Source organism: Micromonospora sp. HM5-17, assembly GCF_003762835.1.
In the GTDB taxonomy this organism is placed as follows: Bacteria; Actinomycetota; Actinomycetes; order Mycobacteriales; family Micromonosporaceae; genus Plantactinospora.
In genome coordinates, this window is the sequence record NZ_RJWA01000014.1 from 1 (window position 1) to 57671 (window position 57671).

49 protein-coding genes, 1 pseudogene and 1 riboswitch (1 of these 51 running past the window's edge) are annotated in these 57671 nt (G+C 72.8%); of the genes and pseudogenes, 33 read left to right on the forward strand and 17 right to left on the reverse strand.

Features of this window, described 5'->3' with window-relative positions; all coding sequences use genetic code 11:
* Window positions 1–356 precede the first annotated feature (356 nt).
* The 3 genes from EF879_RS25320 (at window position 357) to EF879_RS25325 (ending at window position 2286) form a co-directional block, all read left to right on the forward strand.
* Complete coding sequence (locus tag EF879_RS25320) at window positions 357–554, forward strand: hypothetical protein (protein WP_123562912.1); 198 nt, start codon at window positions 357–359, stop codon at window positions 552–554.
* A gap of 217 nt (window positions 555–771) precedes the next feature.
* A complete protein-coding gene (locus tag EF879_RS27060) occupies window positions 772–1470 on the forward strand; it encodes a HEAT repeat domain-containing protein (RefSeq protein WP_148086553.1) in 699 nt (232 codons plus the stop codon).
* Between the two features lie 102 nt (window positions 1471–1572).
* Window positions 1573–2286, forward strand: coding sequence for a hypothetical protein (locus EF879_RS25325; RefSeq protein WP_123562914.1), 714 nt, complete (start codon window positions 1573–1575; stop codon window positions 2284–2286).
* A 94-nt stretch (window positions 2287–2380) separates the two neighbouring features.
* Here the strand turns inward: EF879_RS25325 and EF879_RS25330 are convergent, their stop codons facing one another.
* Window positions 2381–2887 carry a DUF4241 domain-containing protein gene (locus EF879_RS25330; protein ID WP_123562916.1) on the reverse strand — a complete coding sequence of 169 codons (507 nt, stop codon included), beginning with the start codon at window positions 2885–2887 and terminating at the stop codon, window positions 2381–2383.
* A 178-nt stretch (window positions 2888–3065) separates the two neighbouring features.
* Window positions 3066–3584, reverse strand: a complete 519-nt coding sequence (locus EF879_RS25335) for a hypothetical protein (RefSeq protein WP_123562918.1) — start codon at window positions 3582–3584, stop codon at window positions 3066–3068.
* 46 nt (window positions 3585–3630) lie between these two features.
* Between EF879_RS25335 and EF879_RS25340 the strand changes: the two genes are divergently transcribed.
* On the forward strand, window positions 3631–4380 hold the full coding sequence (locus EF879_RS25340) for an alpha/beta fold hydrolase (protein WP_123562920.1): 750 nt from the start codon (window positions 3631–3633) through the stop codon (window positions 4378–4380).
* 125 nt (window positions 4381–4505) lie between these two features.
* On the opposite strand, the gene EF879_RS28400 is transcribed toward EF879_RS25340, so the two are convergent.
* Together EF879_RS28400 and EF879_RS25350 are read right to left on the reverse strand one after the other, a co-directional pair.
* Window positions 4506–5234: a hypothetical protein gene (locus EF879_RS28400; protein ID WP_233604745.1), complete on the reverse strand. Its 729-nt coding sequence runs from the start codon at window positions 5232–5234 to the stop codon at window positions 4506–4508.
* 115 nt (window positions 5235–5349) lie between these two features.
* Window positions 5350–6267, reverse strand: a complete 918-nt coding sequence (locus EF879_RS25350) for an SURF1 family protein (protein ID WP_233604746.1) — start codon at window positions 6265–6267, stop codon at window positions 5350–5352.
* 258 nt (window positions 6268–6525) lie between these two features.
* Here EF879_RS25350 and EF879_RS25355 point away from each other — a divergent pair, with 258 nt between their 5' ends.
* Window positions 6526–8523 carry a cobyrinate a,c-diamide synthase gene (locus tag EF879_RS25355; protein WP_123563017.1) on the forward strand — a complete coding sequence of 666 codons (1998 nt, stop codon included), beginning with the start codon at window positions 6526–6528 and terminating at the stop codon, window positions 8521–8523.
* Entirely contained in the window at window positions 8520–9092 is a 573-nt protein-coding gene (locus tag EF879_RS25360) for a GNAT family N-acetyltransferase (RefSeq protein WP_123562922.1), read from the forward strand. Before EF879_RS25355 ends, EF879_RS25360 begins: the two co-directional genes overlap by 4 nt.
* A gap of 87 nt (window positions 9093–9179) precedes the next feature.
* Here EF879_RS25360 and EF879_RS25365 read toward each other — a convergent pair whose 3' ends face one another.
* Entirely contained in the window at window positions 9180–11342 is a 2163-nt protein-coding gene (locus EF879_RS25365) for a transglycosylase domain-containing protein (protein WP_123562924.1), read from the reverse strand.
* Window positions 11343–11485: 143 nt separating this feature from the next.
* Between EF879_RS25365 and cobC the strand changes: the two genes are divergently transcribed.
* The 3 genes from cobC to cobA are packed head-to-tail and all read left to right on the forward strand — an operon-like array spanning window position 11486 to window position 15083.
* Complete coding sequence (cobC, locus tag EF879_RS25370) at window positions 11486–12631, forward strand: Rv2231c family pyridoxal phosphate-dependent protein CobC (RefSeq protein WP_123562925.1); 1146 nt, start codon at window positions 11486–11488, stop codon at window positions 12629–12631.
* Complete coding sequence (locus tag EF879_RS25375) at window positions 12631–13758, forward strand: nicotinate-nucleotide--dimethylbenzimidazole phosphoribosyltransferase (protein WP_123562927.1); 1128 nt, start codon at window positions 12631–12633, stop codon at window positions 13756–13758. The genes cobC and EF879_RS25375 overlap by 1 nt, the downstream gene beginning before the upstream one ends.
* Complete coding sequence (cobA, locus tag EF879_RS25380; RefSeq protein WP_123562929.1) at window positions 13755–15083, forward strand: uroporphyrinogen-III C-methyltransferase; 1329 nt, start codon at window positions 13755–13757, stop codon at window positions 15081–15083. The genes EF879_RS25375 and cobA overlap by 4 nt, the downstream gene beginning before the upstream one ends.
* Before the next feature lie 108 nt (window positions 15084–15191).
* Here cobA and otsB read toward each other — a convergent pair whose 3' ends face one another.
* On the reverse strand, window positions 15192–17753 hold the full coding sequence (gene otsB / locus EF879_RS25385) for a trehalose-phosphatase (protein WP_123563019.1): 2562 nt from the start codon (window positions 17751–17753) through the stop codon (window positions 15192–15194).
* A 47-nt stretch (window positions 17754–17800) separates the two neighbouring features.
* On the reverse strand, window positions 17801–19201 hold the full coding sequence (locus tag EF879_RS25390) for a trehalose-6-phosphate synthase (protein ID WP_123562931.1): 1401 nt from the start codon (window positions 19199–19201) through the stop codon (window positions 17801–17803).
* A 349-nt stretch (window positions 19202–19550) separates the two neighbouring features.
* Between EF879_RS25390 and ettA the strand changes: the two genes are divergently transcribed.
* The 4 genes from ettA to EF879_RS25410 all read left to right on the forward strand — a co-directional run bounded on the left by ettA (window position 19551) and on the right by EF879_RS25410 (window position 23135).
* Complete coding sequence (gene ettA, locus EF879_RS25395) at window positions 19551–21227, forward strand: energy-dependent translational throttle protein EttA (protein WP_123562933.1); 1677 nt, start codon at window positions 19551–19553, stop codon at window positions 21225–21227.
* On the forward strand, window positions 21220–21720 hold the full coding sequence (locus EF879_RS25400) for a thioesterase family protein (RefSeq protein ID WP_123562935.1): 501 nt from the start codon (window positions 21220–21222) through the stop codon (window positions 21718–21720). Before ettA ends, EF879_RS25400 begins: the two co-directional genes overlap by 8 nt.
* Window positions 21713–22420 (forward strand): hypothetical protein, encoded by a 708-nt coding sequence (locus EF879_RS25405; protein WP_123562936.1) that lies wholly within the window; start codon window positions 21713–21715, stop codon window positions 22418–22420. Before EF879_RS25400 ends, EF879_RS25405 begins: the two co-directional genes overlap by 8 nt.
* A 130-nt stretch (window positions 22421–22550) precedes the next feature.
* Window positions 22551–23135 carry a YbjN domain-containing protein gene (locus EF879_RS25410; RefSeq protein ID WP_123562938.1) on the forward strand — a complete coding sequence of 195 codons (585 nt, stop codon included), beginning with the start codon at window positions 22551–22553 and terminating at the stop codon, window positions 23133–23135.
* Between the two features lie 115 nt (window positions 23136–23250).
* Here EF879_RS25410 and EF879_RS25415 read toward each other — a convergent pair.
* The 3 genes and pseudogenes from EF879_RS25415 to EF879_RS25425 form a co-directional block, all read right to left on the reverse strand.
* Window positions 23251–23667 (reverse strand): annotated as a pseudogene (locus EF879_RS25415) (globin); the annotation flags it as partial.
* A gap of 181 nt (window positions 23668–23848) precedes the next feature.
* Window positions 23849–25213, reverse strand: a complete 1365-nt coding sequence (locus EF879_RS25420) for an MFS transporter (RefSeq protein WP_123562940.1) — start codon at window positions 25211–25213, stop codon at window positions 23849–23851.
* 427 nt (window positions 25214–25640) lie between these two features.
* Window positions 25641–26678: a mechanosensitive ion channel family protein gene (locus tag EF879_RS25425; RefSeq protein WP_123563023.1), complete on the reverse strand. Its 1038-nt coding sequence runs from the start codon at window positions 26676–26678 to the stop codon at window positions 25641–25643.
* A gap of 407 nt (window positions 26679–27085) precedes the next feature.
* Between EF879_RS25425 and EF879_RS25430 the strand changes: the two genes are divergently transcribed.
* Window positions 27086–27619: an HNH endonuclease gene (locus EF879_RS25430; protein WP_123562942.1), complete on the forward strand. Its 534-nt coding sequence runs from the start codon at window positions 27086–27088 to the stop codon at window positions 27617–27619.
* 101 nt (window positions 27620–27720) lie between these two features.
* On the opposite strand, the gene EF879_RS25435 is transcribed toward EF879_RS25430, so the two are convergent.
* The 3 genes from EF879_RS25435 to EF879_RS25445 form a co-directional block, all read right to left on the reverse strand.
* The gene (locus tag EF879_RS25435) at window positions 27721–28563 is read right to left on the reverse strand and encodes a class F sortase (RefSeq protein WP_123562944.1); all 843 of its coding nucleotides are present in this window, start codon (window positions 28561–28563) and stop codon (window positions 27721–27723) included.
* Window positions 28564–28724: 161 nt separating this feature from the next.
* Window positions 28725–29246 carry a hypothetical protein gene (locus tag EF879_RS25440; RefSeq protein WP_233604749.1) on the reverse strand — a complete coding sequence of 174 codons (522 nt, stop codon included), beginning with the start codon at window positions 29244–29246 and terminating at the stop codon, window positions 28725–28727.
* Between the two features lie 151 nt (window positions 29247–29397).
* Window positions 29398–29877: an Lrp/AsnC family transcriptional regulator gene (locus tag EF879_RS25445; RefSeq protein WP_123562946.1), complete on the reverse strand. Its 480-nt coding sequence runs from the start codon at window positions 29875–29877 to the stop codon at window positions 29398–29400.
* A gap of 199 nt (window positions 29878–30076) precedes the next feature.
* On the opposite strand from EF879_RS25445, the gene EF879_RS25450 reads away from it, so the two are divergent.
* The 5 genes from EF879_RS25450 (at window position 30077) to EF879_RS25470 (ending at window position 36930) form a co-directional block, all read left to right on the forward strand.
* Window positions 30077–30976 carry a tryptophan 2,3-dioxygenase gene (locus EF879_RS25450; RefSeq protein ID WP_123562948.1) on the forward strand — a complete coding sequence of 300 codons (900 nt, stop codon included), beginning with the start codon at window positions 30077–30079 and terminating at the stop codon, window positions 30974–30976.
* Between the two features lie 49 nt (window positions 30977–31025).
* Window positions 31026–32312, forward strand: coding sequence for a kynureninase (kynU, locus tag EF879_RS25455; protein WP_123562949.1), 1287 nt, complete (start codon window positions 31026–31028; stop codon window positions 32310–32312).
* 219 nt (window positions 32313–32531) lie between these two features.
* Entirely contained in the window at window positions 32532–35921 is a 3390-nt protein-coding gene (locus EF879_RS25460; protein ID WP_123562951.1) for a S8 family serine peptidase, read from the forward strand.
* Window positions 35922–36221: 300 nt separating this feature from the next.
* Entirely contained in the window at window positions 36222–36503 is a 282-nt protein-coding gene (locus EF879_RS25465; RefSeq protein WP_123562953.1) for a hypothetical protein, read from the forward strand.
* On the forward strand, window positions 36490–36930 hold the full coding sequence (locus EF879_RS25470) for a DUF5130 family protein (RefSeq protein ID WP_370375561.1): 441 nt from the start codon (window positions 36490–36492) through the stop codon (window positions 36928–36930). Before EF879_RS25465 ends, EF879_RS25470 begins: the two co-directional genes overlap by 14 nt.
* Window positions 36931–37049: 119 nt before the next feature.
* Here the strand turns inward: EF879_RS25470 and pepN are convergent, their stop codons facing one another.
* Entirely contained in the window at window positions 37050–39605 is a 2556-nt protein-coding gene (gene pepN, locus EF879_RS25475) for an aminopeptidase N (RefSeq protein WP_123562955.1), read from the reverse strand.
* Between the two features lie 238 nt (window positions 39606–39843).
* Here pepN and EF879_RS25480 point away from each other — a divergent pair, with 238 nt between their 5' ends.
* The 3 genes from EF879_RS25480 (at window position 39844) to EF879_RS25490 (ending at window position 42490) form a co-directional block, all read left to right on the forward strand.
* Window positions 39844–40470 (forward strand): disulfide bond formation protein DsbA, encoded by a 627-nt coding sequence (locus EF879_RS25480; RefSeq protein WP_123562957.1) that lies wholly within the window; start codon window positions 39844–39846, stop codon window positions 40468–40470.
* A gap of 129 nt (window positions 40471–40599) precedes the next feature.
* On the forward strand, window positions 40600–41841 hold the full coding sequence (locus EF879_RS25485) for a DUF1015 family protein (RefSeq protein WP_123562959.1): 1242 nt from the start codon (window positions 40600–40602) through the stop codon (window positions 41839–41841).
* Window positions 41842–42013: 172 nt separating this feature from the next.
* The gene (locus tag EF879_RS25490; protein WP_123563029.1) at window positions 42014–42490 is read left to right on the forward strand and encodes a ribose-5-phosphate isomerase; all 477 of its coding nucleotides are present in this window, start codon (window positions 42014–42016) and stop codon (window positions 42488–42490) included.
* Window positions 42491–42578: 88 nt separating this feature from the next.
* Here the strand turns inward: EF879_RS25490 and EF879_RS25495 are convergent, their stop codons facing one another.
* Window positions 42579–42881 (reverse strand): hypothetical protein, encoded by a 303-nt coding sequence (locus EF879_RS25495; protein ID WP_123562961.1) that lies wholly within the window; start codon window positions 42879–42881, stop codon window positions 42579–42581.
* A gap of 236 nt (window positions 42882–43117) precedes the next feature.
* Here EF879_RS25495 and EF879_RS25500 point away from each other — a divergent pair, with 236 nt between their 5' ends.
* Complete coding sequence (locus EF879_RS25500; protein ID WP_123562963.1) at window positions 43118–43630, forward strand: hypothetical protein; 513 nt, start codon at window positions 43118–43120, stop codon at window positions 43628–43630.
* 137 nt (window positions 43631–43767) lie between these two features.
* Window positions 43768–44895 (forward strand): glycosyltransferase family 2 protein, encoded by a 1128-nt coding sequence (locus EF879_RS25505; protein ID WP_123563031.1) that lies wholly within the window; start codon window positions 43768–43770, stop codon window positions 44893–44895.
* 133 nt (window positions 44896–45028) lie between these two features.
* On the opposite strand, the gene EF879_RS25510 is transcribed toward EF879_RS25505, so the two are convergent.
* On the reverse strand, window positions 45029–45832 hold the full coding sequence (locus EF879_RS25510) for a polysaccharide deacetylase family protein (protein WP_123562965.1): 804 nt from the start codon (window positions 45830–45832) through the stop codon (window positions 45029–45031).
* A gap of 252 nt (window positions 45833–46084) precedes the next feature.
* On the opposite strand from EF879_RS25510, the gene EF879_RS25515 reads away from it, so the two are divergent.
* The 9 genes from EF879_RS25515 (at window position 46085) to fusA (ending at window position 56402) form a co-directional block, all read left to right on the forward strand.
* The gene (locus EF879_RS25515) at window positions 46085–47119 is read left to right on the forward strand and encodes an SDR family oxidoreductase (protein ID WP_123562967.1); all 1035 of its coding nucleotides are present in this window, start codon (window positions 46085–46087) and stop codon (window positions 47117–47119) included.
* A gap of 346 nt (window positions 47120–47465) precedes the next feature.
* A riboswitch (cyclic di-AMP (ydaO/yuaA leader) is annotated at window positions 47466–47597 on the forward strand.
* Between the two features lie 3 nt (window positions 47598–47600).
* A complete protein-coding gene (locus EF879_RS25520; protein WP_123562968.1) occupies window positions 47601–48605 on the forward strand; it encodes a hypothetical protein in 1005 nt (334 codons plus the stop codon).
* Between the two features lie 136 nt (window positions 48606–48741).
* Window positions 48742–49698 carry a cation diffusion facilitator family transporter gene (locus EF879_RS25525; RefSeq protein ID WP_123562970.1) on the forward strand — a complete coding sequence of 319 codons (957 nt, stop codon included), beginning with the start codon at window positions 48742–48744 and terminating at the stop codon, window positions 49696–49698.
* Between the two features lie 37 nt (window positions 49699–49735).
* Window positions 49736–50254 carry an O-acetyl-ADP-ribose deacetylase gene (locus tag EF879_RS25530; RefSeq protein ID WP_123562972.1) on the forward strand — a complete coding sequence of 173 codons (519 nt, stop codon included), beginning with the start codon at window positions 49736–49738 and terminating at the stop codon, window positions 50252–50254.
* Between the two features lie 150 nt (window positions 50255–50404).
* Window positions 50405–51697: a sugar ABC transporter substrate-binding protein gene (locus tag EF879_RS25535; protein WP_233604751.1), complete on the forward strand. Its 1293-nt coding sequence runs from the start codon at window positions 50405–50407 to the stop codon at window positions 51695–51697.
* The gene (locus tag EF879_RS27810; RefSeq protein ID WP_199736606.1) at window positions 51690–52244 is read left to right on the forward strand and encodes a hypothetical protein; all 555 of its coding nucleotides are present in this window, start codon (window positions 51690–51692) and stop codon (window positions 52242–52244) included. Before EF879_RS25535 ends, EF879_RS27810 begins: the two co-directional genes overlap by 8 nt.
* Window positions 52148–52771, forward strand: coding sequence for a carbohydrate ABC transporter permease (locus EF879_RS25540; RefSeq protein WP_199736607.1), 624 nt, complete (start codon window positions 52148–52150; stop codon window positions 52769–52771). The genes EF879_RS27810 and EF879_RS25540 overlap by 97 nt, the downstream gene beginning before the upstream one ends.
* Window positions 52761–53603, forward strand: a complete 843-nt coding sequence (locus EF879_RS25545) for a carbohydrate ABC transporter permease (RefSeq protein WP_233604752.1) — start codon at window positions 52761–52763, stop codon at window positions 53601–53603. Before EF879_RS25540 ends, EF879_RS25545 begins: the two co-directional genes overlap by 11 nt.
* Window positions 53604–54293: 690 nt before the next feature.
* Window positions 54294–56402 carry an elongation factor G gene (gene fusA, locus EF879_RS25550; RefSeq protein ID WP_123562977.1) on the forward strand — a complete coding sequence of 703 codons (2109 nt, stop codon included), beginning with the start codon at window positions 54294–54296 and terminating at the stop codon, window positions 56400–56402.
* A gap of 209 nt (window positions 56403–56611) precedes the next feature.
* Here the strand turns inward: fusA and EF879_RS25555 are convergent, their stop codons facing one another.
* Window positions 56612–57671 carry the 3' portion of a phosphodiester glycosidase family protein gene (locus tag EF879_RS25555; protein ID WP_233604753.1) on the reverse strand. The gene runs 227 nt beyond the window's last position, so only the last 1060 of its 1287 coding nucleotides appear in the window; its start codon lies beyond the right edge, outside the window; it ends in the stop codon at window positions 56612–56614.

Sequence of the window (57671 nt, forward strand, 5' to 3'; positions counted from 1 at the left end):
GCTCATGAGTAAACTTTCGCCAACGCCCCGGATCCTGAGGGATATTGCGTCTGTTCTTCAGCTGGACGTCGATGACCTATTTGTCATTGCGGGCTTGCCGCCGGACTGTGGACCGGCTACACAAGGGCCGTACCGTGCCACCCTCGAGACAGGCCAACTGGTCGCCGCCGCTAGCTTCCTCACTGCCTCGCAGGTCAAGCAGCTGGTCCAGTCCGCTAGGGTCATGAGGGAGAACAGTCGGGAAGATCTGGAGCATGAGCCTAGCCCCGTTTCCGTCATGTGAGTGTTTGGGAAGGGTTGTTGTGGGTGGCGTGGTGGTGTGACTTCGGGTGGTGGGACGGTCACGGTCGTCTCCTGTGATGAACGCTGATGTCATGCGTCAGGTTCGAGACGCCGAAAAGATCGCCCAGTGGGACGACGCAACGGCGCTGGATCATGCGGTGGCCCTCCGTCAATCGGCCCGTAGTGAGGGTTACGCGCTGGCCGACGTGATTGCCGGCGAATGGGGCGAACCTACGAATGCCTTTCTCGTCGAGCAGCCCCCGCTGTTTTGATGGCGAGGTTGACGTTCCCGTAGCTGTTAAGAGCTCCTAGCACGATCTTGAGGTTATCTGCTTGATCAGACGCATCCAGCAGATCAGGGCGCAGGCGAGGCTGACGAGTGCCTCGTGGAGGTCGAGGTGGCGTTCCCATCGGACGGCCAGGCGACGAAACTGGTGAAGCAAGGCGATGCACTGGTCGGCGCGAGGGGCGAGAATGTCGCATATTGGGTTGCAACTGCGGTACGCAGCGGATGCTAACGAATTCGAAGCCGGTGTAGCGGAAGCTGTTCGCGGAGGTGCCGCTGGTGACGAAGCATTGGCGCGGGCGCTGCTGGCGGTTGGACGTGCACGGCGTGTCACGATCGTCGCGGCGTTGGGTGAGGCTGAGGGGCCGTTTGGGGTCCCGGTTCTCAGATCTCTCGTACAAGAGAAACGTGAGGACGTCGACGTGCGGTGCGCCGGCCTGGTCGCCCTGAGTAAGAGGATCGGGGTCGAAGCGTCAGATGTGTTGGTCAACTGCTTGGCTGACGAGAATGAGTCGGTCCAGCGCTACGCACTCAAATGTCTCGCTTGCGTGGGTGATGATCGTGGCTGGGCCCAGGTGTATGAGCTGCTTCAGGTCGCGTTGAGCGGGGCGCCTCCGAGATTCCCCAACAGTCTAAGCTTCAAAACGCTTTCGCTTCAGTCGGAGAATCTTGCGGCGATCGGCTACTTGGCCCGTCATTTGACTACGCCGAATCGTCGAAGTGCGCTCGTAGATGTGGTTGTTGGTGGCTGGGAGAAACTGTATTCCGCCGAGCGGCAATGGTTAAATGAGTATTGTCCGTCTCTTACGCCGAAGGGGCGACATGAACAAAAGGAACTAGATGTCGGTTGGATAACATCTTGGCTGTGCCACCCGCTGATGTCGGTGCTTTATTTGAGGTGATCTCGGAGGGTGTCTGATTCATAGAGTTTGTGGGTAATGTGTGTTTAGAGGGGTCATGATTTAGTGGGGCTGCAGCCCCATTAGTCGTGAGGTGAGACAGAGGTGTTCAGCGTTACGGGCGATCTGGTGGAGTTGCCAGATGATGCGGCTGCGGTCTGTGAGCTTATCTCCAGCTTCCTCGAGAGCTGGAACGTGACGCAACCTGGCCTGGACCTCTCGTTGGCCGAGAATGAGGTGCGCGAGGCTGAGTATAGGCTCGGTCTCGCGCTACCCGTGGCCCTACGCTGGATGCTCACGAATGTGGGCGCGGGTCATAACGTGATCGGGCGCCAGGACTTCCTCGTTCACCCGCGATGTCTGGAAATTGACGACCAGGGGGTGTTGGTTTATCGCGTGGAGAACCAGCACTGCGCGAAATGGGGGGTCCGCGTAGATGAGATAGGGTATTTGGATCCTCCTGTGATCTGGAAGGATTTGCAGGCTGGTGCGGAGTGGTGTTCGTATCAACAACGACTCTCGGTTGACTTACTGGAGATGGTGTTCAATGAGGCGATGCTCTCGCCGGAAGCCAACGTCCTGCAAACTGAACTAGCATCAGGCGCGCCGCCCGAGCTCGACAGTTTGCCGCGCTTGGCAATTCCAGAGCACGTCTTCTGGCCGCTTCCCGAAGGGCCTCCTGTTCGCTGGTACGGCATGCGCGACTGCCTTATCCGCAACGATGGCGACGTATGGCTGTGGGCTTTCGGTCGCACGGCCGATGACGTCAACAGGGCCACACGTGCGATTCCCGGCGAATGGACCAGATCGCAGGAGTAAGCGCGCCCCTACTTGCCGTGCCATCCACTGAACTGGACTGAGTGATTCTGCAGCAGCGCGGGACGCTGCTCGCAGGTCAAACTGCTCGTCCTCGTCATTCGGCCTCGGCGGGCGGAAACAGCAGCATGTCGGCGACGAAGCAGGCGATCTCCCCGGAGGAGTCCCGGCCGATCCAGGTCGGGTACGCCCCGTCGCCCCAACCGCTCGCCCAGGCCACCACGGCGCCGTCGCCGACGACGGCGTACGAGTCGGTGTCGAAGGTTTCGAGATCACTATCCAGTTCGGGCAGCCGGGCAGCCGCCTCGGCGTCGACGAAGCAGGCCATCCCGGCGTCCACCCCGAAGCCGAAGAACTCCCCGGCGCCGAGGTCGAGCGGATCCTGACCGTCGCGCAGCGCCAGCTCCCACGAGACGACCCGACGGTCGGTGACGTCGAGCCGGGCGGCGGCGATCCGGCGGTGCTCGGGGTCGTCGACGAACGTCGCGATGCTGACGGTCACCGGGTACGTCCCGGGTGCGACGGTGACGGTGAACGGCTCGTTGTCATATCGGAGCCAGGCCGGGTCGGCGGCGACCAGCCGGCCCGACGGCAGCGGCAGCATTCCCGCGGGCGCGGTGGACAGCCGCAGCCGCCGATCCCTGATGGAGCGTTCGGTGCCGGCGCGGAACAGCTCCGCGACCTGGTCTGGCCGCAGCGGCCGGGGCGGCTGCCACGGTGGACCGTCGGCGCGGCGTACCGGCAGCGCGTGGTCGCCCGCCTCGGCGATCTCGCAGCCCTCGTCACCGGCGAGCGCGAGCAGCGCCTGCCATCGACCGAAGTCCGGGCGTGGCAGTCGGGGTGGCTGCTCGCGACGAATGGAGTCGCGCCCGGGGCCCCCGGTCGCCCTGCGGCTCGTCGATGTCGGTCCGCTCGCCGGCCAGCAGGTACGTCGTGGTGTGCCGGGCCGCGGCGCGCGGGAACTCGGGCCCGTCGAGCTCGGGCGGGCCGGACCAGGTCTGGACCTCGCGCAGGAACAGGTCGCCGTCCGGGGTCCGGCGCAGCTCGTGGCGGGAGATCCGCCGGCCGGCCGCGTCGAACCGCGCGAGCTGGCAGTAGTTGTCGGCCCAGGCGAGGTCGAGGACGGCGTACGGCCGGCGGCCGTCGGGGGCGGTGGCCATTCCCCCGGTGCCGGTGCGGAGCAGCACCACACTGTACGGCTCACCGGCGGCGTCCCGCGCCCGCGCGGCGGCGGGGGCCAGGGGGTTGACGACCGCGTCGTCCCAACCGTCGGCGTACACCGCCGCGAGCGTCAGCGTCATGGTCGGCGAGCGTAGTAAACACCGCTGACACCGCCGGACCCGACGAGTGCCGCCCTCGCCCGGGGCACCGACCGGCGCCCGTGCTCCGCCCGAGCCGCAGCCGCCAACGCCGACGACCACGAGCTGTGGATGCCGGCCCGGCGCGGCTACGGCCCCAGCGACGTCCCGTCCGGACCCACGTCGTTTCCCGACGAGGTCGCCGACGTACGCGGTCGTCGAGGCGGCCCGGGAGTCCTCGGGCCGGCCGGTGCACCTGGTCGGCGCCTCCTACGGCGCGATTCTGGCCCTGCACACCGCGGCGGCGGACCCGCGCGACCTGCGGTCGCTCGCCATCTTCGAGCCGCCGCTGTTCGCGGCCGGGCCGCAGACCGTGCCCCTGCTCGACCGGTACCGTGCCGCCCTCGAACGGGACGACGCCCCGGCGATGGCCGCGGTGCGCAACGAGGTGACCCGGGTTCCGGCGGAGATTGTCGCGGCGTTCGCCGCCGCGGCCGGTGACCGGCGGCCCGCCCCGGCCGAGGCACGGCGCGTGGCGGTCGGCTGGCCGCACGATCTCGAAGCGCTCGCCGCGGACAGCACGGACCTGACCCGCTGGTCCGCCATCACCGTGCCGACCCTGCTGATGCAGGGCGCCGACACCTGGGAGCCGATGCCGAGCACACTGGACGCCCTCGCGCCGGCGATGCCCCGGGCGCGCCGGATCAGCTGGCCCGGGCAGTCGCACTTCGTGACGTCGACCGCACCCGAACTCGTCGCGGACGCCCTGCGCCGGTTCTTCGCCGAGGTCGCCGGGTAGCCGGTGCGGCATCCCGCCACCCGACCACACCCGGAGACGGATGCCCGTCTCCGGCGATCAAGCTCGTTCGCCGCCCGGCGCCGCCGATTCGTTACGTGGCCGCGCCGGGCGGACGCGCCGCGCGCTCAGGCCGCGGCGAGCGAACGGACGTAGTTGACCTGCTGGTGAATGGTGTGGACCTGCTGCTGGCTGGTGACCGGGATCCGGGCCACGTACTGCCGGCTGCCGTTGGTCACGGTCACCTGGACCACGCCGCGGTACACGGTCTCCTTGACCAGCAGGAAGAGGAGGCTGAGCACGGTCAGCACGCAGAAGCCCACGATCGCGAGGACGATCGCCCAGGTCGGGGTCTTCTGCTCGGACTGCCAGAAGTCCGCGACGTGCCACTGCGAGCCGGCGAGCGGCATCTCGCCACTCGGGGTGCGTACCGTCGTCGAGGTCACCGTGATCTCGCCGATCTGCGCCACCACCGGGCCGGGCTGCTGCCACTGCCCGCCCCCGGCCGGGACGAGGCTCCCCGGCGGTGTGCTGACCGGCGATCCGCTGACCGGCGATCCGCTGACCGGGGGCACGCTGACCGGCGGCACGCCGCCCGGATAGGCCGGCGCCGGCGGGTACGCCGGTGCCGGAGTCGCCGGCGAGGCGGGCGGCTGCGGCGGCAGCGTGTACGTCGGCGGCTGCGGCGGTGGCGGCGTCGCGGGCGAGGACGTGTTTCCGGTCGGCCACGGGTCGGTCGGCGGGGGAGTGAGCTCCGACGCCGCACCGGTCGGCGAGGACGTGGGGTCCGACGCTGCCGCACCGGTTATCGGCGCCGTAGGATCCGACGTCCCCGCATTGTTCGGGTCCACGCTCATCTCGACTCCTTCCCCACGCCACCCGAATCTGTCTCGCAGACCCTAGCGGGACCGCGCGCCGGCCCGACAGCCGGGTATCCGCCCCGGAGTCCGATTTCGGCGACGGATCCGGCGGTCAGCCGACCCGGTCCGTGGCGGCCCGGTCCGCGGCCGCCCGATCCGTGGCGGCCCGGTCCAGCGACGGCGCGGCGGCCAGGTCGAGCGGCTCGGGAGCCCGCGCCCGGCGTCCGTCCGACCGGCGGGCGTCGGCGGTGCGGTCGGCCGGACCTCCGCCGGTCTCGCCCCGGGCCTCGCGCCGGGCCGCCCAACCGAAACCGACCAGGGCCAGCAGCGCGAAGAGCCACCACTGGACGACGTACCCGGCGTTCTGCCAGTCGTTCTCGTGGCCGATCGGGATCGGCGAGAAGGCCGGATCGGCGGGCGGCGTCTGCTCGTCCAGCAGCAGATAGCCGTGGTAGAGCGGGTACGGCAGCTCCCGCGCCAACGTCGGCACGGCGATCCGCCGGGTCTCCAGTCGCCCGTCCCGGGGAACGACCGCGTCCGGTTTGCTCTCGGACAGGTGCACCCGGCCGATCACGGTCACCTCGCCCGAGGGCGCCGCCGGCACCTCCGGCCGGGCCGTCGCGTTACCACCCGGGACCGGCGGGATCCAGCCCCGATCCACCAGGACCGCGGTGCCGTCCGCCAGCACCAGCGGGGTCAACACCTCGAAGCCGACCCGGCTCTCCACCGTACGGTTGCGGACCAGGATCGACCGGCTGTCGTCGTACCGGCCGGTGACCGTGACCCGGGTCCAGGCCGCGTCGGCCGGCGGCGCCGCACCCACCGACCCGGCCGCGCCGTCCGGCGCCGGGACGACCTGGTCCAGCGGCACCGGCGTCATGCGCGCGGTGGCGTCGATCCGGTCGTTGATCGCCGCCCGCTCCTGGTACCGGTGCAGCTGCCAGGTGCCGAGCAGCACCATGACCGCCGAGGCGGCCAGGGTCAGCGCGAGAATGCCCAGCCAGCGGGGCGTGAGCAGGAACCGGTACACGACCCGAGGCTACCCGGGCCGGCGTCGCGGCCGACCAGGTGGGCGCCGGAGCAGCGCCGGTCCGGCGACGACGGGATGGTGACCGGAGGCGCGGCACGGCGCCACGCGGCCGGCTCGGCGCCCCTGCCGACGGGCGGTCGACGGGTATCCTCACGGCCGGTCGGTCCGATCGACGGATCCGACCGTGTCGCCCCCCGTACCGCCGCCGTCCGCACCGCCCGGGGACCGGGCCGGTGCCCGCGCCCCGAGGAGCCGACCATGATCGCCGTGCCGCGCGTAGTGGTGAGCGCACCGTCGTCCGGGCACGGCAAGACCGCGATCGCGGTCGGCCTGCTCGCCGCCCTCGCCAACCGCGGACTGAAGGCCGCCGGGTTCAAGGTCGGGCCCGACCACACCGACGCGGCCTACCTCGGGATGGCCGCCGGGCGCCTCGGCCGCAACCTCGATCCCCGCCTGGTCGGGCCGCAGCGGATCGCCCCGCTCTTCGCGCACGGCGCCGCCGACGTCGACATCGCGGTCGTCGAGGGGACGATGGGACTCTTCGACAGCCTGGCCGGGCGGCCCGAGACCGAGTCGACCGCGGCCATCGCGACCGCGGTACGCGCGCCGGTCGTCCTCGTCGTCGACGTCGCCGCGATGGGGCAGTCGGTGGCCGCGCTCGCGCACGGCTTCCGGGCGTACGACGAGATGCTCTGGCTCGGCGGGGTGATCCTGAACCGGGTCGCCTCGGACCGGCACGAGCAACTGCTCCGGGACGCGCTCGACGACATCGGCGTACCGGTCTTCGGCGCGCTGCGGCGGCGTGACCTGCCCGCCGTACTCCCGTCCCGGCAGCACGGGGTGGTGCCGGTGATGCAGCGCGGGGTCGAGGCGTACCGGGGGATCCGCCGGCTCGGGGAGGCGGTCGCGGGCGCGCTCGACCTCGACCGGCTCCTCGCGCTCGCCCGGTCCGCGCCCCGGGTGCCGGTCGAGGCGTGGTCGGCGCCGCAGGAGGTGGGCGAGGCCCAGCCCGGCCCGGGCGGCGAGCCCCGGCGGCGCCCCGTGGTCGCGCTGGCCGGTGGCCCGGCGCTGTCGTACTCGTACGCCGAGACGGCGGAACTCCTGACGGCGGCGGGTGCCGAGGTGGTGACCCTCGATCCGCTCCGCGACGAGGCGCTGCCGCCGGGGACCGACGCGTTGGTGATCGGCGGCGCGCTACCCGAGACGTACGGGGAGGAGCTGTCGGCGAACCGGCGGCTCTGCATCGCGGTCGCGGAGCTGGCCCGGACCGGCCGGCCGGTCATCGCGGAGGGGGCGGGCCTGCTCTGGCTGGCCCGGGAGTTCGACGGCCGCCCGATGTGCGGGGTGCTGCCGGCGGTCGGGACGAGCCTGGACCGGACCGTGGTCGGCTACCGGGAGGCGACCGCCCGGGCCGACTCGCCGGTGGCCCGGGTCGGCACCCGGGTCGTCGGCTACAAGCAGCACCGGGGCGTCCTCAACCCGCGGGCGGGGCAGACCCCCGCGTGGAGCTGGGGTGGTGGTCCGCCGGAGGGGTTCGTCTGGCGCCGGGTCCACGCCTCGCAGCTGATGCTGCACTGGGCGAGCAGTCCCGGCATCGCCCGGCGTCTGGTGGCGGCGGCGCTCGCCGGGCCGCCGGCCCGGACCGCCGGTCCCGCCCCGTCCGCGGCTCCGGCAGCGCCCGGTTCCGGTCCGACTCGTCCGGTCTCGCCGGCGGGTGTGGGTGCGCCGGCGCGTCCGGTCTCGCCGGCCGGTGCGGCCGCGCCGACCGGTCCCGCGTCGGCTGGTCCGACTACCCGGCCCGGTACGCCGGCCGGTGCGGCGCCCAGCGCCCCGGTTCCGCCGGCGGGCCCCGTCCCGCCGGCCGGGCCGAGAGCGCCGGCGCGGCCCGCCCCGTCCGGGGCGGAGGCGGCCCGACCCAAAGCCCCGGTCGACGGCGGACCAGCGGTCACCTCCGGGTCGCCGGGCGGCCCCGGCCGGGGTGAGCCCGCCGCGGCACCCGTCTCGCCCGCCGCGGGCGCCGCCGGGCCGGAGCGGGACGCCCCGGTCCCGCCCACCCCGTCCCGGAAACCCGCCCCGGTCTCGCCCGCCGGGCCGGTGGGCGGCGTACCGGTCTCGCCCGCCGCCCCGGCCCAGGCGGCCCCGGCGGCGGTACCCCCGGCCGTGCCGCCGGACGTGCCGCCCGTGTCCCCGGCGGCGGTGCCACCCGCCGGACCCCCGCCCGCCGACCCGTCGGATGAAAGCGGGTCCGCGGAATGAGCGGCGAGGTGGCGGTACGCCGGTTCCCGAGCCTGACCGTCTCGACGCCCCGGGTACACGTCCGACCGCTCTGCGCCGACGACGCCGAGGCGGTCTCGGCGATCTTCGCCGACAAGCAGACCCAGCGCTGGCTGCCCCTGCAACGGGATCAGGGGCAGATCGACGGGCTGGCCTGGTGCACCGAGATGGCCCAGGAACGGCGGGACAGCGGCAACGGCGACCACTACGGCGTGATCCGGCGCGAGGACGACCGGCTCGTCGGCTGCCTCTGGACGAAACGGACCGACTGGGGCGGCCGGATCACCGAGGTGTCGTACGCGATGGCGCCGGAGGCGCGCGGCTTCGGCCTGGCCGCCGAGGCGGTCGACGCGCTGGCGGTGGCGCTGATCCTCGAACACGGCTTCCAGCGGCTGGAGGTGCGGGTGGCGCCGGGCAACATCGCCTCCCGACGCGTGGCCGAGAAGGCCGGCTTCACCTACGAGGGGTTGCTACGCAACGCCGGGTACGTCCACAGTGGTCGGGTCGACCTGGAGGTCTGGTCGCTGGTGGCCGCCGACCTGCACCGCTGACCCGGCGACCCGCACGCCCCGACCGCCGCCGACGACGGAACCCGGCCACCCGAATCACCCGACCATCCGCATCATCCGCCGATCGCCTCATCCGACCATCTCGTCGGACGGCGGGGTGAACTGGCGTACCGGCTGGTCCTTCAGCGCATCCCGGAGGAAGCCGGCGACCGCGTGGATCGGCTTGTCCGACTGTCCCCCGCCGACCGCGTTCATCGGGCTGTCCGGGTCGGAGAGGAAGCTCGCCACGGCCAGTTCCGGGGTGTACCCGACGAACCAGGCCGCCCGGTCGCTGTCGGTGGTACCGGTCTTGCCGGCGACCGGCCGGCCGACCGTACCCCGGACGGAGTCGGCGGTGGACCAGCCGCCGCAGGATCCGCGGGCCGGAGTGTCCCCGGTAGGGCAGCGGGCGGCGTCGGTGGCGGCCCGGGCCGCGTCCGGGCTCACCTCCTGGCTACACCGGGGACTGGCGATCTCCAGGTCCATTCCCGACCCGGTCCGATACGTCGCCGGGGTGCCGTCCGGGTTGGTGATCGAGAGCACCGGCAGCGCCTCGCAGAACCGCCCCTCGGCCGCGACCGCGGCGTACGCGTTCGCCATCTCCAGCGGGGTCACGTCCGAGGTGCCGAGGGTGAACGCGCCCCACCGGTTGGCGTGGTCCGGGGAGGCGAGCCGCTTGTCCACCTCGGTCCGCCACTGGAGGCCCAGCCGTTCGGCGAGCCGGACGACGTTCTCCGCGCCGACCTGCTGCAACAGCCAGACGAAGTAGGTGTTGACCGACTTGCCGAACCCGGACCACATGGTCTGGACGCCGCTCATCGCCCCGCTGGCGTTCGACGGGCACCAGTAGCCGCCGCAGTCGGTCGGGCCGCCGCTGCCGTCGGGATAGATCGAGACGAACCGGTGTGGGGAGTTGAACGACGTGGAGAGCGGCAGCCCGGCGTCGAGCGCGGCGAGCATGGTGAACATCTTGAACGTCGACCCCGCCTGGTAGCCGGGGAGATCCCCACCGCCGAGGAGCGGGACCACCGTGTTCGGATAGTTGCCCTTGATCTTGCCGCGCTTGCTCGGGTCGGAGTGCGGGCCGTTGTTGCTCTGGTCCAGCGAGTAGACGCGGTTGACCGCCATGGACCTGACGTACCCGGTGCCCGGTTCGACCGCCACCAGGCCGTGCGCGAACGGGCTGCGCGCCGACTCGTCGGCCAGGATCTGCTGTTCGGCGATCTCCTGGAACTTCGGGTCCAGGCTCGTCACGATCGTGTAGCCGCCCCGCCGCAGCCGGTCGAGGCGTTCCAGCGAGTTCCGGCCGAAGGCGGGCTGGGTCGCCCACCACGCCTTCAGGTAGTCGCAGAAGAAGCCCCACCCGTTGTGCTGCTTCGGCACCGACATGCAGTCGTTGGGCGGGCTGCTCAGCCGGAGCCGGATCGGCTCGGCCTGGGCCGTCGCCGTCTGCGACGCGGAGAGGTAGCCCATCTCGCGCATGCGCTCCAGCACGTAGTTGCGCCGGTCGGTGGCGGCCTTCTGGTCCGAGCTGGCCGGGTCGTACGCCGTCGGTGCCTTGACCAGGCCGGCGAGGGTGGCGGCCTCGACCGGGGTCAGGTCGCTGGGACGCTTCGAGAAGAAGATCTCGGACGCGGAGTAGATGCCGTAGGCGCGGTGTCCGAAGTAGGCCGAGTTGAGGTAGCGCTCCAGGATCTCGCCCTTGGTCGTCTCCTTCTCCAGGTCGATGGCGAGGCGGATCTCCCGGAGCTTGCGCAGGCTGGTCTGCTCGGTGGCCTGTCGCACCTCCATCGGGGTCTTCGCGCTGTCCCGCAGCGCCATCCGGACGTACTGCATGGTGAGCGTCGAGGCGCCCTGCGAGACGCCGCCGGCCTGCTGGTTGGCGACGAAGGCCCGGATGATGCCCTTCGGGTCGACGCCGCTGTGCTCGTAGAACCGGGTGTCCTCGGCCGCCACGATCGCCTGCTGCATCCAGGGCGAGATCTGGGAGAGCGGGACGTAGCGTCGGTGCTCCTCGTAGAAGGTGGTGATCAGGGTGGTGCCGTCGGCGGCGTAGACGTAGCTGGTCTGCGCGGGCGCGGCGGCGAGCAGGTCGGCCGGGGTCTTGTCGACCAGCTCCGCGCCGGCCTTCGCGGCGAGGCCGCCGGCCGCGGCGAAGGGGAACAATGCCGCGGCCACGACGACGCCGCCGATGAGTCCGGCGCGGAGGAGGGGTACGAGTCGACCAGGTGCTGAGCGGGTGGGGTTGGTCACAACCTCAAGTTATGATATTGCCCGGAAAATCATGATAAAGATTCGCGAATCTGCCGGTCGGCCGATCGGCGAGTGCGACGACTCCCGATGCCTCGGGTTGGCGCCACTGGCCGCCGTCCCCCGGCTTCGGCAGGATCTCGCTCATGTGCCCGCCGCCCGCCACCGCGTCCCGTACCCCGAGCGACGCCGATCCCGACGGGGTCGCGGACCCGGACCGGAGCGCGACGCGGCCGGACGACGGTCCCGATCTCGGGCACCACGGGGACGCCGAGGTGGCGCCCGGCCTGGTGGACCTCGCGGTCAACGTCCAACACCAGCCGATGCCGGACTGGCTGCGGACCCCGATCGTCGCCGCGCTGGACAACCTGGCGGCCTACCCCGACCCGCGACCCGCCCGGGCCGCCGTCGCCGCCCGGCACCGCCGCCCCGAGGCCGAGGTGCTGCTCACCGCCGGGGCGGCCGAGGGCTTCGTGCTGCTGGCCCAGGCGCTGCGCGGGGCGTACCGCCCGGTGGTCGTCCACCCCCAGTTCACCGAACCCGAGGCGGCGTTGCGCGCGGCCGGGCACCGGGTCGACCGGGTGATCCTTTCCGCGGGGGACGGCTTCCGGCTGGACCCGGCACGCGTGCCGCCCGACGCGGACCTGGTCGTCCTGGGCAATCCGACGAACCCGACATCGGTGCTGCACCCGGCGGAGACCGTCGCGGCACTGGCCCGGCCGGGCCGGGTCCTGGTCGTCGACGAGGCCTTCGCCGACACCACCCTCGCGCCGGACCGGCCTGACCGCGGGGAGCCCGAGTCGCTGGCGGCCCGCCGTGACCTGCCCGGGCTGGTGGTGGTCCGCAGCCTCACCAAGACCTGGGGACTCGCCGGTCTGCGGATCGGCTACCTCCTCGGCCCGGCGGACCTGGTCGCGCGCCTGGCCGCCGTACAACCGCTCTGGGCCGTCTCGACCCCCGCCCTCGCCGCGGCCGTCGCCTGCGCCAGCCCCGTCGCCGTCGCCGCCGAGCGTCGGATCGCCGCGCGGCTCGCGGCCGACCGCGCCCACCTGGTCCGCCGGCTCGGCGAGCTTGCCCCGGTACGCGTCGCGGGCACCCCGGCCAGCGCCTTCGTCCTGCTCCACATCCCCGGCGCCGCCCGGGTCCGCCTGGCGCTGCGCGAGCGGGGCTACGCGGTACGCCGGGGCGACACCTTCCCCGGGCTGGGCCCCGACTGGCTGCGCGTGGCGGTCCGGGACACCGCCACGACCGACCGGTTCGTGGCCACGCTCGCCGAGATTCTGGAGGTCTGATGCTGGAACGTACCCTCGCGGCGATCGGTCCGTGCGACGAGTCCGCGATGGCGGCGGCCCGTGCACTGCAGAGCCGGCTCACCAAGCCGGCCGGCTCGCTCGGCGCCCTGGAGGAGCTCTCGGTACGCCTGGCCGGCCTCGCCGGAGCCTGCCCGCCGCCGCTGCCCGAGCCGGCGGCCGTAGCGATCTTCGCCGCCGACCACGGGGTACACGCGCAGGGGGTCACCCCCTGGCCGCAGGAGGTGACCGCCCAGATGGTGGCGAACTTCCTGGCCGGCGGTGCCGTCGTGAACGCCTTCGCCCGGCAGACCGGCGCCTCGGTCACCGTCGTCGACGTGGGGGTACGGCAGACGCCCCTGGCACCGCAGACGTCTCCCGGGGAGGCGCGTCCGCACACCCCGGCCGGCCCGGAGCCGGGTGCCGTCCCGGCCGGTCTCGACGCGCCCCGGTTGATCACCGCCACCGTCCGCCCCGGCAGCCGGGACATGACCGTGGAACCGGCGCTGACCCGGGCGGAGGCGCGTCGCGCCGTCGAGGTCGGGATCCGGGTGGCCGACGAGCTGTGTGACGCCGGAGCCGGGATCCTGGTCACCGGGGACATGGGGATCGGCAACACCACGCCGGCGGCGGCGCTGATCGCCGTCTTCACCGGGGCCGACCCGGCCGAGGTCACCGGGCGGGGCACCGGCGTGGACGACGAGACGTACGCCCGGAAGGTCGAGGTGGTCCGGCGGGCGCTGGCCCGGCACCGGCCGGATCCGGCCGACCCGCTCGGCGTCCTGGCGGCGGTGGGCGGACTGGAGCACGCGGCGCTCGCCGGGTTCATCCTCGGGGGCGCCGCGCGGCGTACCCCGGTCCTGCTCGACGGGGTGAGCGCGGTGGCGGCGGCCCTGACCGCGGTGGCGCTCGCCCCGGACGCGGTCCATGCGCTGGTCGCCGGGCACCGGTCGGCCGAGCCGGGCGCGACCGCCGGCTTGGAGCGGCTGGGGCTGCCGCCGATAATCGATCTGGGCCTACGGCTCGGCGAGGGCACCGGCGCCCTGCTCGCCTTCCCGGTCGTCGCTGGCGCCGTCCGGGTTCTCCACGAGGTGGCGACCTTCGACTCGGCGGGAGTCTCGGAGAAATGACCCTGTATCCGCTGGCGCTGCGGCTTGCCGGACGACGTGTCCTCGTGGTCGGCGGTGGGGCGGTGGCGACCCGGCGGATTCCGGCCCTGCTGGAGGTGGGTGCCGAGGTGGTCGTGGTGTCGCCGGACCTCACCCCGGCCCTGCGGGACCGGGCCGGCGCGGGCCGGCTGCGCTGGATCCCCCGTCGCTTCGAGCCGGCGGATCTCGACGGTGCCTGGCTGGTCCACGTCGCGGTCGACGACCCGGTCGCCGCCGCGGCGGTCAGTGCCGCAGCGGCCGAGCGCCGCATCTTCTGCGTCCGCGCCGACGACCGGGAGGCCGCGACCGCCTGGACCCCGGCGGTGGCCCGGCACGGCCCGCTGACGGTCGCCGTGCTCGGCGGTGGCGACCCGCGGCGCGCCGTGGCGCTCCGGGACGCGATCCGGACGGGCCTGACCGAGGGGACCCTTCCCGGCACCGGCCCGAAGCCGACCGCTGGGTCCGGGACGGCTGCCCCCGGGCTGGCCGGTCCCGACGGCCGGCCGGCCCCGGCCGCTCCGGCCGCTCCTGGCCCGGCGGGCCGGCGGATCGGGACGGTCGCGCTGGTCGGCGCCGGTCCCGGCGACCCCGAGCTGATCACGGTACGCGGCCGGCGGCTGCTCGCCGAGGCGGACGTGGTGGTGGCGGACCGGCTGGTGCCGGGGCTGCTCCTCGACGAACTCCGGCCCGAGGTGGAGCTGGTGGACGCCACGAAGATCCCGCACGGGCCGGCCGCCACCCAGGAGGAGATCAACCGGATCCTGGTGGAACGGGCGCTGGCCGGCGCCGCCGTGGTACGCCTCAAGGGCGGCGACCCGTACGTCTTCGGACGCGGCGGCGAGGAGCTGCTCGCCTGCGCCGCGGCGGGGATCCCGGTGACGGTGGTGCCCGGGGTGAGCAGCCCGATCGCCGCCCCGGCGGCGGCCGGGATCCCGGTCACCCACCGCGGGGTGGCGCACGAGTTCACCGTCGTCTCCGGCCACCTGCCGCCCGACCACCCGGACTCCCTGGTCGACTGGGCGGCGCTGGCCCGGCTACGCGGCACCCTGGTCGTGCTGATGGGGCTGCACAACCTGGCGGCGATCGCCGCCGCGCTGCGGGCGCACGGGCGGCCACCGGAGACCCCGGCGGCGGTGGTGCAGGAGGGGACGACCGGCGCCCAGCGGGTGCTCCGGTCGACGCTGGCGACGGTCGCGGACGAGGCCCCGGCGGCCGGGATGCGGCCCCCGGCGGTGGTGGTCGTCGGACCCGTGGTGGACGTCCTGGCCGGCGCGGCCGGACCGCTCGCCGTGCCGTCGTCCGGTTGATCGCGTTCTCGTCCGGTTGATTGCTTCGTCCGGTTGATCACGGAGTTGCCGCCGGAGCCCCGCGGGGGAGCGGCGGCAACCCCATGATCAACGTCGGTGGACGCCCGCTCAGGCCTTGAGCATGTCGTCCAACAGCAGGGCGCAGCGGATCAGACCGAGGTGGCTGTACGCCTGCGGGTGGTTGCCCAGTCCCCGCTCGGAGATCGGGTCGTACTGCTCGGGGAGCAGCCCGGTCGGGCCGGCGGTGTCGACCATCTGGGCGAAGAGCTCCTCCGCGTCACCGCGCCGGCCGGTGCGCAGGTACGCCTCGATCAGCCAGGCCGTGCAGATGTGGAAACCGCCCTCCCGGCCCGGCAGGCCGTCGTCCCAGTGATAGCGGTAGACGACCGGCCCGCTGCGCAGGTCGGCCTCGACCTTCAGCACGGTGGCCAGGAACCGCGGGTCGTCGTTGGGAAGCAGCCCGGACAGGCCGATCCACAGCGAGGAGGCGTCCATCTCCTCCTCGCCGTACGCGACCGTGTACGCGCCGGCCCCCTCGTGCCAGCCGAACTCCAGCACGTTGTGCCCGATCCGGTCGCGCAGCTCGACCCACTCGGGCCGGTCCCCGTCACCGTGCCGGCGCACCAGGTGCAGCGCCCGGTCCACCGTCATCCAGCACATGACCTTGGAGTAGACGTGGTGCCGGGGCGGCAGGCGGGCCTCCCAGAGCCCGTGGTCGGGCTCGTGCCAGCGCCGGGCCACCGCCTCGACCATGTTCTCCAGCACCCGCCACTCCGTGTCGCGGACCGAGCCACGCAGGTCGGCGACCGCGGCCAGCAGGTCCGCGATCGGCCCGAAGACGTCGAGCTGGAGCTGGTGGTTGGCGAGGTTACCGACCCGGACCGGCCGGGAGCCGGCGTACCCGGGCAGGGTGTCGATGACCGCCTCGGCGCCGAGTTCGTAGCCGTCCACCGTGTAGAGCGGGTGCAGCCGTTCCGGGTGTCCGCCGGTGCGTTCGATGCAGCCGTCGACCCAGCGCAGGAACGCCTCGGCCTCGGCCAGCGAGCCGAGGTCGACCAGGGCCCGCGCGGTCATCGCGGCGTCGCGCAGCCAGCAGTAGCGGTAGTCCCAGTTGCGGACCCCGCCCAGCTCCTCCGGCAGCGAGGTGGTCGCGGCGGCGAGAATCGACCCCGTGGCCTCGTGACAGAGGCCGCGCAGGGTCAGCGCGCTGCGCGCGACCAGATCGCGGGCGGTGGTCGGCAGCCGGAGTGTGGCGAGCCAGTCCCGCCACGGCTGCTCGGCCCGGGCCTGGCGTTCCTGCACCGACACCTGGTGGTGGGCCAGGCTGTGCGAGCCGAACCGCAGCTCGCAGGTGATCGAACCGCCGGCGGCGGCGAGGTCGACCACCGCCCGGGCGGTCTCGTAGCCGCCGTCGTCGGAGATCTCCCACTCGACGCCGGGGGAGTAGAGCGCGATCGGCTCGTTGGAGCCGAGCACCAGCAGCCCGTCGCCGAGCGGCTGCAGCTGGACGGCGACCTGGCCGAACTCCGGCCGGGGGGCGAAGACCAGCCGGACCCGGCCGGTGCCGGTGACCACCCGGATCAGCGTGGAGTCGCCGCTGATCACGGCGGATCCGCTCGGTACGCCGACACTGGAGGGCCGGTCCAGCCAGTCGGTGACGGTCAGTCCCGACCAGCGGGTCTCCACCGTCATCGTGCCGGGGCGGTAGCGCTGCCCGAGGGGAAGCCCGCCCCGCTCCGGGGCGATGCTGAAGTGCCCGGCCGGGGCGCCGCCGACCAGGTCGGCGAAGATCGCCGGCGAGTCGGGCTTGGGGTGGCAGAGCCAGGTGATGTTCGCCTCCGGCGTGACCAGCGCGACGGTACGCCCGTTCGACAGCATCGAGTGCCGCTCGATCGGCACCGCGCGTTCGCCGAAGAGCCAGGTGCGGCGGACCTCGAGCAGCAGGCCGAGGACCCGGGCGGCGTCGACCGGCTCGGCGATCCGGAAGTTCGCCCGCGTCTCGCCGGGGCCGATCTTGATGCCCACGTCCGGCCCGTGCAGCGTGGCGAACGCGTTCTCGTCCGTGACGTCGTCCCCGATGAACAGCGCCGCGCTCGCCGAAAGCTGGGTACGCAGCTGCTCCAGGGCCGTACCCTTGTTGGTCGGGATCACCGATATCTCGATGACCTCCTTGCCCCGGGTCACCGTGACGTCGGGCCAGCTCGCCGGCCCGGCCTCGACGGCGGCGACCACCTGGGCCGCGACCTCGGGTGTGGTGCCCCGGGTGTGCACCGCGACGCTCGCCGGCTTGCTCTCCAGCCGTACCTGTGGCCAGGCGGCGACGATGCGGCGCAGCTCGTTGCGGAGCCGGGTACGGATCTCGATCAGCTCGGGGGAGAGACGCTCGACGAATCCGATGTCGAACTCGGAGCCGTGGCTGCCGACCAGGTGTACCTCGCTGGGGAGCCGGGAGAGCGTGGCGAGGTCCCGCAGCGCCCGGCCGGAGACGACCGCGACGGTGGTCTGCGGCAGCGAGGCGAGCGCGCGGACGGCGGCGACCGACTCGGGGAGCGGGACGGCCTTGGTGGGGTCCTCCACGATCGGCGCGAGCGTGCCGTCGTAGTCGCAGGCGACCAGGAGCTGCGGCACCCGGGCGATCCGCCCGATCGCGGCCCGCAGCTGGGGGTCGATGGCGTCGAGCGTGCGGGGATCGGGGTCGAGGACCGAGGACGACGATTTCACTCGGCCTCCGCTTCCGGGACACCCAGCTCGTTGAGGAACGACCGGGCCCAGTGGCCGACGTCGTGGGTCCGCAGGTGGCGCTGCATGATGCGCATGCGGCGCCGGGCCTCGGCCTTGTCGACGTGGACCGCGCGCATCAGCGCGTCCTTGACACCGTCCGGGTCGTGGGGGTTACACAGGAACGCCTGGCGCAGCTCGGTGGCGGCGCCGGCAAACTCGCTGAGCACGAGCGCGCCGCCCGTGTCGGCGCGCGTAGCTACGTACTCCTTGGCCACCAGATTCATTCCGTCTCGCAGCGGGGTCACCATCATCACGTCGGCCGCGCAGTAGAGCGCGGCCAGTTCACTGCGACTGTACGACTGATGGAGGTAGTGAACTGCCGGGACACCGACTCGACCGAATTCCCCGTTAATCCGGCCAACCTCGCGTTCCACCTTGACCCGGAGTGCCTGGTAGTGCTCCACGCGTTCCCGACTCGGCGTGGCAACCTGCACCATAACCGTCTCGGGAACTGTCAACTTTCCGTCAGCGAGCAACTCGCGGAAGGCCTTGAGCCGGAGCTCGATCCCCTTGGTGTAGTCGAGCCGGTCCACGCCCAGGATCACGGTCTTCGGGTCGCCCAGCTCGGCGCGGATCTGCTTGGCCCGGGCCTGCACGGCGGGGTCGCGCGCCATCCGTTCCATCTCGGCCACGTCGATCGAGATGGGGAAGGCGCCGGCCTTGACGTTCCGCCCGTCCACCTTGATCATTTGTCCCTCGTACCGGAGGCCGAGCAGGTGCCGGGCCAGCCGGACGAAGTTCTGCGCCGCGAGCCGCTGCTGGAACCCGACCAGGTCGGCGCCGAGCAGACCGCGCAGCACCTCGGCGCGCAGCGGCATCTGCATGAACAGCTCGATCGGGGGGAAGGGGATGTGCAGGAAGAAGCCGATCCGCAGGTCGGGGCGGATCTCGCGGAGCATCGCCGGCACGAGCTGGAGCTGGTAGTCCTGGACCCAGACCGTCGCCCCCTCCGCCGCCACCTCCGCGGCGGCCTCGGCGAACCGGGCGTTGACCAGCCGGTACGCCTCCCGCCAGCGCCGCTTGTAGACGGGCGTCTCGACGGCGTCGTGGTAGAGGGGCCAGATCGTGGCGTTGGACTGCCCTTCGTAGTAGCGTTCGAGTTCCTCCGCACTGAGCGGCACCGGGTGCAGCCGGATACCCTCCAGGTCGAAGGGTTCCGGGGCGGCGCCCACGCCGCCGGCCCAGCCCACCCAGGTCCCCTTGTGCTGGGCGAGCACGGGGTGGAGGGCGGTGACCAGACCTCCCGGGCTCCGGCGCCACTGTCGTCCCTCGGGCGTGGTCACCTCATCCACCGGCAGGCGATTGGCGACGACCACGAACGAGCTGCGTACGGTCACAATCAGTGCACCTCCGGTGATGACGGGTCCCACCGCTGAGCGTACTGAGCGTAGCTGCGGCTCCGAGCCTCGCGGGTCACTACCACAGCCCCGTGGGATCGGGGCCTCTCCTGCCCTGTCGCCCGGGTGGGGAAACGGTGATCATGGACACGGGGCGGCTCGCGCGTGGGGTGATGTGGGCGTGGCGGGGTGGACCTGTCAGGATTGACGGTGGCGTTTCGCCCAGCCTCGCGTCGCCGGCCCCCGTGGCCGGTGGAAACCGGCCCCGCAGCCGGCGGGAAGCCCGGCGTCTCGGTCGGGTCGAAACAGGTCAGCAGGGGACACATCATCCTGGGAGGTAGGCCGCACCGTGGCCCAGTTCATCTACGTCCTGGAGAAGGCGCGCAAGGCGCACGGCGACAAGGTCGTGCTGGACAATGTGACGCTGAACTTCCTGCCGGGCGCCAAGATCGGTGTGGTGGGCCCCAACGGCGCCGGTAAGTCCAGCCTCCTCAAGATCATGGCAGGGCTCGACCGGCCGAGCAACGGTGAGGCTCGGCTGATGCCCGGGTTCACCGTCGGGCTGCTCGCCCAGGAGCCCCCGCTGAACGAGTCCAAGACCGTCCTCGGCAACATCGAGGAGGCGGTCGCCGACACCAAGGCGAAGCTGGAGCGCTTCAACAAGATCGCCGAGCAGATGGCGACCGACTACTCCGACGAGCTGATGGAGGAGATGGGGCGGCTCCAGGAGGAGCTGGACCACGCCGACGCCTGGGACATCGACTCCAAGCTCGAACTGGCGATGGACGCGCTGCGCTGCCCGCCGCCGGACGCCGACGTCACCAAGCTCTCCGGAGGTGAGCGGCGCCGGGTCGCGCTCTGCAAGCTGCTGCTGGAGGCGCCCGACCTGCTGCTGCTGGACGAGCCGACCAACCACCTGGACGCCGAGAGCGTGCAGTGGCTGGAGCAGCACCTGGCCAAGTACGCCGGTACGGTCATCGCGATCACCCACGACCGGTACTTCCTCGACAACGTGGCGAACTGGATCCTGGAGCTGGACCGCGGCCGGGCCTACCCGTACGAGGGGAACTACTCCACCTACCTGGAGAAGAAGGCCGCCCGGCTCGCCGTCGAGGGCCGCCGGGACGCCAAGCTGAAGAAGCGGCTCGCCGAGGAACTGGAGTGGGTCCGCTCCAACGCCAAGGCCCGGCAGACGAAGTCCAAGGCCCGGCTGGAGCGGTACGAGGAGATGGCGGCCGAGGCGGAGAAGACCCGCAAGCTCGACTTCGAGGAGATCCAGATCCCGCCGGGCCCGCGGCTGGGCAACACCGTCATCGAGGTGAACGGGCTGCGCAAGGCGTTCGGCGATCGGGTGCTGATCGACAACCTCAGCTTCTCGCTGCCCCGCAACGGCATCGTCGGGATCATCGGGCCGAACGGCGTCGGCAAGACCACGCTGTTCAAGACCATCGTCGGGCTGGAGCAGCCGACCGCCGGCACCGTCAAGATCGGCGAGACGGTGTCGCTGTCGTACGTCGACCAGAACCGGGAAGGGCTGGACGGCGACAAGACCGTCTGGGAGGTCGTCTCCGACGGGCTCGACCACATCATGGTGGGCAAGGTCGAGATGCCGTCCCGGGCGTACGTCGCCGCCTTCGGCTTCAAGGGCCCGGACCAGCAGAAGCCGACCAGGGTCCTCTCCGGTGGCGAGCGGAACCGGCTCAACCTGGCGCTCACGCTCAAGATCGGCGGCAACGTCATCCTGCTGGACGAGCCGACCAACGACCTGGACGTGGAGACCCTCTCCTCGCTGGAGAACGCGCTGCTGGAGTTCCCCGGCTGTGCCGTGGTCATCTCGCACGACCGGATGTTCCTGGACCGGGTCGCCACCCACATCCTGGCCTGGGAGGGCGACGAGGAGAACCCGGCGAAGTGGTTCTGGTTCGAGGGCAACTTCGAGTCGTACGAGAAGAACAAGATCGAGCGGCTCGGCGCGGAGGCGGCGCGGCCTCACCGGGTCACCTACCGCAAGCTGACCCGTGACTAGCCAGGTCGAGGCCACCCGACAGGGTGCCCGGTACGTCTACGAGTGCCCGCTGCGCTGGTCCGACCTGGACGCGTACGGGCACGTCAACAACGCCCGCTTCCTCACCCTCTACGAGGAGGCCCGGGTGGCGATGGTCTTCGCCGACGCGACGGCGGCCGGGGTCGGGACGTTCGCCGAGGGTGTGGTGATCGCCCGGCACGAGATTGACTATCTGAAGCCGGTCGGCTATCGGCTGCGGCGGCCCGGTGTGGACGGTGCGCCGACGGTGCGGATCGAGATGTGGGTCGAGGACCTGCGCCAGTCCCGGTTCACCATCGGGTACGAGCTGTACGACGGCGAGGTGCTGGCGAGCCGGGCCCGCTCCGTCCTGGTGCCGTTCGACCTGCGGGAGCAGCGGCCGCGCCGGCTGACCGACGCGGAGCAGCGGTTCCTGCGGTCGTACCTGGTCGAGCCGGGCGAGGCGGTGAGCGGGACGGGACGGGCCCGTGCCTGACCGGCACGGGCTCGTCGGCCTCGCGGACGCCGGCGCCTTCCTGGCCCGGCTGACCCGGCTCGATCCGGCTGCGCTGGTCCGGTTGCGCTCGGCCGGACCGGCCGGCTCCGCGGAGCGGACCCAGCTCTGGGCCTGGCTGCCCTGGGCGGTCCTGGTGGGCCGCGTGGTGGACGGCCCCGGCCCCGGGGACGTCACGGTCTCCGCCGCCGAGCTGCTCGCCGAGCTCGAGCAGGGCGGGGCGGTGCTGCCGCGCCGCCGGGACGCGGACTGGCGTCGGCCGGTGCCGCCGTCGCCGGGCGTGGTGGTGGAGCGGATCGCCGGGGCCGACCTGCGGCGGATCGCCGAGGCGGCGGCCGGGACGCTGCGGACGGCGGCGGAGGGCGTCGCGGGCCGGGCGGTGGGTCAGCGGGCGTTGCGGGACGCCTTGCTCGACCACGTCGCGGTGGTGGTGACGACTCCGCCGTCCGCCGACTCGGCGGGATCGGGACTCGACGGTGGACGGATCGAGATACCCCAGCGACTGGTTCAGGGAATCGTCCGGATGGGCTTTCTCGGTCCGGCCGGAACGTCCGAAATGGACGCCGTACAGGTGCGGATCGTCGCGAGATGGGTGGGATTGGCGGCACCGTTCGGAGTCGCCTGGTTACACCACGCGGGACCGCTCGCGATTCGGTCAACCCGAGGTCATCCGAACGGATGATCCGGCATGGTCCATTTAGGTTGGGCGTGTCGGTGGGGGGATGCTTCGAGCCGGCTATACGGGTACCGTCTGGCCTCGGGTCCAACGCAACGTAGGCATGTGGATCCGCTGGGGAGCGAGGTGCGCAGCGATGTCGTGGTGGTCATGGCGCCCGGGCCACACCAGTGGCGGTGATTCGGAGACTCGAAGCAGGATCCCATCGGATGGAGCGGTCCGGGTCGGGCCACCCGCGCCCCGGGAGCCGGAGCACGACTCCCGGCCGCGAGACCGGGCCGCGTTGCGGGAGGCGTCCGCCGTCATCGCTCCGGTCACGCTGCGCCGGGTGGCGGAGGCGCTCGACCGGCTCGACATCCGCTACCTGGCCGACGGCGACGGCAGCCTGCTGGCGATGTGGGAGCGGCACGCGGTGTTGTTCGCCCTGGAGGGGCCGGACGACGAGATTCTCGTCATGCGGACTCGTCCACACGCGACGGTGCCGCCGGACTGGGCCGACCGCGCCTACCGCGCGGTCAACGAGTGGAACCACACCCGCCGGTTCTGCAAGGCGTACGTCGGGGATCCCACGGAACGCGGCCAGCTTCCCATCTACGCGGAGCTGCAGGTGCCGCTGAGCGCCGGCGTCCACGACGCGTTGCTGGTGGAGATGCTGGACTGCGGGGCGGCGGTCGCGACGACGTTCGTCGACTGGCTGCACGACGAGGGCGCCCTGCTGTAGCTCAGCGGGCCGACCCCGAGGCCTCCGTCGAATCTTTCCTGGCCTGCCCGTCCGGGCCCACGGTCCGCAGGGACGCCCGCGGGGTCTGCGCGCCGTGCGGTTCAGGGTGCACGGGGTCCATCGTGTTGACCATGAAGTAGGCGGCCCGCTCCAGGTACTGCCAGAGCGTCTCCTCGTGCTCGGGCGCGAGGTGCAGGCTCTCCACCGCCCGGCGCATGTGGTGGAGCCAGGCGTCGCGCTCGACGGGCCCGATCCGGAACGGGGCGTGCCGCATCCGCAGCCGCGGGTGCCCCCGCAGGGCCGAGTACGTGGTGGGGCCGCCCCAGTACTGGATCAGGAAGAGCCGGAGTCGCTCGGCCGCCGGACCCAGGTCGGCCTCCGGGTACATCGGCCGGAGGATCGGGTCGGTGGCGACGCCCGCGTAGAACTCGTCGACCAGCCGGCGGAACGTCGGCTCGCCGCCGACCTGCTCGTAGAAGCTGGGTTCCGGATCGGTCTGCGCGTGGGTGCCTGCGGGGTTCACGGCTCCCATCCTGCCACCCGGCGCGGCGATCAGCCGGAGCCGTAGCGGGATCCCGGGTGCGGGCTCGCTCACACCGGGCCGGGCGGTCGGCACGGTGCCACCCCGGGACCGGCCCTCGGGGTCCGGCGCCGACAGACCGCCCGGCGGCCGAGACCGGCGGACGGCGCGTCGAGGCGCCTCCGCCGGTCGGTCAGACGGCGCCGACCCCGGCCTCCGAGGAGGGCGGTCGGGACCGGTCGTCCACCGGCGGGCTCACGGGGTGGGCGGGCCGGGCCCCCGGTACGACCACCTGGCCCTCCCGGGCCTGCGCGATCGCGGCCTCGAACCGCTCCGGCTGCGGCCACCGGGTGGCGAGCACCAGCATGAGCAGCACCCCGGCGGCGCACCACAGCCCGACGACGCCGGGAATCGGGAACCGGTCGGCGAGCATGCCGGTCGTCAGCACGGCGATGCCCTGCATGACCTGTACGCCGGTGTTCATCACCCCGAACGCCCGGGCCCGGTAGCCGTTCGGCAGGGCCTGCACGAAGAGCCCGTTGGTCACCGGCATCAGCCCGGCGACCGCGAAGCCGGAGACGGCCGTCAGCAGTGCGACGACCACCGCCGGCGGATTGAGCAGGGCCGGCACCAGGGCCAGCGGCGCGAGGACCGCGAACGGCCGGATCAGCGCCTGCCGGCGGCTCGGCCGAACGCCGCGGCCGATCGCCAGACCGCCCAGGATGAAGCCGATCGGCGAGGAGGCCATGATCAGGCCCTGGATCGGTTCGGGGTTGGCCCCCTCGTCGGCCAGTTCGCTGGCCCAGGCGGCGGCGAGCCCCTCCGGCACGATGGAGAAGAGCATCGCCGCGAAGACCAGGATCGCGATCGCCCGGAGCACCGGGGTGCCGAACACCAGCCGGAAGCCGTCGCCGGTCTCGCGGAGCAGGTGCCGGCGCTCCCCGAGCGCCACCGCCGGCCGGTGGCGAACCCGGAACCAGATGACCAGCGCGGAGAGCCCGAACGCGGCGGCGTTGAGGAGCAGGGCGAGCTGCGGGCTGTGGTACAGCGCGATCGACGCCCCGGCGACGTAGCCGCCGACCTGGGCCGCCTGGTTGGTGCTGCCGTGCAGCGACAGCGCGACGACGAGTCGGTCCCCCTGCAGGATGAGCGGCAGCATCGCGGACCGGGCGGCCTGGCTCGGCGCGGTGGCCAGGGTGGAGAGGAAGAGCAGCGCGATGATCGCCCAGACGGGCAGGTCGACGAGAGCGATGACCAGGAAGAGCGGCATCCGGATGAGATCGCAGATCACCATGACCGTCCGGTACGGGTACCGGTCGGCGAGCGCGGTGAGCAGCGGCCCGCCGACCAACCACGGCAGGTAGCTCGTCGCGAAGGCGGTGGCGGAGAGGGCGACCGACTCGCTCTCCTGATAGACCAGCATGGTGACCGCGGCCTTGGCGATGTAATCGCCCGCCCAGGTCAGCACGAGGGCCAGATAGACCGCTCGGTATTCGCCTATGGCGAACAGCTCACGGAAGGTCGCCGGCCGTTCAGGGGCGTGTGTCTCGTCGGACACCGATGGGCCTCCATCGTTCTCGACCGCTGACCAATGTGAATGGCGCTGCCGGGAACGTCAGACGTTCGGATCAGCGAGCTCTCGGTTACGCTCCGGTGGGGAGCACGTCCTGGATTCTGCCCGATCGTACGACAACTGGCTAGGGCGAACGGGTGGATCGTCACATCCCCGACTGGTCGAACGGACCATACTCGACTGGCCGCACGCTCCGCGACCCCGTGCGTCCGGAGGGCGATCGGTGCTGACCGGTCAGGTCCTCGTGGGTCAGGCGGCGCCGTCGCGTCGGGGTGGGCAGCCCGCTACACGGGCCGACCGTGGATGACGGCGCCGGCCACGGTGACGGGTGCCGACGGGACGGGTGGCGTGTCGGGGCGACGGTCAGGTCCCGCGTCCGGGGATCGGTCGGGTACCCGCGTCGGAGCGGCGGTCAGGTCGCGCCGCCCTGGCCCGTACCGCCCTCGTAGGGCGGCGTGGCGGGCCGCGGGAACATCCGGGTCGCCGCGATGCCGGCGGTGATGCCGGAGTTCTCCAGGGCCTCGGTCAGGCGGCGGCGCAGCTCTCGGGAGACGGCGAGTTGTCCCTCGGCCGTGGTCTTGGCGACCGTCCGGATGACGGCGCCGTCGACGGTGATCTGTTCGACGCCGACGACCTCGGGGGGCTCCACGAGTGCGGGCGCCAGGTCCGGGTCGGTCGCGACCGACGTCGCCGCGGTCTGGAGCACCGCGATGGCCTCCTCGGTCCGGGCGAAGCCGATCGGCATGTCGACGATGACCATCGCCCACCCCTGGCTCTTGTTGCCGACGCGGATGATCTCGCCGTTGCGGATGTACCAGACCACCCCACGCGCGTCCCGGACCGTGGTGATCCGCAGCCCGACCGCCTCGACCACCCCGGTGGCCTCGCCGAGGTCGACGACGTCACCGACGCCGTACTGGTCCTCCAGCAGCATGAACAGACCGGAGATCAGGTCCTTGACCAGCGTCTGGGCGCCAAAGCCGAGGGCGATGCCGGCGATACCGGCGCTGGCCAGCAGCGGGGCCAGGTTGAAGCTGAACTCGCTGAGGATCTGCAGCACCGCGATGGTGAAGATCGCGGCGCTGGTCATGCTCCGCAGCACCGAACCGATCGCCTCGGCTCGCTGCCGGCGGCGTTCCGGATAGATGGACTCCGGGTCCGCGGCGCCGGTCGGAACCCGCTCCCGCAGCGGCTTGAGGACGGTCGGGATCTTGCTCTCGGAGGTGCTCCGGACCAGCCGGTTGATGGTGCGGTGCAGCAGGTACCGGGCCAGGAAGGCGAGCAGCAGGATCAGCACGATGGTGGCCGGCTTGACCACCAGGTAGGTGCTGCCCTCGGCGAACCACTCCGACTTCGTCCACCGCCAGATCTGCCCGCAGACGAGTTCGTCCACGCAGCTCGGCTTCGGGTCGGGCGTCTCGGCGGGCATCCCGAGGACGCGGGCGGCCATCGTCGTGAGGTTCACGGATGCCTTAGTACCGCACGGCCGATCCGTGGTCTCGGCCGACCCACCCGTCCGTGGCGCCGATCCCGGTCCGGCTGCCGGCCACCCACCGCGCCACCCCGGGCGGTGGGACCGCGGTACGGGGGAACCGCGGGTCCCGGTCGGCGTACGTGATCGGACGGAACCGGTCATCTTGCCACGCGACGTGAAAGCTTTCTGCGGGGACCCCCGATTAGTGCGTGCATTCGCGGCACCTATCGGGGACTATTGGCGCACGGATGCCGGTGATCCCTCGGCGTCGGACCGGTCCGGCGGTCTGCCGGTCGTCGCTGGCCGTGAACAGGCGGCGGGAGCCGGGGCGGCACGGTGGACGACCGGGAGCGGAGGACAGGACAACCGAGAGGGTGAGCGCGATGCCTGACATACGACCCACGGCGGGCTCCGGAGCGTTGGTGCTCAATGCGACCTATGAGCCGCTGTGTGTCGTTTCAGTGCGTCGAGCCGCGATCCTGATCCTGTCGGCGAAGGCCGTCTGCGTGGCGGACGGGGACGGGGTGCTGCACAGCGCCCGGAGCTCCCTGCCCGTGCCGTCGGTGGTCCGGCTGACCCACTTCGTCCGGGTGCCGTACCGGACCCACGTCGGGCTCTCCCGCCGGGCCGTCTTCGCCCGGGACAACTGGCGCTGCGTCTACTGCCGTGGCCCGGCCGAGACCATCGACCACGTCTTCCCGCGCAGCCGGGGTGGCCGGCACGCCTGGGAGAACGTGGTCGCGGCCTGCGCCCGGTGCAACCACACCAAGGGGGACAAGACCCCGGCCGAGCTGGGGTGGCGGCTGCCGACCGTGCCCGCCGCGCCCAAGGGGATCGCCTGGCGGGTGCTCGGGCACCGCGCACCCGACCCGCGCTGGGCCGACTGGCTGGACCTGCGCGAGCCCGAGGCGGCCTGATCCGCTGGTACGGCGCGGGGCGGCTGACCCCACGGCGGAACCGTGGCCGGCTGCTCCCAGGGCTGGTCTGCGGGCGGCTGCCCCGCGTACCGGGTACGACGTCACGAGCGGCGAGCCCCGACGAGGGAGGCGAAGACGACCACGTTGTCGGCGTACCCGACGCTGCCGCCCACCCAGCGCCCGCCGCAGGTGATCAGTCGCAGCGCGGGACGGCTGAAGTCGCCGTAGACCCGGTCCACCGGCAGCTGCGACTTGTTGAACCGTTTGACCGAGTTGACCTCGAAGATCGCCACCGTACCGTCCTCCCGGACGATTTCGATCTTGTTGCCCGGCCGTAGTCCGCTCAGCCCGTGGAAGACGGCCGGGCCGGTGGTGGTGTCGACGTGGCCGACGATCACCGACGGTCCGTACTGGCCCGGGGTCGGGCTGCGGTCGTACCAGCCCGCCTCGTCGCGCCGGTCGGACGCCGGGACCGCGATGGTGCCGTCCGGCGCGATCCCCACCGGATGCACCGGGGCGTCGAGTCCGAGCGCCCGGATGCCGATCTCGACCGGCGGGCTCGACGCCAGGACCGGGAACTTCCGGGGCGGCGGCTGCGTACCGAAGAGCATCCCGCTCGGGAGCAGGGTGATCCCGGTGACGTACTGCACCCCGAACGCGGTGACCAGGAGCCCGAGCAGCAGCATGAGGACGGGCACCGGCCCGGGCCGGCGCAGGTGCCGTCCGGTCCGTACGCCCCACCGGCGTGGCCGGGCCGGGGCCACGTCCAGGGTCCCGGGCGGGGTCCCGTCCTGGGGATCCGGGCTGGTGATGCTCGCCGCGGTGGCCTGGCGGGCGGTCCGGGCCACCACCCGCGCCGCCCGGCGTCGCCACCGGCCGGTGCGGCTCCGCCAGTCGGCGGCCCGGCCCCGCCACGTGCCATCGGCCGTGGAAGAGCGGGTCATCTTGGCTCCGAGTCGATGCGAGTCGGTCGGCCGCGCCGGAGCGCTCCGTGGCCCGAGGCCGGGCGCCCCGGTCGGGCGGGCGGTTCGGACCGGGCTTCCGGTGCGCGCGGGCTGGCCGGTCCGGGCCGGTTCCCGGGTGCGGGCCGTGCGGCCGGTCGGGCTCAGCCACCCAGTTCGTTCCGGCGACGCTGCCGCCCGAACAGCCCGAAGCCGACCCCGAGCGCGACGACGCCGAGGCCGCCGGCGAGGATCAGCGGGCCGGCGATCCCGCTGGCGGTGCCGCCGCCACCGGTGGCCGGGCCCTGGCTGCCCTGGCCCATGTTCACCACGGTGAGCGTGGTGGTGGCCCGCTCGTTGTTCGGGCAGTTCAGGTTCACCGCGTACGGGCCGGGTGCCTTGTTACCCGGGATGGTCACCGCTCCGGTCAGGAATCCGTTGTCGGGACGGACGATCACCCGGCCGAACGCGTCGGAGAGCACCGTCGCCTGCTGGTTGTTGGCGTTGTCGCAGCTCGCCCGGATGGTGACCCGGGTGCCCACCTGGGCGGTGCTCGGGGTCACCTCCACGAAGGTGTTCGGCCCGGCCCACGCCGGCGCGGCGTTCCCGCCCACCGGTCCCGGGACCAGAGCGGTGGCGACGGCGCCCGCGGCGATCGTGCGACCGACGATCTTGGCAGCGTGCATGACTCCCCCCTACGGCCCTCCCGGCCGGCCGAGCCGGCCGTGCCCGCGAGGTCGTCCCCGGCGGGTCCGGCGTCGGCCGTGGTGTCCTGAGCCGTGTTCCCACCCGGGCGCCGGACACACGCGGGGCGCCGGGTCAGGACGGGGCGCCGGGTCAGGACGGTGCGGAGCCCGGAGACGGGGGAACGTCCGGTTCGGGGCGGACCGGCTCCACCGGGTGCCAGGCGAGCGGGCTGGAGAGCACCATCGTGCTCGAGGGCTGCCCGTACGGGGCGAGCCGGTCGATGAACCGCTCAAACGCCTCGATCGAGGCGGCCGCGACCTTCAGCAGGCTGCACGCGTCCCCGGTGATCCGGTGGATCTCCAGGACCTCCGGCCACTCCGGCACCTCCGGGTCCCGGAGGATGCAGCGCGACCCGTAGCAGGACATCCGGATCATCGCCACCACGGTGCGGCCGGCCCGGGCCAGGTCCACGTGGGCGTGGTATCCGGTGATCACCCCGGCCTCCTCCAGCCGGCGTACCCGTTCGGCGACCGCCGGCGGTGAGAGGTGGACCCGGCGCGACAGCTCGCTGTAGGAGAGCCGCGCGTCGGCCTGCAACTCCCGGAGCAGGGACCAGTCCATGTCGTCCACGGGGCACCTCCTCGGTCCGCCGGCGGTCCGGGCCCGCCGTCCACCTTTAAAGACGTTAAGCGATCGGCCCGAACCACCGTCGGAGCCGTAACGCCGAGGCCGCCATCGCCGTTGGTTCGACATTCCGTCCGACGCGGCGGCGGAGAGATCATGACCTGGTCGGGTCACCCGGTCCGGGTCAGGGAAGGGAAGCAAGGCGATGGAGACCATTCAACGGCGACGCGCCGGGCGGCCCCGGATACGGCCCACGAGTCCGGAACAGCGGCTCGCACGCGCGGCGGCGAACCGTGGCGAGCCGACCCTGGAGTTCACCGAGCAAACCCCGTACGACGCGTACGTCCGGGCCAGTACCCTGCACAGCCTCCAGCGACCGCTGAGCCGCGACCCCGGCGAGATGTCGTTCCTGGTGGTCAGCCAGATCATGGAGCTGTACTTCGGCCTGACCTGCTTCGAACTGTGCCAGGCCCGGCTGCGGCTGCGCGCCGACGACGTCTGGGGAGCCCTCGCGCCGCTGCGCCGCGCCGGACTGCACCTCGAGGGGCTCACCGCCGCCTGGTCCGGGCTGCGCTGGATGACCCCGGCCGACTTCAACCAGTTCCGCAACCTGCTCGGCGAGGGCTCCGGGTTCCAGTCCGCGATGTACCGCCAGCTCGAGTTCCTGCTCGGCCTCAAGTCCGCGCCGCTGGTCCGGCCGTTCCGCCGGCAGCCGGAGGTGTACGCCGAGCTCGTCGAGACGCTGCGCGAGCCGAGCCTCTGGGACGAGGTGATCGCGCTGCTGGCCCGCCGCGGCCACCCCATTCCGGCCGAGGTGCGGGAGCGCGACTTCTCGGTCGAGGCGGAGCCGAGCCCCGAGGTGACCGCCGCATGGGTGGAGATCTACGCCGACGCCGGGCCGGACAACCACCTCCGGCTGCTGGGTGAGGCGCTGGTCGTCATCGCCGACCGGTTCGACGAGTGGCGCTACCAACACCTGAGGGCGGTCCGCCGGACGATGGGCGAGAAGGTCGGCACGGGAGGATCGGCGGGTGCGGCCTGGCTGCGTCGCAGCATGGCCCGGGAGGTCTTCCCGGAGTTGTGGGCGGCGCGGACCGAGATGTGACGGGTCGGGCGGCCGGGCCGGGGATCGAGGGAACGGAGGCGAGGAGAGCATGACCATTCCGGGCGAGGAGGCCGCGCGCCGGCTCGACGAGGCGGACCCCGGCCACCGGCACCTGTTCCACGTGCCGCCGGCCGAGGGCGGCCGGTACGCCGAGGCGGCGTACCTGGTCGGGAACTCGCTCGGGTTGCCGCCCCGGGCCGTCCGCGCCGACCTGCTGGCGGAGCTGGACGCCTGGGCCACCAAGGGGGTCACCGGGCACTTCACCGGCCCTCGCCCCTGGGTGCCGTACGTCCGCCTGCTGACCGCGCCGAGCGCCCGGCTGGTCGGGGCGCTGCCGGAGGAGACCGTGGTGATGAACTCGCTCACGGTCAACCTGCACCTGCTGATGGTCTCGTTCTACCGGCCGACGGCCGGTCGGGACCGGATCGTGGTCGAGGACGCCGCGTTCCCGTCGGACAGCTACGCCGTCCGCAGCCAGGCCCGCCACCACGGGCTCGACCCGGACGAGGTCGTGGTGCGGCTGCGGCCCCGTCCCGGCGAGGAGACGCTGCGTACCGAGGACGTGGTCGGGTACCTCGAACGGGAGGGCCACCGGGTGGCGCTGGTCCTGCTCGGCGGAATCAACTACCTCACCGGGGAACTGCTGGACATCCCGGCGATCACCGAGGCGGGGCACCGGGCCGGCGCGCTGGTCGGCTGGGACCTCGCCCACGCCGTCGGCAACGTGCCGCTCGCGTTGCACGACTGGGGCGTCGACTTCGCCGCCTGGTGCACGTACAAGTACCTCAACTCCGGACCCGGGGCGCTGGCCGGGGCGTTCGTCCACGAACGGCACCTCGCCGACCCGGCGATCAACCGCTTCGAGGGCTGGTGGGGCACGGACGAGGCGACCCGGTTCGAGATGGCGCCGGTCTCCCGCCCTCCGGCCACCGCGGAGGCCTGGCAGATCTCCAACCCGCCCGTGCTGGCGATGGCGCCGATCCGGACCTCGTTGGCGATCTTCGACGAGGTGGGGATGCCCGCGCTGCGGGCCCGGAGCCTCCGGCTGACGGGGTATCTCGAGCGGCTGCTCGACGAGATCATCCCGACCCGGCCGCTCACCGTGCTCACCCCACGCGACCCGGAGCGCCGGGGCTGCCAGCTCTCGGTCCGGGTGGGCGCGGGCGGCGCGGCGGCGCTGACCAAGCGCCTCGCCCACGAGTACGGCGTGCTGGTCGACGACCGCGAGCCGGACGTGATCCGGCTGGCCCCGGTGCCGTTGTACTCGACGTACCACGACTGCTGGCGGGCGGTCGACGCGCTGGCGGACCTGGTGGCGGAGACCGGCCGGGGCTGACGGTCGACGGGCGGGAAGACCCGGCGCGGCGTTCGCCCGCGGGTGGGCGGGACACCGGTTCCGGCAACGAGGGCGTGCCCCGGGACACCGGGTGCCGGGCACCCTCGGTGACGGTGACGCGACACGCCGACTGATCGACGGTCGTCGCATGCAACGGTCGGTCGGTACAGAGTGTCTTCTATATGGCCGGGAAACGTCAGAACCGGTACAGGAGGACACATGGCAACACGATCGGCAAGGTGGGGCGGCGGTCTGGTGACCGCCGCCCTTCTCGTATCGCTCGGCGGTCTGGCCGGGGCGGGACCGGCGGGCGCGGCGCCCGGGACGGTCGCCGGTACCGCCGCGGCGGCCGACCCGACCCGCTCGCCCGCCGGGGCGACCCGGTCGGTGACGCTGGTCACCGGGGACCGGATCACGGTCGGCGCCAACGGCCAGGCCCTCGTCCGGCCGGGCCCCGGCCGGGCCGGCGTCCCGATGCAGGTGCTGCGGCGCGACGGGCACCTGCACGTGGTGCCGGCCGATGCCGCCCCCCTGCTGCGATCCGGCCGGGTCGACGCCCGGCTCTTCGACGTGACCACCCTGCTCGAGTTCGGCTACGACGACCGCCGAGGCGACCTTCCGTTGATCCTCACCGCCGGGGCCGGCGGCGCGGCCCGGGGCAGCGCGCTCGCCCGGGCGCGGGGCGCCGAGGTGGTCCGGGAGCTGCCGGCCGTCGGCGGGACGGCGATCCGCGCCGCCAAGCCGCGCCTGGCCGACCTGTGGCGAAGCATCGCCGACGGGGCGGGGAGCGCGGGCCTGCGCGGCGGCCTCACCGGCGTCTGGCTCGACGGTCTGCGGAAGCCGACCCTGGAGCACAGCGTGCCGCAGATCGGCGCCCCCGCCGCGTGGCAGGACGGGTACGACGGCACCGGCGTCACGGTCGCGGTGCTGGACACCGGGATCGACGCCGACCACCCGGACCTCGCCGGCCAGGTGGTCGGCCGGGCGAACTTCACGGAGGGGAACGAGGACGACCGGGACCTGGTTGGACACGGCACCCACGTCGCCGCCACCATCGCCGGCACCGGGGCCGCCTCCGGCGGCCGGAACCGGGGGGTGGCGCCCGGCGCGAGACTGCTGGACGGCAAGGTCTGCTTCGTGCGCGGCTGCGCCGAGTCGTGGATTCTGGCCGGCATGCAGTGGGCCGCCGAGCAGGGCGCCGCGGTGGTCAACATGAGTCTGGGCGGACCGGACACGCCCGCGGTGGACCCGATCGAGGCCGCCGTGGAGAGCCTCACCGACCGGTACGGCACCCTCTTCGTGATCAGCGCCGGCAACAGCGGCGAGGACGGCACGATCTCGTCTCCGGCCAGCGCCGACGCCGCCCTCGCGGTGGGCGCCGTCGACCGCGACGACACCCTCGCCGACTTCTCCAGCCGCGGTCCGCGCGTCGGCGACGCCGGGCTCAAGCCGGACCTCACCGCCCCCGGGGTGGGTATCGTCGCCGCCCGCAGCTCGGACGCCTTCCCCGACGAGTCCGACCCGTACGTCGCCGCCTCCGGCACCTCCATGGCGGCACCGCACGTCACCGGCGCGGCGGCGATCCTCGCCCAGCGACAGCCGGGGTGGCGGGGACCGGCGCTGAAGGCCGCCCTGATGGCGTCCGCGGTGCCGAACCCCGAGCTGAGCGTGTTCGCCCAGGGCGCCGGCCGGGTCGACGTGGCCCGGGCGGTCGCCCAGACCGTCGCCGCCGACCCGCCGAGCGTCAGCCTCGGCCGGCAGTACTGGCCGCACCACGACGACGCCCCGGTGAGCCGGACCATCACGTACGCCAACAGCGGCGCCACCGCGGTGACGCTCGACCTCTCGTTCGCGGTGACCGGACCGGCGGGGACGCCGGCCCCGGCCGGAATGTTCACGGTGAGCCCGGCGACGGTGACGGTGCCGGCCGGCGGCACCGCCGAGGTGACCGTCACCGCCGACACCCGGGTCTCCGCGCCGGACGGCTACTACACCGGCCGGCTGGTCGGCAGCGTCGACGGCGCGGCGGTGGTGGGGACGCCGCTGGCGATCGACCGCGAGGTGGAGAGCTACGACGTCACCGTCCGACACCTGGACCGCACCGGTGCCCCGACGGTCGAGCACCGGACCGTGCTCTTCACCGACGACAACCTCGGCGCGTACGACGTCTTCTCTGACGACGGCACCGCGACGCTGCGGCTGCCCAAGGGCCGTTACGCGCTGCTGAGCTTCGTCGCCGAGGCGCCGCCGGAGGACCCGGATCCGATCCGGCCGGCGTACCAGACCAGCCTGCTGGCGCAGCCCGCCATCGAGGTCACCGCGCCGACAACCCTGACCGTGGACGCCCGCGAGGCCGGGGAGGTCTCGGTCACCGTGCCCCGGCCGGACGCCGAGATGGTCTTCGCCGAGGTCAGTGTCACCGTGGAGCGGCCGGAGGCCAGCGCCGGCTTCAGCCTGCTCGGTGGGCCCGGCAACAGGCTCTATGTCGGACGGCTCGGCGACCGGCCCACCGACGGGTTCCTCAGCCGGGTCGCGGGAATCTGGGCGAAACTGGACGCGGAGGGCTCGCCGAGCGACAGCCCGTTTCGTTACCACCTGACCTGGGCGCAGCCCGGCACCATCCTCACCGGCTTCACCCGCGCCGTCCGCGAGGCCGAGCTGGCCACCGTCCGGTCGCGGTACGCCCGGCACGTCACCGACGCCGACTCCGGCGCCTGGACCAGCGAGTTCGGAATCCTGCCCGGGATCTCCGAGGAGGGCTGGTCGCTGCTGATCCCGTTCACCACGCCGCTGGCCCGGACGGAGTACTTCAACACCGACGACGGCCTCCGGTGGGACCGCTACTTCGAGGAGTGGGTCCGGGACGGGGAGGGCTGGGAACAGACCGTCGCGTTCCAGCAGGCAACGGGTGTGACGTACCGGCGCGGGACGGTGACCCGGGAGCAGTGGAACCAGGGTGTCTTCGGCCCGACCCTGGCCGAGCCCATCTCGCCGGAGGACTGGGTCAGCCGGGTCGGCAACCAGCTCTACGTGGCGCCGCCGATGTTCGGCGACGGCGCCGGCCGCCCCGGCGGCTCGCTCGCCGAGTCGGTGTCGCTGGCCCTGTACCGCAACGGCACGAAGATCGGCGAGATCGACCAGCTCGGTGAGATCTTCGACGTGCCGGCCGAGACCGCGGACTACCGGATCGAGGCGACGGCGACCCGGGGCGCCCCCTTCACGGTCTCCACCCGGGTGGAGGCGGTCTGGTCCTTCCGATCCGGGTACGTCGGGGACGACCCGGTACGACTGCCGCTGGCCACGGTCCGGTTCAGCCCGCCGCTGGACCAGGAGAACGCCGCCCCGGCCGGACGGCTGTTCGCGATCCCGGTCGCCGTGCTCGGCCAGCCCGGATCCGCGGCCCCGCGCATCCGGTCGCTGGCGGTCGAGGTCTCGTACGACGACGGCCGGACCTGGCGCCGGGCCACGGTCGTCGCGGTTGGCGGGACCGGTGTGGTGCTGCTGCGCCACCCGAAGGGGGCCGACTTCGTCTCGCTTCGGGCCACCGCCACCGACCGGGCGGGCACCAGCGTCCGGCAGACGGTGATCCGGGCCTACGCGCTCCGGTGAGGGGGTAGCCGTACCGCGGTCCGGTGGGGTCGGTGGTGTGCGCCGGCCCCACCGGACCCGCCGGACCTGTCAGCCCTCGCCGGCCCCGCCGAGGTCGCGGAGCCGGCCGAGGTCGCCGGAGCCGGGCGCCACCTCGGGTGGGGCGGGGCGGGATGCGGCACCCCGAGATCAGGCGGGTGTCGCTTTCCGCTACCGTGAACGAAGACTGGATCGGGCGGCCGACGGGCTGTCACGCCGCCTGGCCGGGCACGATGATCCCGTTGTCGCCTGGGGGCGTTGAGGTTGTCTGTTTCCGAGACGTTGCTGATCTTCGTCGCCATCCCACTCGCCGCCGTGCTGGTGATCACCGTGCTGGCGCGGATCGGTCGAGGCAGCGGCGCCGGTTCCAAGCGGTACCGCCCGGGACGGCCGTTCACGTTCACCCCGGTCTGGTTCCTCTCCTCGCCCAAGCATCTGACCGACGCCGCCCGCACCGCCCTGCCGGAGGGCGCGGAGGCCAGGGCGCTGACCAGTGGCGAGATCGAAACCATCAGCGCGCCGAAGCGCGCGGGCGTGACAGGGGGCGCAAGTGACCGCTGGTAAGAGCGTGGCGACGACCGACGTGCCCGAATCGCGTACCGAGCACCCCGCCGCTCGGCCGGACGTGCTGGACGGCCCGTTCACCACCCGCCAGCTCCTGCGTATCGACGACGCGCTGCGGATCGCCGACCAGTCGACCGGGCTGATCTTCTCGGTCTACGTCGGTCCGCTGGACGAGCCGGTCCGCGAGCACGCGCAGCGGCTGCACGCCACGATCGCCGACCCGGCCCGCGCGGTCCTGATCGCGCTGTCGCCGAACCAGCGGGTGCTGGAGGTGGTGACCGGCTCGGAGGCACGTAAGCGGATCCCGGACCGGGACGCCAAGCTGGCCGCCCTCTCGATGGTGGCGGCGTTCGGCGGCGGTGACCTGGCCGGAGGCATCGTCACCGGGCTCGACCAGCTCGCCACCCGGGCCGGCCGCGCCGCCTGATCGTCGTCCGGCCCTCGCCGAGACCGGCGCCTGGGCCGACCGGCCGTGCCCGTCGGGCCGGCCAACCGTACCCGCCGGGCGGGCCGGAGAACCGGCCCGCCCGATCGACGTACCCGAGATCAGGCGCTGGCCGCGGCAGCGTCCCGGGCCCGGGCCCTCAGCGCCCGGAGCACCCCGTCCTTGCCCTCGGCGACCAGCCGACGCAGCGGAGCCGGGTGTCCCGGCTCGGCCAGCCACGCGTCGGTGGCCCGAACCGTCTCCTCGCTGATCTGGTACGCCGGGTAGGCCAGGAGCACGAACTCCTGCGCCGGCTCGCTGTCCCGGTTGGCCCAGACCCGGGCGACGTCGGCGAAGAAGCGCTCGGCGTACGGCGCGGTCAGCTCGACCTGGGCCGGGTGCTGGAAGCCCTGCAGCAGCGCGCGGTTGCGCCAGTTCGGCAGCGGCTCGTCCCCGGTCAGGGCGCGCCACACCTCGGCCTTGTTCTCGGGGGTCGGCACCAGCGCGTAGGCCTGCGCCGCCTCCCGCTCGCCGCTGGCGGTCCGGTCGGCGGCCAGTTCCGCGTCGATCTCCTCCCGGCCGGCCGCACCCCCCGCCACCAGCGCCCGGAGCACGGTCCAGCGCAGCTCCGTGTCGACGGTCAGCCCCGCCGGCAGCTCGACGCCGTCGAGCCAGCCGCGCAGCACGGCGAGTTCGTCGTCGCTCCGGGCCGCCGTGGCGTACGTGCGGGCCCAGGCGAGTTGCAGGCCGCTGCCCGGCGCGGCGGTGGTCACCGCGGCCCGGGCGGTCCGGGCGAGGGCCGCCCAGCCGGTCGGCGCCCAGTCCGGGTCGGCGTACGAGGTGAGGGTGGCGGCCACCTGCCGCAGGGTCGCGGTGACCAGGTTGATGTCGGTCTCGGCGGGCAGCCCGGCCAGCGCCAGCGCCACGTAGTCGCGGGCCGCCAGCTCGGCGTCGCGCACCATGTCCCAGGCCGCCGCCCAGCAGAGGCCCCGGGCCAGCGAGGATTCGAAGCCGGCGATGTGCTCCACCACGGTCGCCATCGACCGGTCGTCGAGCCGGAGCTTGGCGTACGTCAGGTCGTCGTCGTTGAGCAGCAGGACGTCCGGGGCGGCGACCCCGACGAGCTGGGGCAGCTCGGTCCGCTCCCCGGTGACGTCGACCTCGATCCGGTCCCGCCGGACGAGCCGGCCGTCGACCAGGTCGTAGAGGCCCACCCCGATCCGGTGCGTCCGGAGCGTGGGGTGCGCACTCGGCGCCTCCTGCCGGACCGCCACCGCGCGGTACGTGCCGTCCGGCCCGATCTCCACCTCCGGACGCAACGTGTTGACCTGGGCGGTCTCCAGCCACTCGGCGGCGAACTTGCGCAGCTCCCGACCGGAGGCCGCCTCCAGCTCGGTCAGCAGGTCGTCGAAGGTGGCGTTGCCCCAGGCGTACTTGCCGAAGTAGCTGCGCAGACCGTCGAGGAACGCCGTCTCGCCGACGTACGCGACGAGCTGCTTGAGCACGCTGGCGCCCTTGGCGTACGTGATGCCGTCGAAGTTGACCTCGACCGCCTCCAGGTCCGGCATCTCGCAGTAGACCGGGTGGGTGGAGGAGAGCTGGTCCTGGCGGTAGCCCCAGTTCTTGCGGACCGAGAGGAAGGTGGTCCAGGCGTCGGTGAAGCGGGTCGCGTTGGTGTTGCACCAGTGGCTGGCCCACTCGGCGAACGACTCGTTCAGCCAGAGGTCGTTCCACCAGCGCATCGTCACCAGGTCGCCGAACCACATGTGGGCCAGCTCGTGCAGGATCGTGTTGGCCCGCTGCTCGTACTCGAAGTCGGTGACCTGGGACCGGAAGATGTAGTGCGCCTCGGCGTGGGTGACACAGCCGAGGTTCTCCATCGCACCGGCGTTGAAGTCGGGGACCCAGACCTGGTCGTACTTTGGCAGGGGGTAGCGGACCCCGAACTGCCGGTGGAAGAAGTCGAAGCCCTGCCGGGTGATCAGGTGCAGGTCGTCGGGGTCGAAGTACCGCGCCATGCTGGCCCGGCAGAAGTAGCCCATGTCGATGCCGTCGTGGGTACGCCGCACCTCGTGGTAAGGCCCGGCGCAGAGCGCGGTGATGTAGGTGCTCATCCGGACCGACTCGGCGAAGTGGACCGTCTTGGTGCCCTCGCCGGCCGGCTCCTCGGCCCGGACCGGCATGTTGGAGATCACCCGCCAGTGCGCCGGCACGGTCGCGTGCCAGGTGAAGACGCTCTTCAGGTCGGGCTGGTCGAAGCAGGCGAAGACCCGTTGGGCGTCGGCGGTCTCGAACTGGCTGTAGAGGTACGTCTCACCGTCGACCGGGTCGACGCTGCGGTGCAGCCCCTGGCCGCTGGAGGAGTAGAGGAAGTCGGCGTCGACGACCAGGACGTTCTCGGCCGCCAGATCGCGCAGCGTGAGGCCGGCCTCGGCTGACCAGCCGCCGACGTCGACCGGCTCACCGTTGAGGGTGGCGGACCGAATCGCGTCGGCGGCCACCTCGATGAAGGTGCTCGCGCCCGGCTCGGCGCAGCGGAACCGGACCTCGGTGACCGAGCGGAAGGTGCGGTTCTCCGCAGCCTGTCCGGCGGACGAGAGGTCGAGGTGGATGTCGTACCCGGTGACGTCGAGCAGCCGCCCCCGCTCTGCCGCCTCGACCTGGGTCAGGTTTCGCACTCCTGGCACGTGAATCTCCATCCGATCTCACCGCTGCTGTCTCCGCTGACAGCGCGTCTGTCCCCGTTGACAGCATGTCGAGCCCATTGCCACGGCTTCCGCCCGAGTCTGTCATGCCTCGGCGGCGGGCCGGGTGCCCCAGGTCACGGTCTCATCCCAGTGCCGTCGTCGGGGCGCCGGGGTGAAGATTCCTTAACGTGTCGCCATTTCTGGCGACTCGACGACGAAGGGAGTCGGCGTGTCCGAGCGCGCGGCTGTTGACATGTTCTTCGATCCGGTGTGCCCCTGGGCCTGGATCACCTCCCGGTGGCTTCTCGAGGTGGAGCGGGTTCGGCCGGTCGACGTACGGTTCCGGGTGATGAGCCTGTCGGTGCTCAACGAGGGGCGGGACCTGCCGGAGGAGTACCGGAAGCTCCTCGACACCGCGTGGGGCCCGGTGCGGATCTGCATCGCCGTCGAGCAGCAGCACGGCTCGCAGGCGGTCCGCGACCTCTACACCGCGTTGGGGAACCGGATCCACCTCGCCCGGCAGGAGCGGGGCCCCGAGCTGTACCGCGCGGCGCTGGCCGAGGTCGGCCTGGATCCGGCGCTCGCCGAGGTCGCCGACTCGACCGAGTACGACGAGGCGCTGCGCGCCAGCCACGACGCGGGGATGAAGCCGGTCGGGCAGGACGTGGGTACCCCGGTGATCCACGTCCCCGGTCCGGTGCCGGGTCAGACCATGGCGTTCTTCGGTCCGGTGGTGACCCCGGCCCCGAAGGGCGAGGCGGCGGGTCGGCTCTGGGACGGGGTGCTCCTGGTCGCCGGCACCCCCGGCTTCTACGAGCTGAAGCGGACCCGTACCGAGGAGCCGAGCTTCGACTGAGCCCGCGACCGGGCGGGTCGCCGGCGGTCCGCACCGATGGGCCGCCGGCGACCCCGTACCCGCCCATGGGATGGACACCGGCGGGGTATGCGGGTGGCGGGTGTGGGGCCGGCGGTAGCGTCACGGCACATGACGGTCGTGCATCCGATCAGCCGGGCCTGGATCACCACTGGCGGCACCGGCGCGCAGAACTACGACGAGTTCGCCGACGACGCCGAGATCACCGAGATCATCCGGACGAATCCGCACAGCGCCCTCGCGATCGAGATGCCGCACCGCGCGCCGGAGAGTCTCGGCCGCTCGTTCACCGACTCCCTGCCCGACGCCGTCGCCAGGCTCGCCGACGCGAAGGCCGACGGCAGCTACACCCCCGCCGAGGAGGTGGTGGTCCTCTACCGGATCACCTCGCCCGGCGACGAGCCCGCCTACGGCCTCTTCGCCATGGTCGACACGGACCAGATCTCGACCAGCGCGGACGAGCCCGGGCTGGTGATCCGGAACGAGGAGGTCTTCATCGCCAAGGTCCGGGAGCGGGTCGCGTTGGCCGAGGCGACCGGGCACCTGCTCTCTCCGGTGCTGCTGCTCCAGACGGGCAACCGGGCTCCGCGGGGCGCACCGCCGGACGCGGCCGACGCCCTGCACCGGGCGCTCGCCGAGGCGACCGAGGCGGCCGGGGCGCCCGCCGCCACCGACCTCGACCAGGCCGGCCGTACGCATGCGATCTGGGTCGTCGGGCCGGGCGCCCGGCAGGACGAGCTGCTGGCGCTGGCCGGTGCCGGTGAGCTGGTCGTCGCGGACGGCAACCACCGCAGCCTGGCGGCGCAGCTCGGGAAGCTGCCCCGCTTCCTCGCCGTGATCACCACCCCCGGCTCGGTGGCGATCCAGCCGTACAACCGGCTGGTGAGCGAGCTGACCAGCGCCCCGGAGGAGCTGCTCGGCCGGCTGCGCGGGGCGGGGGCGCGGATCGAGCCGGTGGCCGGTCCGCCGGCCGTACCGGAAGCGGGCGGGACCGTGCTGCTCTACCTGGCCGGACAGGCGTACGCCGTGACGCTGCCCGCCGGGTCCGGCGGCAGGGTGGAGAACCTGGATCACGCGCTGGTCGAGCGGCTGGTGCTGCGGGACGCGCTCGGGCTCGACCCGGGGGACAAGCGGATCACGTACGTCGGTGGGGACTACCCGGCGAGCTGGCTGGTGGGGGAGGTCGACGCCGGTCGGGCGGAGCTCGCCGTGCTGATCGCCCCGGTGACGGTGGACGACTTCGTGGCGGTCAACCTGGCCCGGCAGAAGATGCCCCGGAAGAGCACCTGGTTCACGCCGAAGGCCCGGGCCGGTCTGGTCCTGGCGGAGCTGCACCGCGACGACGCCCGGTAGCGGGCGGCGCTGCCGATGCCGGCCGGGCCGGGGCGCGCTGCTGACGCCGGTCGGGCGGGGCCGGCCGGCACACGCCGCGCGACCGGTCGGCACACCGGGTCGGGTTGTGATCTGTCCGGCTGGCACCGTGCCCGCCGGCGGCGCCGCCGACCGGGCTGACAGACTGCGGGACATGCGCGTCTATCTGGGAGCCGACCACGCCGGCTACGAACTGAAGGTGCACCTCGTCAGCCACCTGGCCAAGCAGGGGTACGAGCTGGTGGACGTCGGGCCGTCCGTCTTCGACCCGGACGACGACTACCCCGTCTTCTGCCTGCACACCGGGGCCCGGGTCGTCGCGGACCCGGGGAGCCTGGGCGTGGTGATCGGAGGTTCCGGCAACGGCGAGCAGATCGCCGCCAACAAGGTCGCCGGGGTACGGGCGGCACTGGCCTGGAACCTGGAGACGGCCCAGCTCGCCCGCCAGCACAATGACGCGAACGTGGTGGCGATCGGCGCCCGGCAGCACACCCTGGACGAGGCGACCGCGATCGTCGAGGCCTTCCTCAGTACGCCGTTCTCCGGGGCCGAGCGGCACGCGCGCCGGATCGCGCAGGTCGCGGAGTACGAGCGCACCGACGTGCTGCCCGCCCTGCCCTCCACCCCCTGACCGGTCGGTCTGGTCGTCCGGCCTCGCGGATACGCCGCCGCGGTGTCCGGCGTGCCGGCGTCGAGGCCGGGGGCTGCGTCCCGCCGGGTCAGCGCCGGTGGCGGGGGAGTTCCTCGCGGGGCACCCAGTTGCGCCGGACCAGGACCAGCCGTTCGGCGGCCTCGGCGAGGTCGGCCTCGGTGGGACGGGCGGCGTCCCGGGCCCGCATGGCCGCGCGGACACTGACCTGGGAGGCGCCCGAACCGACCAGGCCGCGCAGGCCCCGCTCGGTGTCGCGGTCGTCGCCGGCCGGAACGCCGACCGGTCCGGGTTCCGACCCGCGTCGGCCCTCCTCCGCCGTGGCGTTCGGATCGTGCCGGAGCCGTCGTCGCCGACGCTCGGAATCGGTCATGTGGTGACACTACCGTCCTCCGCGGCAGCGGCGTCCCCGGACCGGCTCCGTCCGTTCGCCGGGGTCGGAGGCCGGTTTCGGGTTCGTTCGTCGGGGCGGTTACCGACCGGAGTGGTCTGTCGGGCCCGCGCCTCGGCGACCGCTTTGTCGCCTGGCTACCCTCGGATACGGGCACGGATGGCGCCGGAGTCAGATCAATGGAAGACCCCGGCGGGCGCCATCGATGGGGAGGATCGATGTCAGACCAGACGCCGTGGGCGGAGCGGACCGTCGAGATGCCGCCGGAGCCGCCGGGATTCCGGCGCGGGGTGGCGCAGGTGGGCGTGCCCCGGCCCCGTCCGGAGCCGGAGCCGACCGAGCCGATCGGCCCGGAGTGGCCGGGTGTCGAACCGCGACCGCAGCTGCCCCCTGGGTATCACTGGCGGCAACTGCGCCTGGGGGCGCACTGGAGCATGATCGGCGGCCTCTTCGCCTTCGTCTGTTGGGGGATCTGGGCCATCTCCGGGCGCGGCGACCTGACCAGCCCGGTGGTCACCTTCCTGCTCACCCTCGGCATCGCGGTCGGGCTCTTCGCGCTCTCCCGGCTCGTCGGCCGGGTCGTCCTGGAGCGTCAGCTCGGTCGGATCCGGCGTACGGCACGGGCGTCGCACCTGGTCACCGGGGTCTTCCTGGTGGCGGTCGGGGTGGCGTACCTGCGCCAGACGGAGTGGGTCGTGGACCTGTGGAACTGGGTGGCCAGCCTGGGCTGAGCGCACGTACCGGACAGGTGATGATCAGGGTGACAAGTCACGATTTGGTCACTCGATAGTTACTGAGCGCGTGGCGTCCGATTACCCGGCGCTACGATTCGGTCTCCGTCCTCCCCCGGAGGTTGTCGACGGTGACCATGCTCAGCGTGATCGTCCCGGTCTACCAGGTACGGGACTACCTGGCGGACTGCCTGGACTCGATCCTCGGTCAGCCCTTCTCCGACCTCGAACTGGTCGCGGTGGACGACGCCTCGACCGACGGCTGCGCCGAGATCCTGGCCGGGTACGCCGCCCGTGACCCCCGGATGGTGGTGCTGACCTTCCCGGTCAACCGTGGGCTGGGCGCGGCCCGCAACGCCGGCCTGGCGCGGGCCACCGGCGAGTACGTGTGGTTCGTCGACGCCGACGACTGGCTGCCCGCGGGAACGCTGCCGGCGGTCGCCGACCGGCTCACCGGGACCCGCCCGGACCTGTTGGTCACGGCGTACACCCGGCACTACCCGGACGGCCGCATCCGGCACTGCCCGCTCTCGGGCGTCGCCGGGGGCGCGCCGCCGCCCGAGGTCTTCGCCCTGCGGGACGTTCCCGGCCTGTTGCAGGTGCTGCACATCACCTGCAACAAGGTGATTCGGCGGGGCTTCCTCACCAACCTGGGGCTGGCCTTCGGGTCCGGCTGGTACGAGGACGTGTCGTTCAGCTTCCCGCTGATGCTGGCCGCGCCGCGGATCAGCCTGCTCGACCGGTGCTGCTACGCGTACCGGCAGCGTCCCTCGGGCGCGATCACCTGCACGGTCAGCGACCGCCACTTCGAGGTCTTCGCGCACTGGGACCGGGTGATGGCCGGGCTCGGATCGGCCGCGGAGGTGTCGAGCGAACTCCGTCAGCTGATCTTCGAGCGGATGATCTGGCACCTGCTCCAGGTGCTCGGCCACCCGCGCCGGGTGCCGCCACACCGGCGCCGGGAGTTCTTCGCCGAGATCGTGACCCGGTACCGCCGCCACGTGCCCCCGGGCGGCTACCGGCCCCCGCGCGGCACGCTCGGGTTGAAGCACCGGCTCGTCGGCCGTGGGGCGTACCGGCTGTTCGCGGCGCTGCGCGCGGCCCGGCAGGTGCACGTCGGCGTGGTGGCCCGGGTCCGGCCGCCGCTGCCGGTCCAGCCGCCGGTCGCGCGGTCCCGAACCCGACCGGTGGAGACGGCGGCGTCGAGCCCGAGCCGGTCGGCGGGCGGTCCCGGCCCGGACGCCCGCTCCCGCCCGCGACCGTGACCGTGACCGGAGCCGTCGCCCGCGCCGCCGCGGCGGTCGCGGTGCCCGTCCCGCCCGCCGTCCCGCCGCGGCCGTCACCACCGCGATCCTCGGCAGCACGGGTCGGCCGGCCGACCCCGGCCGTGGCAGTCGCTCAGCCGCTGGCCTCCAGGCGACCGGGGAAGCCTGACCGTGCCCGCCGCGCCGGTGTCTCCCTCCGGCCCGCGCCGTGCTCGCCGAGCGGGCCGACCCGCCACCCCCGACGCCGGCACTCGTCGAGCAGGTGGGGCAGGGCGGCCAGGCTGGCTCGCCAGGCGCCGGGTGCGGAGGTGCAGTCGGAGTCGTGCAGCAGCACGGTGCCACCGTCGGTCAGGCCGGACCGAAGGGTACGCAGCACCGAGGAGCGGGTCGCCGTTCTCGTCCAGTCCCGGCCCCAGCAGGTCCAGAGCACCGGGGTCAGGCCGAGCCGGCGGGCCGCCATCAGCGCGGCGGCGCTGAACACGCCGTACGGCGGCCGGAAGAACCGGGGCGGCCGGCCGGTCACCGCCCGGATCAGCTCCTGGGTCCGGGCCAGGTCGCGGTACGTCGCGTGCGGGCCGCGGAGCAGGAGGTTGTGGTGGGACCAGCCGTGCACCGCCACCTCGTGCCCGGCGGCGACGAGGTCGAGGCCGAGTTCCGGCGCCCGGTTCAGCATGGAGCCGAGGAGGAAGAACGTCGCGCGGGTCCGGTAGGCGGCGAGCGTCTCCAGGAAGTGCGGGGTCGACGCCGGGTCCGGGCCGTCGTCGAAGGTCAACGCGACGTGGCCGGGTACGCCCCGACCGCTGAGCCGGGGGAAGAACCGCAGCCGGATGCCCGGCAGCGCGGTCACCGCGGGCGCGACCTGCGCCGCTAGCGCGGCACCGAGCGTCGTCGCCGGTACCGCGCGTGCATGCACTCGTTCCTCCGCCCGCCACCCCATCGCCGTTCCTCCGCCCGCCATCCCGTCGCCGGTCCCCGCCCGCGCCCCGTCCCGGCGGATACCCCGGGAATGCCGCGGCCATCCTCACCTGGACGGGTGACGGCGTGGACGCTCCGGCAGCCGGGGGGAGTACCGGAGGAGCGCGTCGGTTTGCCGGCGTACGGAGTGGGTAGCGGGTACGTCGCTGGTGGAGAGTGTGTGGCACCTCGGCCGAGGCGCCCGGGGCGACCAGGGTGGACCAGAGGAGCGCAGATGCGGGGCCGACCTGCGCCGCGGGTAGCGGTGATCACCGGAGCGAGCGCGGGAGTGGGCCGGGCGGTCGCCCAACTGCTGGCGCCCCGGGGGACTCGGATCGCCCTGCTGGCCCGGGGCGAGGCCGGGCTGCGCGGCGCCGCCGAGGATGTCCGGGCCAGGGGCGGGGAGGCGCTGCCGATCGAGACCGACGTGTCGGACCACCGGCAGGTCGAGGCGGCGGCGGACCGCGCCACCCGCGAACTCGGCCCCATCGACCTGTGGGTGAACGCCGCCTTCGCCTCGGTGTTCGCGCCCTTCACCGAGACCCGGCCGGAGGAGTTCCGCCGGGTGACCGAGGTGACCTACCTGGGCTACGTCCACGGCACCCAGGCCGCACTCGCCCGGATGCTGCCGCGCGGCTCGGGAACCATCGTGCAGGTGGGATCGGCGCTGGCGTACCGCTCGATCCCGCTGCAGTCCGCGTACTGCGGGGCCAAGCACGCCATCGTCGGCTTCACCACGGCGCTCCGCACCGAACTGCTGCACGACCGTAGCGGCGTACGGGTCACCATGGTGCACCTGCCGGCGGTGAACACGCCGCAGTTCGGGTGGGTCCTCGCCCGGCTGCGCAACCAGCCCCAGCCCGTACCGCCGATCTACCAGCCCGAGGTGGCCGCCCGAGCCGTGTTGTACGCCGCCGCGCGGCCCGGCCGGCGCGAGTACTGGGTCGGCCGCTCGACCGTCGGCGCCATCGTCGGCAACCGCCTCGTCCCCGGGCTGCTCGACCGGTACCTGGCGCGCTCCGCCTATCGGTCGCAGCAGACGGACGAGCCGCTGGACCCGCGGCGGCCGGTCAACCTGTGGCACCCGGTCGACGGCCGCGACGGGACCGACCACGGCGCGCACGGTTCCTTCGACGAGCGGTCGACCCGGCACAGCCCGCAGGTGTGGCTGTCCCAGCACCGGGAGGCACTGGTCGCCGGGGCGATCGCGGCCGGCGCCGCGGTGGCGGCCTGCCGGCCGTGGCGGGCCGGGCACCTCGGGCGTCGGTGATCCGACCGACCCGGCCGCGGTCGACGGTGGCCGGACACCGTGACCCAGCGTGGTTGTCCACAGCGTCGTGGGCGCCGGCGCGGGTGCCGTGTCGTCACGGTCGACGACCGACCATCCTGGACGTCGGTGCCTCCCGCACGCTGCGGGTACGCGCTTCGTAAATGATCGACCTCGGATGGTGAATGGAAAACGAGTAGAGAGTGTTGTCGATCCTATTTATGCGTCGCGATTACTGATAGTCGTTGCTTCGCAACAATTTTTTCCGTGAATCGGGCCTTGCCATTGCGGAAGTGGCACCGGGTATGCTGTCTGCCGTTCATCGCCGCCGGGCACCGGCTGGTGCCGGCGCTGATCGCCGCCTAATCGCCGCGTGGCGAGCCGGGGACCCAGGTTCCTGGGGTGAATCCGCGACAGCGGTAGGGACAACTTCCATCCCGAACCCGTCAGCTAACCCGGTCGGCGGCCGACGGAAGGGATACATGTGAGGGCACCCCTACGCCACAGGCTGGCGCTTGCCCTGGCACTGGTCACCGCGGTATCGCTGATCGCCGCTCCGTCTCCAGCCTCGGCGGCACCGAAGCCGGGCCCGGAGGGAGAGGTCGAGACGCCGCTGCTCGGTGACGTGCTCGCCGACGCGGGCAAGCGGTACGCCGAGGCCAAGGCCGCGCTCAAGAAGTCCGAGAAGCGGCAGAAGGAACTCGCCAGGCAGCTCGAGGAGGCGCAGGCCCGGGTCGACGCGCTCGCCCCGGAGGCGACTGAGATCGCTGCCGAGTCGTACCGGACCGGGAAGCTCAGCGCGGTGTCGATGCTGCTGAACAGCGCCACCTCGGAGTCCTTCCTCCAGCGGATGGCCGCGCTGGACGAGCTGAACCTGATCAACAACCAGAAGCTGCGGGCGCTGAACGAGGCACGCCAGCAGGTCAGCGCCGCCAAGGCGGCGGTCGACGCCGAGATCGAGAAGCAGAAGGCCGCCAAGAAGGTCATCGAGAAGCAGAAGACCGATGCCGAGAAGGCGCTGGCCCTGGTCGGCGGCATCAGTCGGCCGAACAAGGGCCTGGTCGACGCCACCTCCCCGGTCGCCCGGCCCGGCCCCGGGATGGAGGACGGTTTTCCGCCGTTGCCGTGCAACCAGGACGATCCGACCACCAGCGGCTGCATCACCGCCCGCACGCTGCACATGTACAAGGAGGTCAGGCGGGCCGGGTTCAACCGGTTCGTCGGCTGCTACCGGCCGGGCGGGCCGTACGAGCACCCGAAGGGACGTGCCTGTGACTGGTCGTTGATCAAGTCCGGCTTTCGCCGGGCCGCGAACAACGACGAGATGAAGTACGGCAACGACCTCGCCGCCTTCCTGGTCCGTAACGCGGACCGGCTCGGCATCCTCTACGTGATCTGGTACAAGGAGATCTGGTTCCCCGCGACCGGCTGGAAGTCCTACAGCGGCGCGAGTGACCACACGGACCACGTCCACGTGTCGATGTTGTAGCGACCCGAGCCCGGGCGCCGAACCGCCCCGCCACCCCCGGTGGCGGGGCGGTTCGCGTTCTGATATCCACTTCCAGTTTGCATATATAGCGATGTCCGCATACGTTGTCCTGGCGGTGGGACGACGGAGGTGACAGATGGGGGCCGGACACGACCACGCCAGTCCGCTCAGCTGGGCAGGGCAGCGGCACCGCCGGCGGCTCTGGTGGGCGTTCGGGGTGCTGACGCTCTCCATGGTCGGGCAGGCCGCCGCCGCCTGGTGGACCGGTTCCCTCGCGCTCCTCTCCGACGCGGGTCACATGTTCACCGACGTGCTGGGCATCGGCATGGCGCTGGCGGCGATCACCGCCGCCGGCCGGACGTCGAAGGATCCGCAGCGCACGTTCGGCCTGTACCGGTTGGAGGTGCTCGCCGCGCTGGCGAACGCGGTGCTCCTCTCCGGCGTGGCGCTCGTCGTCCTGGTGGAGGCGGTACGCCGGATCGGCGAGCCACCCGAGGTCGCGGCCGGCCCGATGCTGGCGGTCGCGGTCGGCGGCCTGGCCGCGAACGTGGTCGCCCTTCTGCTGCTGCGGGTCGGCGCCCGGGAGAGCCTCAACCTGCGCGGCGCCTACCTGGAGGTCCTCGGTGACCTGCTCGGCTCGGTCGGCGTGATCGTCGCCGCCGTGGTCATCGCGACGACCGGCTGGCGGTACGCAGACCCGCTCGTCGCCGTCGCGGTCGGACTGCTCATCCTGCCCCGCACCTGGCGGCTGGCGTTGGCGGCCGGACGGGTGCTGGTGCAGGCGGCGCCGGCGCACCTCGACGTTGCGCGGGTCCGGGAGCGGCTGCGGGCCCTCGACGGCGTCACCGACCTGCACGATCTGCACGTCTGGACCCTCACCTCCGGCATGGAGGTCGTTTCCGCGCACCTCGCCGTCACCGACACCGCCGACGTGGGCGACGTCCTGGCGTCGGCCCGGCGACGGTTGCACGACGAGTTCGGCATCGACCACGCGACCCTCCAGGTCGAGCCGCCGAGCCCGAAGCCGCTCTGCCCCGAGGGGCCGTCCTGCGCCTGGACCGGGCCCCAGCCGCCGGTCCGGTTCGCCGGCTGAGCCCACCCGGGCGGGTTCGGCCTGGCATCATCGCGCCATGACCACCATCGAGGTCGTACTCGGAGACATCACCCGGGAAGAGGTCGACGCGATCGTCAACGCCGCGAACCCGTCGCTGCGGGGTGGTGGCGGGGTGGACGGCGCGATCCACCGCGCCGCCGGACCACGGTTGGCCGAGGCGGGCGCGGCCGTCGGGCCCTGCCCGCCCGGCGAGGCGGTGGCGACGCCCGCCTTCGACCTCGATCCGCCGGTCCGGCACGTCATCCACACCGTGGGTCCGGTGTGGAGGGGTGGAGGCCACGGCGAGGCCGAGGTGCTCGCCTCCTGCTACCGCCGCTGCCTGGCGGTCGCGGACCAGATCGGCGCCCGCAGCGTGGCCTTTCCGGCCATCGCCACCGGAATCTACGGCTTCCCGCCCGAGCGGGCGGCGCGGATCGCGGTCGGGACCCTGCGCGCCACGTCGTCCACCGTGGAGCGGATCCGGCTGGTCGCCTTCGACGAGACCACCCGGGACCTGCTCCGGGCCGCCCTGGAGGCTGACACTCCGCAGGGCTGAGGGTCCGGGTCGAGGCACGATCCCCGGCGGTGAGGTGAGCAGGGCCACCGTTTGACATCCGTTACTCGATACATTTCGATGGATCGATGACGATCGGTGGACCCGCCGATCGCTTCCGTGTAGGCGTCGGGGGTAGGCATGAGATTCCGGATGGTCGGAGCGATCGCCGCGGTGGCCCTGCTGCTCGGTCCGGTGGCTGCGTGCGGCGACGACGGCGGGGGCGACGACCGCACCCTGGTCTACTGGGCCAGCAACCAGGCGTCCAGCCTCGACGAGGACCGACGGATCCTCCGCCCGGAGCTGGACAAGTTCGAGCGGGCGACCGGGATCAGGGTGGAGCTGGAGGTGATCGGTTGGCCCGACCTGCTCAACCGGATCCTGGCGGCCACCACCTCCGGCCAGGGGCCGGACGTACTCAACATCGGCAACACCTGGGCCGCCTCGCTCCAGGCCACCGGCGCCTTCCTGCCCTTCGGCGACGCAGAGATCGCCGCGCTCGGCGGGCGGGAACGATTCCTCGGGCCGAGCTTCGCGGCCACCGGCGCCGAGGGGCAACCGCCCACCTCGATTCCGCTCTACGGCCTGGCGTACGGGCTCTTCTACCACAAGCGGCTCTTCGCCGAGGCCGGCATCACCACCCCACCGAAGAACTGGACGGAGTTCGTCGAGGTCGGCAAGCGGCTGACCAGGGGCGACCAGTGGGGTCTGGCGATCGAGGGCGCGAGCTACACCGAGAACGCCCACCACGCGTTCATCTTCGGTCAGCAGCACGGGGCGGACTTCTTCGACGTCCTCGGCCGGCCGCGGTTCGCCGAACACCACCACGTCATGGCGGTCAAGCAGTACCTCGACTTCATGGCGACCCACAAGATCGTCAACCCGAGCAACGCCGAGTACACCACGCCGCCCCAGCCGATCGGCGACTTCGCCAACGGCAAGGCGGCGATGCTGCTCTGGCAGAACAGCGCGCTGAACGTCCTGGCCACCCTCGGGATGAGCCCCGACGAGTACGGCGTGGCGCCGCCCCCGATCGCGGATCCGCTGCCTCCCGGGGGCCGGCGGGTCAACAGCCACGTGGCCGGGATCAACATCTCGGTCTTCAAGAACACCGACAACCGGGAGGGTGCGCTGGAGCTGGTGAGGTTCCTGACCAGCGTCGAGGAGCAGCGGATCCTGAACAAGGCGTTCGGATCGCTGCCCGTGGTGACGGACGCGTACGCCGACCCCGCCTTCCAGACCCCACAGCTCAAGGTCTTCCAGGAGGTGCTCGCCACCACCGCCGCGCCGCTGCCCCAGGTGCCGCAGGAGAGCCAGTTCGAGACGACCGTGGGGACCGCGATGCGGGACCTCTTCGCCCGGGTGGCGAGCGGGCAGCCGGTCGGCGAGGCGGAGGTCCACGCGGCGCTGCTGAAGGCGCAGCAGGAGATGGGTGCCGGTGGCTGACCGCTCCGGGCCGGCCGCGACACCCACCGGCGGGCCGGCTCCTGGCGGCACGGACGTCGGCCCGACGGGCCCGGAACGGACGGGGGCCGGTGGGACGGTCCCGAGCGGAGTCCCGGGGTCCCGGCTCGCCCGGGCCGTTCGGGGCCGGTGGCGGCCGGCCGGCGCCGGGGCGGGGTGGCGCCGGCCCGGGCTGGCGTACCTGCTCCTGGCGCCGGCGCTCGTCCTGGAACTGCTCGTCCACCTCGTACCGATGGCGGTCGGGATCTGGATGAGCTTCCGCGAACTGACGCAGTTCTTCATCCGTGACTGGGCGGCGGCACCGTACGCGGGGTGGCGTAACTATCGGGTGGCGCTCGACCTCGACTCGGCGCTCGGCGCCGCGCTGGTCCGCTCGCTCGGGATCACCGTCGCGTACGCGCTGCTGGTGGTCGCCGGGTCGTGGTCGGCTTCATGGCGGCCCTGCTGCTCCAGCGCCCGATGCGCGTCCGGGGACTGCTGCGCACCCTCTTCCTGGTCCCGTACGCGCTGCCCGCCTACGCGGCGGTGATCGCCTGGAGCTTCATGTTCCAGCGCGACACCGGCATGCTCAACCACCTGCTCGTGGACAACCTGGGCCTGACCGACGACCGGCCGTTCTGGCTGATCGGTGACCGTAGCTTTCTCGCCGTCGTCGCGGTCTCGATCTGGCGGCACTGGCCGTTCGCGTTCCTGATCATCATGGCCGGGATGCAGAACGTCGCCACCGAGCTCTACGAGGCGGCGGCGATCGACGGCGCCGGACCGGCACAGCAGATCCGCCGGGTCACCCTGCCGATGCTCCGGCCGGTCAACCTGGTGCTGGTCCTGGTGCTCTTCCTTTGGACCTTCAACGACTTCAGCACGCCGTACGTGCTCTTCGGACCCGCGGCGCCGGAACAGGCGGACCTGATCTCGATCCACATCTACCAGAGTTCCTTCGTCACCTGGAACTTCGGGCTCGGCTCGGCGATGTCCGTGCTGCTGCTGCTCTTCCTGCTCGCGGTCACCGTCGGGTACCTGCTGTTGACGTCAGGGAGGCGCCGCCGTGCTCTTTGAGCCCCGCTGGTTCCGCTGGGTCCGCCGGGTGGGCCTGGTCTGCTTCGCCGGCCTCGTCCTGCTCCCGCTGTACGTCATGGCGACCTCGGCCGTCAAGCCGCTGCGCGACGTGCAGGGCACCTTCCGGTGGATCCCGTCCGAGCTGACCCTGCGCCCGTTCGTCGACATCTGGCGGACGATCCCGCTCGGCCGCTACTTCGTCAACAGCGTGGTGGTCGCCACCACCGCCGCGATCTGCTCGGTGCTGGTCGCGATCGTCGCGGCGTACGCGATCAGCCGGTTCCGGTTCCCCGGCCGCCGTCTCTTCTCGGTCACCGTGCTCTCCACCCAGATGCTTCCGGGCATCCTGTTCCTGCTCCCGCTCTTCCTCATCTACGTCAACCTCGACCGGCTCACCGGCATCACCCTGTACGGCTCCCGGCTCGGCCTGGTCGTCACCTATCTGACCTTCTCGCTGCCGTTCTCGATCTGGATGCTCGTCGGCTACTTCAACGCGATTCCCCGCGAACTGGACGAGGCCGCCCTGGTCGACGGCGCCGGCCCGGTCGGCGCGCTGGTCCGGGTGGTGCTGCCGGTCGCCGTTCCCGGCGTGGTGGCGGTCGCGGTCTACGCCTTCGTGACCGCGTGGAGCGAGGTGCTGTTCGCCTCGATCATGACGAGTGAGCAGAGCCGGACCCTGCCGGTCGGGCTGCAGCTGTACTCCAGCCAGGCGGGCGTCTACTGGAACCAGGTGATGGCCGCCTCCCTGGTGGTCAGCGTCCCGGTCGCGGCCGGCTTCCTGCTGCTGCAACGCTTCCTGGTCCAGGGCCTCACCGCCGGCGCGGTGCGGTAACCACCCCGACCGTGCGGTGACCGTGCAGGTGGATGACCGGCTGGGCAGCGCGGATCACCGGGCGTGCGGTGGCTGCCCCGGCCGATGGGGGAGCCGGCCGGGTCGGCGCGGGGCGCCGGGCGGGAAAGTCGCTTCCGGGGCCCGCGCCGGACCCGGTATGGTCGGAATGATCCACGCGCGGCCACGATCCGGCCGCGCCACCATGCCAGTGAGGGGAGCCGGCCGTGCAGTACCGCACCGCTGTGGTCATTCCTCCGTCACGGCACGAGGTGATTCTGGCGTCTTCGTCGGCGTCCGGAGTCGGCCCGCGCGGCTGACCCCGGCTTTCGCGACGAACCACTGACACCGACCGTCCGCCGGGGCTGGGTCCCTGACCGGCGGGACGCCCGGTCGCGTACCCCCCGGAACCGCGCTGGCGGGAACGCCCGCCCGGCTCCGGGTGCCGACACCGATCCGGGTACGTCCCCGCGCCGCTGACCGGTCGCCCCCACAGCCCACGGCCGCCGCCCACCACCCCCGCGCGCCGCCCGGACACGCGCGCCCGCGCGGCGGTGTGTCGGACGGCGCCGGTCGCGATCGCCCTGGCCCAGGCGCCGGTCCGTCCACGTCGGACCCCGCTGGTGACCGGGTGGGTCGGGTTCGTCGCCCATCGCGCCGTCCCGAAGTCATCGTCCAGGAAGGCACCCGACCGTGCGTACCAACCCGCACCGCAGCACTCTCGACCACCTGACCCGTACCCGCAACCTCGGCATCCTCGCCCACGTCGACGCCGGCAAGACCACGATCACCGAACGGATCCTGTACGTCACCGGCGCCACCCACCGGCGGGGCGAGGTGCACGACGGCACCACGGTCACCGACTTCGACCCCCAGGAGCGCAGCCGGGGCATCACCATCTTCGCCGCCGCCGTCAGTTGTACCTGGGACGACCACCGGATCAACCTGATCGACACCCCGGGCCACGTCGACTTCGCCGACGAGGTCGAACGGGCGCTGCGGGTGCTCGACGGGGCGATCGCCGTCTTCGACGGGGTCGCCGGGGTCGAACCGCAGAGCGAGTCGGTGTGGCGGCAGGCCGACCGGCACGGCGTTCCCCGGATCGCGTTCGTCAACAAGCTGGATCGGGCCGGCGCCGACCTGGACGCGGCGGTCCGGTCGATCCGGGACCGGCTCGGTGCCGTCCCGCTGGTGGTGCAGCTACCCATCGGCCGGGAGGACGGGTTCACCGGGGTGGTGGACCTGGTCGGCCTCCGGTCACTGGTCTGGCCCGAGGGCCAGGAGGCGTGTCAGGAGGGACCGGTGCCGGCGGAGCTGTGGGCCGAGGCGGTACGGCGACGCCGGGCGCTGGAGGAGGCGGTGGCCGAACTGCACCCGGCCGCGCTGGAGGAGTTCTGCGACCGGGGCGAGGTCAGCACGCCGACGCTGGTCGAGGCGCTGCGCGAGCTGACCCGTACCAATGCCGGAGTGGTGGTCCTCTGCGGCTCCGCGTACCGCAACCGGGGCATCGAGCCGCTGCTGGACGCGGTCGTCGCGTACCTGCCGTCGCCGGTGGACGTGCCCGCGGTGCGGGGCAGCTGGCACGGGGCCGAACTCCGTCGCCCCGCCGACCCGGCCGCGCCCTTCGCGGCCCTGGTGTTCAAGGTCATCGTCACCCCGACGGGACGGCTGACGTACCTGCGGGTCTACTCCGGCACGGTCCGGAGGGGAGAGTCGGTGCGGGACGCCGGCTCGGGGCGGACCGAACGGATCGCCCGGATCCTGCGGGTTCAGGCCGACCGGCACACCGGGGTCGACCAGGCGACGGCCGGGGACATCGTGGCCGTGGTCGGGCCAAAGGCCGCCCGGGCCGGGGCGACGCTCTGTGCCCCGGACGCGCCGCTGGTGTTCGAGCCGCCGGTCGTGGCCGAGCCGGTGGTCTCGGTGGCGGTCGAGGCCCGCCACAACACCGAGACGGAGCGGCTGGCCTCGGCACTGGCCCGGCTGGTCGAGGAGGATCCGTCGCTGGCACTGCGGACCGACGCCGAGACCGGCCAGACGGTGCTCTCCGGGCTCGGTGAACTGCACCTGGAGGTGGCGGTGGAGCGGATCCGCCGCGTCCACGGGCTGGCGGTCAGGGTCGGACGGCCGCAGGTGGCGTACCGGGAGACCGTCGTACGCGGGGTCTCCGGAGTGCTGTACCGGCACGTCAAGCAGGACGGCGGCGCCGGGCAGTTCGCCCACGTCGTCCTGGACGTGGCACCGCTGGCCGACGACACCGGCGGCATTCGGGAGTACGACGGCGGCGGGCTGGGCTTCGCGTTCGACTCGACCGTCGTCGGCGGCCGGGTGCCGAAGGAGTACGTCCGGGCGGTGGAGGCCGGCTGCCGGGACGCGCTCGCCGAGGGGCCGCTCGGCGGCCATCCGGTGACCGGGGTGCGGGTCACCCTGACCGACGGCGCGACCCACCCGAAGGACTCCTCGGAACTCGCGTTCCGGACCGCGGGCCGGCTCGCGCTGCGGGAGGCGCTCCGGGCCTGCCAGCTGGCGCTGCTGGAGCCGGTGGTCGAGGTCACGGTCACCGTGCCGGATGACGTCGTCGGCGGTGTCCTCGGCGACCTGGTCGCCCGGCGTGGCCGGATCGTCGGCTCGACCATCCGGGGCGGCATGGTGCTGGTCACCGCGATCGTGCCGCTGGCCGAGCTGTTCGGGTACGCGACCCGGCTACGGAGCCGGAGCCAGGGCCGGGGGACCTTCACCACCCGGCCGGTCGGGTACGCCCCGGCGCCGGCGGGGCTCGCCGAGACGACGCCTGCCGGGTAGGTCGACCGGGCGGGCCGGGTGCGATCCGCCCGGTCAACCGGGTGGCGCCGCGCCGGTGGCCGCCGGCCACGGGTCCGGCCGGTTCCGGTCCGCCCGATCATTCGGGCGGCGTTCCGGTCCGGCCGCCGTGGCCTCCGTTCCCTCCCGTCCCGGCCCGGTCCGGGGTGGGACGGGAGGGAGCCGGTCGCGTCCCTACGGGCTCGGATTGCTCACCCCAGTCGGGAGAAGACCCCGATGCCGTTCGGTACCGGCCGCTCGGCCCCGCCCGACGGGTGGTTGCGGACCTCGACCGCCGGGGCGCCGAGCCGTCGGGTGACCAGCGTCGTCGAGCCGCCGCCGTCGAGGTTCACCGCGTCGGTCGCGCCGAGGTCGCGCATCATCAGCGCCAGGTCGAGGATGGTGAGTCCCGGGCCCCCGCCGCCGTCGACGGCCAGCAGGTAGAGGCGGCGGCCGTTGGCGCTGACCCCGGCCGAGGTGCGGACGGCGGCGGTCCGAGCATCGAGCCCGTCCAGTGGCTGGCCGGCCCGCAGGATCGGGAACCCGCCGACCGCGAACCGGAACGGGACGTGGACGTTGGGCGCCAGATGGTAGCCGACGTGTACCCGGTCACCGACCTCCAGGTTCCGCAGTGTGGCCGCGCCCCGCTCCCGGCCGACCAGCACCACGGTGTCCCGGGGGATCGCACCGCTGCCCGGCTCGGTCGCCGTCGCCGTCACCCGGCCGCGACGGATCCGTACCTCGTACGTCTCGGTGCTGCACGGCGCGCTCCGTTGGGTGTCGGTGCCGCAGGTGGGACGCCGACGCGAGGCGCTGCCCCAGGCGTGGTCGAAGACGCCGATCCCGTCGACCGGCAACGCGTACTGGTTGAGGCCGTCGACCTCGAATCCGCCGCCGCGCCCGGTGGTGACCTTGCCCTGCAGGGTTACCCGGGCCAGCCGGCCGACCCGGTCGACCCCGACGCCGATGACATCCTCGGTCGAGGTGCCGGGCGGCAGCGCCGGCCCGAACCGCTGGCCGGTCGGGACCGCACCCTTCAGGTCCCGGCCGCCGGCGATCGCCGGACCGACCGACGCCCCGGTCACCTCGACCCCCGGCTGGGTGTTGCTGATGTTGAAGAAGTCGCCGTTGACCGCCGCGATCGCCCGCCGCTGGTCGGCCTGGGCCGAGATCGGTGCCCGGGCGGCGACGGCGCCGGCGGTGAGCAGGTCCACCGAGACCAGCGGGTTGCGCAGGTCGACCTCGACCAGGTGCGCGCGGACGGTCCCGCCG

Excerpts from the sequence above, each read along its gene's own strand:
- EF879_RS25330 (WP_123562916.1), bottom strand. The coding sequence starts at position 2,887 with ATGCTGCCGCTGCCGTCGGGCCGGCTGGTCGCCGCCGACCCGGCCTGG.
- EF879_RS25335 (WP_123562918.1), bottom strand. The coding sequence starts at position 3,584 with ATGACGCTGACGCTCGCGGCGGTGTACGCCGACGGTTGGGACGACGCG.
- EF879_RS28400 (WP_233604745.1), bottom strand. The coding sequence starts at position 5,234 with ATGAGCGTGGACCCGAACAATGCGGGGACGTCGGATCCTACGGCGCCG.
- EF879_RS25355 (WP_123563017.1), top strand. The coding sequence starts at position 6,526 with ATGATCGCCGTGCCGCGCGTAGTGGTGAGCGCACCGTCGTCCGGGCAC.
- EF879_RS25360 (WP_123562922.1), top strand. The coding sequence starts at position 8,520 with ATGAGCGGCGAGGTGGCGGTACGCCGGTTCCCGAGCCTGACCGTCTCG.
- cobC (WP_123562925.1), top strand. The coding sequence starts at position 11,486 with ATGTGCCCGCCGCCCGCCACCGCGTCCCGTACCCCGAGCGACGCCGAT.
- EF879_RS25375 (WP_123562927.1), top strand. The coding sequence starts at position 12,631 with ATGCTGGAACGTACCCTCGCGGCGATCGGTCCGTGCGACGAGTCCGCG.
- cobA (WP_123562929.1), top strand. The coding sequence starts at position 13,755 with ATGACCCTGTATCCGCTGGCGCTGCGGCTTGCCGGACGACGTGTCCTC.
- EF879_RS25410 (WP_123562938.1), top strand. The coding sequence starts at position 22,551 with ATGTCGTGGTGGTCATGGCGCCCGGGCCACACCAGTGGCGGTGATTCG.
- EF879_RS25425 (WP_123563023.1), bottom strand. The coding sequence starts at position 26,678 with ATGGCCGCCCGCGTCCTCGGGATGCCCGCCGAGACGCCCGACCCGAAG.
- EF879_RS25430 (WP_123562942.1), top strand. The coding sequence starts at position 27,086 with ATGCCTGACATACGACCCACGGCGGGCTCCGGAGCGTTGGTGCTCAAT.
- EF879_RS25435 (WP_123562944.1), bottom strand. The coding sequence starts at position 28,563 with ATGACCCGCTCTTCCACGGCCGATGGCACGTGGCGGGGCCGGGCCGCC.
- EF879_RS25440 (WP_233604749.1), bottom strand. The coding sequence starts at position 29,246 with ATGCACGCTGCCAAGATCGTCGGTCGCACGATCGCCGCGGGCGCCGTC.
- EF879_RS25450 (WP_123562948.1), top strand. The coding sequence starts at position 30,077 with ATGGAGACCATTCAACGGCGACGCGCCGGGCGGCCCCGGATACGGCCC.
- kynU (WP_123562949.1), top strand. The coding sequence starts at position 31,026 with ATGACCATTCCGGGCGAGGAGGCCGCGCGCCGGCTCGACGAGGCGGAC.
- EF879_RS25460 (WP_123562951.1), top strand. The coding sequence starts at position 32,532 with ATGGCAACACGATCGGCAAGGTGGGGCGGCGGTCTGGTGACCGCCGCC.
- EF879_RS25485 (WP_123562959.1), top strand. The coding sequence starts at position 40,600 with ATGACGGTCGTGCATCCGATCAGCCGGGCCTGGATCACCACTGGCGGC.
- EF879_RS25490 (WP_123563029.1), top strand. The coding sequence starts at position 42,014 with ATGCGCGTCTATCTGGGAGCCGACCACGCCGGCTACGAACTGAAGGTG.
- EF879_RS25495 (WP_123562961.1), bottom strand. The coding sequence starts at position 42,881 with ATGACCGATTCCGAGCGTCGGCGACGACGGCTCCGGCACGATCCGAAC.
- EF879_RS25500 (WP_123562963.1), top strand. The coding sequence starts at position 43,118 with ATGTCAGACCAGACGCCGTGGGCGGAGCGGACCGTCGAGATGCCGCCG.
- EF879_RS25505 (WP_123563031.1), top strand. The coding sequence starts at position 43,768 with ATGCTCAGCGTGATCGTCCCGGTCTACCAGGTACGGGACTACCTGGCG.
- EF879_RS25510 (WP_123562965.1), bottom strand. The coding sequence starts at position 45,832 with ATGGGGTGGCGGGCGGAGGAACGAGTGCATGCACGCGCGGTACCGGCG.
- EF879_RS25515 (WP_123562967.1), top strand. The coding sequence starts at position 46,085 with ATGCGGGGCCGACCTGCGCCGCGGGTAGCGGTGATCACCGGAGCGAGC.
- EF879_RS25525 (WP_123562970.1), top strand. The coding sequence starts at position 48,742 with ATGGGGGCCGGACACGACCACGCCAGTCCGCTCAGCTGGGCAGGGCAG.
- EF879_RS25530 (WP_123562972.1), top strand. The coding sequence starts at position 49,736 with ATGACCACCATCGAGGTCGTACTCGGAGACATCACCCGGGAAGAGGTC.
- EF879_RS25535 (WP_233604751.1), top strand. The coding sequence starts at position 50,405 with ATGGTCGGAGCGATCGCCGCGGTGGCCCTGCTGCTCGGTCCGGTGGCT.
- EF879_RS25540 (WP_199736607.1), top strand. The coding sequence starts at position 52,148 with ATGGCGGCCCTGCTGCTCCAGCGCCCGATGCGCGTCCGGGGACTGCTG.